This window comes from Bradyrhizobium sp. Pa8 (assembly GCF_052588265.1).
In genome coordinates, this window is the sequence record NZ_CP176767.1 from 4,838,355 (window position 1) to 4,894,616 (window position 56,262).

Annotated in this window: 53 protein-coding genes and 1 tRNA gene (2 of these 54 running past the window's edge); 19 read left to right on the top strand and 35 right to left on the bottom strand. The window is 64.0% G+C overall.

The features are described from left to right. From ACKWRH_RS22265 to ACKWRH_RS22275, 3 genes are all read right to left on the bottom strand, one after another. Nucleotides 1-238, bottom strand: the 5' portion of a protein-coding gene (locus tag ACKWRH_RS22265; RefSeq protein ID WP_445215259.1) for a branched-chain amino acid ABC transporter ATP-binding protein/permease. The gene continues 1,436 nt to the left of window position 1, outside the view; only the first 238 of its 1,674 coding nucleotides appear in the window; its start codon is at nucleotides 236-238; its stop codon lies beyond the left edge, outside the window. Continuing rightward, entirely contained in the window at nucleotides 235-1,110 is an 876-nt protein-coding gene (locus tag ACKWRH_RS22270) for a branched-chain amino acid ABC transporter permease (protein ID WP_445215260.1), read from the bottom strand. Before ACKWRH_RS22270 ends, ACKWRH_RS22265 begins: the two co-directional genes overlap by 4 nt. Before the next feature lie 63 nt (nucleotides 1,111-1,173). Then, a complete protein-coding gene (locus tag ACKWRH_RS22275) occupies nucleotides 1,174-2,394 on the bottom strand; it encodes an amino acid ABC transporter substrate-binding protein (protein ID WP_445215261.1) in 1,221 nt (406 codons plus the stop codon). A 199-nt stretch (nucleotides 2,395-2,593) separates the two neighbouring features. Between ACKWRH_RS22275 and ACKWRH_RS22280 the strand changes: the two genes are divergently transcribed. After that, nucleotides 2,594-3,526 carry a helix-turn-helix domain-containing protein gene (locus ACKWRH_RS22280; RefSeq protein WP_445215262.1) on the top strand — a complete coding sequence of 311 codons (933 nt, stop codon included), beginning with the start codon at nucleotides 2,594-2,596 and terminating at the stop codon, nucleotides 3,524-3,526. Nucleotides 3,527-3,799: 273 nt separating this feature from the next. On the opposite strand, the gene ACKWRH_RS22285 is transcribed toward ACKWRH_RS22280, so the two are convergent. Then, the gene (locus ACKWRH_RS22285; RefSeq protein WP_445215263.1) at nucleotides 3,800-4,777 is read right to left on the bottom strand and encodes a LysR family transcriptional regulator; all 978 of its coding nucleotides are present in this window, start codon (nucleotides 4,775-4,777) and stop codon (nucleotides 3,800-3,802) included. A gap of 229 nt (nucleotides 4,778-5,006) precedes the next feature. Between ACKWRH_RS22285 and ACKWRH_RS22290 the strand changes: the two genes are divergently transcribed. From ACKWRH_RS22290 to ACKWRH_RS22315, 6 genes are all read left to right on the top strand, one after another. Further along, complete coding sequence (locus ACKWRH_RS22290) at nucleotides 5,007-6,215, top strand: ABC transporter substrate-binding protein (RefSeq protein WP_445215264.1); 1,209 nt, start codon at nucleotides 5,007-5,009, stop codon at nucleotides 6,213-6,215. Further along, entirely contained in the window at nucleotides 6,212-6,961 is a 750-nt protein-coding gene (locus ACKWRH_RS22295) for a nitroreductase (RefSeq protein WP_445215265.1), read from the top strand. The genes ACKWRH_RS22290 and ACKWRH_RS22295 overlap by 4 nt, the downstream gene beginning before the upstream one ends. After that, entirely contained in the window at nucleotides 6,940-7,479 is a 540-nt protein-coding gene (locus ACKWRH_RS22300; RefSeq protein WP_445215266.1) for a 4-hydroxylaminobenzoate lyase, read from the top strand. Before ACKWRH_RS22295 ends, ACKWRH_RS22300 begins: the two co-directional genes overlap by 22 nt. A 499-nt stretch (nucleotides 7,480-7,978) precedes the next feature. Then, nucleotides 7,979-8,998, top strand: a complete 1,020-nt coding sequence (locus ACKWRH_RS22305; protein WP_445215267.1) for a TRAP transporter substrate-binding protein — start codon at nucleotides 7,979-7,981, stop codon at nucleotides 8,996-8,998. Between the two features lie 30 nt (nucleotides 8,999-9,028). Next, the gene (locus ACKWRH_RS22310) at nucleotides 9,029-10,918 is read left to right on the top strand and encodes a TRAP transporter large permease (RefSeq protein ID WP_445215268.1); all 1,890 of its coding nucleotides are present in this window, start codon (nucleotides 9,029-9,031) and stop codon (nucleotides 10,916-10,918) included. A gap of 23 nt (nucleotides 10,919-10,941) precedes the next feature. Then, nucleotides 10,942-12,591 (top strand): acyl-CoA synthetase, encoded by a 1,650-nt coding sequence (locus ACKWRH_RS22315; RefSeq protein ID WP_445215269.1) that lies wholly within the window; start codon nucleotides 10,942-10,944, stop codon nucleotides 12,589-12,591. Between the two features lie 15 nt (nucleotides 12,592-12,606). Here ACKWRH_RS22315 and ACKWRH_RS22320 read toward each other — a convergent pair whose 3' ends face one another. The 6 genes from ACKWRH_RS22320 to ACKWRH_RS22345 form a co-directional block, all read right to left on the bottom strand. Further along, nucleotides 12,607-13,404: an MBL fold metallo-hydrolase gene (locus tag ACKWRH_RS22320; RefSeq protein ID WP_445215270.1), complete on the bottom strand. Its 798-nt coding sequence runs from the start codon at nucleotides 13,402-13,404 to the stop codon at nucleotides 12,607-12,609. Nucleotides 13,405-13,417: 13 nt separating this feature from the next. Continuing rightward, the gene (locus ACKWRH_RS22325) at nucleotides 13,418-14,194 is read right to left on the bottom strand and encodes a TatD family hydrolase (protein ID WP_445215271.1); all 777 of its coding nucleotides are present in this window, start codon (nucleotides 14,192-14,194) and stop codon (nucleotides 13,418-13,420) included. Nucleotides 14,195-14,206: 12 nt separating this feature from the next. Further along, on the bottom strand, nucleotides 14,207-16,234 hold the full coding sequence (gene metG / locus ACKWRH_RS22330) for a methionine--tRNA ligase (RefSeq protein ID WP_445215272.1): 2,028 nt from the start codon (nucleotides 16,232-16,234) through the stop codon (nucleotides 14,207-14,209). A 109-nt stretch (nucleotides 16,235-16,343) separates the two neighbouring features. Continuing rightward, complete coding sequence (locus tag ACKWRH_RS22335) at nucleotides 16,344-17,390, bottom strand: DNA polymerase III subunit delta' (RefSeq protein ID WP_445215273.1); 1,047 nt, start codon at nucleotides 17,388-17,390, stop codon at nucleotides 16,344-16,346. After that, nucleotides 17,387-18,073 carry a dTMP kinase gene (tmk, locus tag ACKWRH_RS22340; RefSeq protein WP_445215274.1) on the bottom strand — a complete coding sequence of 229 codons (687 nt, stop codon included), beginning with the start codon at nucleotides 18,071-18,073 and terminating at the stop codon, nucleotides 17,387-17,389. Before tmk ends, ACKWRH_RS22335 begins: the two co-directional genes overlap by 4 nt. 2 nt (nucleotides 18,074-18,075) lie before the next feature. After that, entirely contained in the window at nucleotides 18,076-19,338 is a 1,263-nt protein-coding gene (locus ACKWRH_RS22345) for a D-alanyl-D-alanine carboxypeptidase family protein (RefSeq protein ID WP_445215275.1), read from the bottom strand. Nucleotides 19,339-19,490: 152 nt separating this feature from the next. Here ACKWRH_RS22345 and ACKWRH_RS22350 point away from each other — a divergent pair, with 152 nt between their 5' ends. After that, nucleotides 19,491-20,447, top strand: a complete 957-nt coding sequence (locus ACKWRH_RS22350) for an alpha/beta fold hydrolase (protein WP_445215276.1) — start codon at nucleotides 19,491-19,493, stop codon at nucleotides 20,445-20,447. On the opposite strand, the gene ACKWRH_RS22355 is transcribed toward ACKWRH_RS22350, so the two are convergent. From ACKWRH_RS22355 to ACKWRH_RS22370, 4 genes are all read right to left on the bottom strand, one after another. Next, complete coding sequence (locus tag ACKWRH_RS22355) at nucleotides 20,444-20,959, bottom strand: GNAT family N-acetyltransferase (protein ID WP_445215277.1); 516 nt, start codon at nucleotides 20,957-20,959, stop codon at nucleotides 20,444-20,446. The genes ACKWRH_RS22350 and ACKWRH_RS22355 overlap by 4 nt on opposite strands. Nucleotides 20,960-20,981: 22 nt before the next feature. Next, a complete protein-coding gene (locus tag ACKWRH_RS22360; protein ID WP_445215278.1) occupies nucleotides 20,982-21,530 on the bottom strand; it encodes a phage tail protein in 549 nt (182 codons plus the stop codon). Nucleotides 21,531-21,570: 40 nt separating this feature from the next. Then, nucleotides 21,571-22,098, bottom strand: a complete 528-nt coding sequence (locus ACKWRH_RS22365; RefSeq protein WP_445215279.1) for a phage tail protein — start codon at nucleotides 22,096-22,098, stop codon at nucleotides 21,571-21,573. Nucleotides 22,099-22,208: 110 nt separating this feature from the next. Further along, complete coding sequence (locus ACKWRH_RS22370) at nucleotides 22,209-22,754, bottom strand: phage tail protein (RefSeq protein ID WP_445215280.1); 546 nt, start codon at nucleotides 22,752-22,754, stop codon at nucleotides 22,209-22,211. A 380-nt stretch (nucleotides 22,755-23,134) separates the two neighbouring features. On the opposite strand from ACKWRH_RS22370, the gene ACKWRH_RS22375 reads away from it, so the two are divergent. Beyond that, entirely contained in the window at nucleotides 23,135-27,808 is a 4,674-nt protein-coding gene (locus ACKWRH_RS22375) for an IPT/TIG domain-containing protein (protein ID WP_445215281.1), read from the top strand. A gap of 47 nt (nucleotides 27,809-27,855) precedes the next feature. On the opposite strand, the gene ACKWRH_RS22380 is transcribed toward ACKWRH_RS22375, so the two are convergent. Next, nucleotides 27,856-28,782, bottom strand: a complete 927-nt coding sequence (locus ACKWRH_RS22380; RefSeq protein WP_445215282.1) for a septal ring lytic transglycosylase RlpA family protein — start codon at nucleotides 28,780-28,782, stop codon at nucleotides 27,856-27,858. Nucleotides 28,783-29,587: 805 nt separating this feature from the next. Between ACKWRH_RS22380 and ACKWRH_RS22385 the strand changes: the two genes are divergently transcribed. Next, the gene (locus ACKWRH_RS22385; RefSeq protein WP_282519191.1) at nucleotides 29,588-29,716 is read left to right on the top strand and encodes a hypothetical protein; all 129 of its coding nucleotides are present in this window, start codon (nucleotides 29,588-29,590) and stop codon (nucleotides 29,714-29,716) included. A gap of 30 nt (nucleotides 29,717-29,746) precedes the next feature. On the opposite strand, the gene ACKWRH_RS22390 is transcribed toward ACKWRH_RS22385, so the two are convergent. Next, nucleotides 29,747-30,037: a hypothetical protein gene (locus tag ACKWRH_RS22390; RefSeq protein ID WP_445215283.1), complete on the bottom strand. Its 291-nt coding sequence runs from the start codon at nucleotides 30,035-30,037 to the stop codon at nucleotides 29,747-29,749. Nucleotides 30,038-30,199: 162 nt separating this feature from the next. Here ACKWRH_RS22390 and ACKWRH_RS22395 point away from each other — a divergent pair, with 162 nt between their 5' ends. Then, complete coding sequence (locus ACKWRH_RS22395) at nucleotides 30,200-30,778, top strand: TIGR00645 family protein (protein ID WP_445215284.1); 579 nt, start codon at nucleotides 30,200-30,202, stop codon at nucleotides 30,776-30,778. An 18-nt stretch (nucleotides 30,779-30,796) separates the two neighbouring features. Here the strand turns inward: ACKWRH_RS22395 and ACKWRH_RS22400 are convergent, their stop codons facing one another. After that, nucleotides 30,797-31,117: a DUF1476 domain-containing protein gene (locus tag ACKWRH_RS22400; protein WP_445215285.1), complete on the bottom strand. Its 321-nt coding sequence runs from the start codon at nucleotides 31,115-31,117 to the stop codon at nucleotides 30,797-30,799. Between the two features lie 262 nt (nucleotides 31,118-31,379). On the opposite strand from ACKWRH_RS22400, the gene ACKWRH_RS22405 reads away from it, so the two are divergent. Beyond that, nucleotides 31,380-31,604 (top strand): hypothetical protein, encoded by a 225-nt coding sequence (locus ACKWRH_RS22405; RefSeq protein ID WP_445215286.1) that lies wholly within the window; start codon nucleotides 31,380-31,382, stop codon nucleotides 31,602-31,604. Nucleotides 31,605-31,662: 58 nt separating this feature from the next. Here the strand turns inward: ACKWRH_RS22405 and ACKWRH_RS22410 are convergent, their stop codons facing one another. The 7 genes from ACKWRH_RS22410 to ACKWRH_RS22440 form a co-directional block, all read right to left on the bottom strand. After that, a complete protein-coding gene (locus ACKWRH_RS22410) occupies nucleotides 31,663-31,854 on the bottom strand; it encodes a hypothetical protein (RefSeq protein ID WP_445215287.1) in 192 nt (63 codons plus the stop codon). A gap of 119 nt (nucleotides 31,855-31,973) precedes the next feature. Next, the gene (locus ACKWRH_RS22415; RefSeq protein WP_445215288.1) at nucleotides 31,974-32,621 is read right to left on the bottom strand and encodes a DJ-1/PfpI family protein; all 648 of its coding nucleotides are present in this window, start codon (nucleotides 32,619-32,621) and stop codon (nucleotides 31,974-31,976) included. A 31-nt stretch (nucleotides 32,622-32,652) separates the two neighbouring features. Beyond that, nucleotides 32,653-34,860 (bottom strand): multicopper oxidase family protein, encoded by a 2,208-nt coding sequence (locus ACKWRH_RS22420; protein WP_445215289.1) that lies wholly within the window; start codon nucleotides 34,858-34,860, stop codon nucleotides 32,653-32,655. Between the two features lie 10 nt (nucleotides 34,861-34,870). Further along, complete coding sequence (locus ACKWRH_RS22425) at nucleotides 34,871-35,923, bottom strand: NAD(P)/FAD-dependent oxidoreductase (RefSeq protein ID WP_445222455.1); 1,053 nt, start codon at nucleotides 35,921-35,923, stop codon at nucleotides 34,871-34,873. Between the two features lie 71 nt (nucleotides 35,924-35,994). Further along, entirely contained in the window at nucleotides 35,995-36,411 is a 417-nt protein-coding gene (locus ACKWRH_RS22430) for a hypothetical protein (protein WP_071913888.1), read from the bottom strand. Beyond that, nucleotides 36,408-38,687, bottom strand: coding sequence for a LodA/GoxA family CTQ-dependent oxidase (locus tag ACKWRH_RS22435; protein WP_445215290.1), 2,280 nt, complete (start codon nucleotides 38,685-38,687; stop codon nucleotides 36,408-36,410). Before ACKWRH_RS22435 ends, ACKWRH_RS22430 begins: the two co-directional genes overlap by 4 nt. An 18-nt stretch (nucleotides 38,688-38,705) precedes the next feature. Next, nucleotides 38,706-40,814, bottom strand: coding sequence for a tyrosinase family protein (locus ACKWRH_RS22440; RefSeq protein WP_445215291.1), 2,109 nt, complete (start codon nucleotides 40,812-40,814; stop codon nucleotides 38,706-38,708). Between the two features lie 458 nt (nucleotides 40,815-41,272). Between ACKWRH_RS22440 and ACKWRH_RS22445 the strand changes: the two genes are divergently transcribed. After that, a tRNA-Ser gene (locus ACKWRH_RS22445) sits at nucleotides 41,273-41,362 on the top strand. A 117-nt stretch (nucleotides 41,363-41,479) separates the two neighbouring features. Here ACKWRH_RS22445 and ACKWRH_RS22450 read toward each other — a convergent pair. Genes ACKWRH_RS22450 through ACKWRH_RS22475 form a run of 6 tightly spaced genes read right to left on the bottom strand, consistent with a single transcriptional unit; the run spans nucleotide 41,480 to nucleotide 46,329 of the window. Continuing rightward, nucleotides 41,480-42,169, bottom strand: coding sequence for a MarC family protein (locus ACKWRH_RS22450; protein ID WP_445215292.1), 690 nt, complete (start codon nucleotides 42,167-42,169; stop codon nucleotides 41,480-41,482). 24 nt (nucleotides 42,170-42,193) lie between these two features. Continuing rightward, nucleotides 42,194-42,328: a hypothetical protein gene (locus ACKWRH_RS22455; protein ID WP_445215293.1), complete on the bottom strand. Its 135-nt coding sequence runs from the start codon at nucleotides 42,326-42,328 to the stop codon at nucleotides 42,194-42,196. A 16-nt stretch (nucleotides 42,329-42,344) separates the two neighbouring features. Further along, nucleotides 42,345-42,521: a hypothetical protein gene (locus ACKWRH_RS22460; protein WP_014495244.1), complete on the bottom strand. Its 177-nt coding sequence runs from the start codon at nucleotides 42,519-42,521 to the stop codon at nucleotides 42,345-42,347. 49 nt (nucleotides 42,522-42,570) lie between these two features. Further along, nucleotides 42,571-42,921, bottom strand: a complete 351-nt coding sequence (locus tag ACKWRH_RS22465) for a phasin (RefSeq protein WP_445215294.1) — start codon at nucleotides 42,919-42,921, stop codon at nucleotides 42,571-42,573. Between the two features lie 27 nt (nucleotides 42,922-42,948). Beyond that, a complete protein-coding gene (locus ACKWRH_RS22470; RefSeq protein ID WP_445215295.1) occupies nucleotides 42,949-43,812 on the bottom strand; it encodes an alpha/beta fold hydrolase in 864 nt (287 codons plus the stop codon). Between the two features lie 9 nt (nucleotides 43,813-43,821). Then, nucleotides 43,822-46,329 (bottom strand): alpha/beta hydrolase, encoded by a 2,508-nt coding sequence (locus ACKWRH_RS22475; RefSeq protein WP_445215296.1) that lies wholly within the window; start codon nucleotides 46,327-46,329, stop codon nucleotides 43,822-43,824. A gap of 132 nt (nucleotides 46,330-46,461) precedes the next feature. Between ACKWRH_RS22475 and ACKWRH_RS22480 the strand changes: the two genes are divergently transcribed. The 5 genes from ACKWRH_RS22480 (at nucleotide 46,462) to ACKWRH_RS22500 (ending at nucleotide 49,849) form a co-directional block, all read left to right on the top strand. Beyond that, entirely contained in the window at nucleotides 46,462-47,388 is a 927-nt protein-coding gene (locus ACKWRH_RS22480; protein ID WP_445215297.1) for an alpha/beta fold hydrolase, read from the top strand. Further along, entirely contained in the window at nucleotides 47,385-47,981 is a 597-nt protein-coding gene (locus tag ACKWRH_RS22485; RefSeq protein WP_445215298.1) for a hypothetical protein, read from the top strand. Before ACKWRH_RS22480 ends, ACKWRH_RS22485 begins: the two co-directional genes overlap by 4 nt. A gap of 93 nt (nucleotides 47,982-48,074) precedes the next feature. After that, a complete protein-coding gene (locus ACKWRH_RS22490) occupies nucleotides 48,075-48,722 on the top strand; it encodes a CoA transferase subunit A (RefSeq protein WP_038944143.1) in 648 nt (215 codons plus the stop codon). Nucleotides 48,723-48,726: 4 nt separating this feature from the next. Then, nucleotides 48,727-49,377, top strand: coding sequence for a 3-oxoacid CoA-transferase subunit B (locus ACKWRH_RS22495; protein WP_445215299.1), 651 nt, complete (start codon nucleotides 48,727-48,729; stop codon nucleotides 49,375-49,377). Between the two features lie 13 nt (nucleotides 49,378-49,390). Continuing rightward, the gene (locus ACKWRH_RS22500; protein WP_038932905.1) at nucleotides 49,391-49,849 is read left to right on the top strand and encodes a MaoC family dehydratase; all 459 of its coding nucleotides are present in this window, start codon (nucleotides 49,391-49,393) and stop codon (nucleotides 49,847-49,849) included. A gap of 6 nt (nucleotides 49,850-49,855) precedes the next feature. On the opposite strand, the gene fabI is transcribed toward ACKWRH_RS22500, so the two are convergent. From fabI to ACKWRH_RS22520, 4 genes are read right to left on the bottom strand one after another with little or no spacing between them, the layout of a single operon-like run. Then, a complete protein-coding gene (fabI, locus tag ACKWRH_RS22505; protein WP_028147828.1) occupies nucleotides 49,856-50,644 on the bottom strand; it encodes an enoyl-ACP reductase FabI in 789 nt (262 codons plus the stop codon). Further along, a complete protein-coding gene (locus ACKWRH_RS22510) occupies nucleotides 50,641-51,855 on the bottom strand; it encodes an acetate/propionate family kinase (protein ID WP_445215300.1) in 1,215 nt (404 codons plus the stop codon). Before ACKWRH_RS22510 ends, fabI begins: the two co-directional genes overlap by 4 nt. A gap of 5 nt (nucleotides 51,856-51,860) precedes the next feature. Beyond that, nucleotides 51,861-52,823 carry a phosphate acetyltransferase gene (locus ACKWRH_RS22515; protein WP_445215301.1) on the bottom strand — a complete coding sequence of 321 codons (963 nt, stop codon included), beginning with the start codon at nucleotides 52,821-52,823 and terminating at the stop codon, nucleotides 51,861-51,863. 29 nt (nucleotides 52,824-52,852) lie between these two features. Then, nucleotides 52,853-55,075, bottom strand: coding sequence for a DUF3141 domain-containing protein (locus ACKWRH_RS22520; protein WP_445215302.1), 2,223 nt, complete (start codon nucleotides 55,073-55,075; stop codon nucleotides 52,853-52,855). A gap of 151 nt (nucleotides 55,076-55,226) precedes the next feature. Here ACKWRH_RS22520 and ACKWRH_RS22525 point away from each other — a divergent pair, with 151 nt between their 5' ends. Continuing rightward, nucleotides 55,227-55,748: a GNAT family N-acetyltransferase gene (locus ACKWRH_RS22525; protein WP_445215303.1), complete on the top strand. Its 522-nt coding sequence runs from the start codon at nucleotides 55,227-55,229 to the stop codon at nucleotides 55,746-55,748. A gap of 354 nt (nucleotides 55,749-56,102) precedes the next feature. Here ACKWRH_RS22525 and ACKWRH_RS22530 read toward each other — a convergent pair whose 3' ends face one another. Further along, on the bottom strand, nucleotides 56,103-56,262 hold the end of the coding sequence (locus tag ACKWRH_RS22530) for a hypothetical protein (RefSeq protein WP_014495230.1). It continues 164 nt past the right edge of the window; only the last 160 of its 324 coding nucleotides appear in the window; the start codon falls outside the window, past its right edge; it ends in the stop codon at nucleotides 56,103-56,105.

Sequence of the window (56,262 nt, forward strand, 5' to 3'; positions counted from 1 at the left end):
TGGTCTCGCCGAGCACCGCGGCGGTGTAGGCCCCGAGGCCGAAAAACGCGACCGTCGCGAGCGAGATGTAGCGGGTGGGACCTGAGAACATCGCCCACGCGGTCGCCAGAATCGTGAAATAGAGGACGCTGATGCCGAGCGCGAGATAGTAGCCGTTGGCATAGAGCGGATAGGCGATGATCGCCGCGGCCAAAGCAAGGCCGGCGCACCACAGCAATGTCATGACAGGCGCCGTCATGACGCGGCTCTCCCGAACAGACCGGTCGGCCTGATCAGGAGCACGCCGAGAAACAGCGCGTAGGTGGCGGCGAGCGTCAGGCCGGGGTCGACCAGCCGCGCCACGGCCGTTTCGACCACGCCGAGCAGCAGTCCCGCCACCAGCGCACCCATCACATTGCCGACGCCGCCCATGATCACGACGACCAGCGCCTTCATGGTGAAGACCACGCCCATCGCGGCATTGAAGGTGAGGAACATGCTGACGAGTACGCCGCCGACGGCCACGAGCCCACCACCGAAGGCAAACGCAAGTCCTGACAGGGCTGCCACGTCGATCCCGACAAGGCGAGCGGCATTCGCGTCCACCGCGATGGCGCGGACGGCGGTGCCGATCCGCGTGTGGGTGAGGGCGAGATACACGGCGCCGCCGACCAGCGCTGCGAACAGCAGCGCGACGAGGCGATTGACCGCAAGGGTCGACCCCATGATCGTCAGTGGAATCGAGAGGTAGCTATAGCTGTAATACTGGCCGCCGAAGGCCACCAGCATGGCGCCCTGGATCACGAATAGGACGCCGAAGGTGACGAGAATGCTGTCGATCTCCTGCGCGCCCCTGTCCTTGCCCCGCCGCATCAGCCGTTCGAGCAGGAAACGATAGAGCAGCCAGTTCAGCACCATCGCGACCGGAACCGCGAGCAGCAGCGCGGCCAGCGGGCTGAGGCCGAGACCGCTGTAGAGCGAGAACGCGCCGAAGGCGGCGGCTACCAGCGACTCCCCGTAGGAGAGGTTCATGATCCGCGCCACGCCGTATTGCAGCGTCAGGCCGAGCGCGATCAGCGCATACATGCCGCCAAGCACGAGGCCCGGCAGGACGATGTCGACAAGCAGCATGAAACGGCGTCCCCTGGACCGAACGGCAGGCAGGCCTCGCAGTGCAAGGCCTGCCAACCAAACCTACTGCCACTGCGCCTTGGGTACGACCGGCGCGCGCGCCCCCGGAAGCGAGGCGGGCGCAAGCGCGTAGAACTCGCCGTTCTGCCACTGGCCGACGCTCCACACCTCCTGAAGCAGCCCATCCTTCAGCTTGACCTTGCCGATGACGGTGTCGAACGTGCCCGAGCGGATTTCGGCTGCGACCGCGGCGCGGTCCACCTTGCCGACCTTCTCGATCGCCTGCTGGAGCACCTGGAGGCTCGCATAGGTGATCGAGCTCGCCCAGCGATCCGGCTCCTTGCCGGTCGCCGCCTTGTGGCGCGCCAGATAATCCTTCAGCTCTGGCGAGTCCGCGTTCCAGCCGCCGATGCCCATCACGCCGTCGCTGTTGGCGGCGAACTTGCCCTTGTAGAGCGGGAAGGCGGTGCCGACGCCGACGTAGAAGATTTTTGGATTGAACTTCAGGAGCTGCGCCTGCTCGGTCAGCGCGATCGTATCCGGCGGATAGCTGAAGGCGACGAACGTGTCCGGGTTGGACGCGATTGCGTCCTTCAGCAGGGGCTGAAGATCCTGCGCCCCCATCGGATAGGTCTTGTCATAGGTGAGCGCAAATCCGTGTTTCTTGAAGGCCTCGCGGCCGGCGGCGGACAACTCGATGCCGAACTGATCGGCAACGCTGACCATCCCGACGTTCGGACCGATCTTGCCTTCGCTCTTCAGCTTGGCCATGAGCTCGGCGAGCCCCTCGGAGATCTGCGCCGACGTGCCGAGCCAGAACGTCGCGTTCGACCAGCGCTTGGCGAGCTCCGGCGCCTTGTCGGTCACCGAAGTTACCGCGAGGTGAGGGTAGCCGAGGCGGTTCAGGGTCGGGCCGACGGCAAGGTTGAGGCCCGTGCCCCAGGGCGGCAAGATGAAATCGACCTTGTCCTGGTTGGCGAGGCGCTCGATCGCCTTGACCGCTTCTTCCGAGCTGCTGCGATCGTCGTATTCAACAACCTCGATCGGGAGCTTCTTGTCCCCGAGCTTGATGCCGCCGCTGGCATTCACGTCCTTCACCCATAGCTCGTAGTTGGGCAGGGTGGTGATGCCGGCGCCACCGGCATAGGGACCGGTCTTGGAAATGGCATAGCCGATCCGGATCTTCTCCTGCGCATAGGCCGTGGACCCAAAGGTCCCCAGCGCCGTGGCGAAAGCCACCAGGCCAGTTATGCGCAGCAACGTTCGACGGTTCGCCGAAAACATGTCGATCCTCCCTCGTGTTTCACTCAAGCGATGGTCCGCAACGATGTGAGTGGGTCGTTTCCTCTTGGTCCCGATTTCTTTTCGGCGCGGCTTCATTGAGCCGGCCGCGACAGGACTTGACCTAGCAAGCACCCCAAGGTCTGTTCGCACAATGGACAGATCCGGCGAAAGATTGGACGTTTCCGGCCCCAACGGGCAAGTGCGTCGAGGCGTCGCGGACGCCAATACGGCGCCGGCAGTCGCTGCGAGCGCAGCTGCGCCCGTCGGCGCCGAGCTGATCGGATCCCACTATGTTGCGCGGCGCTGGATGCTGACGTCGAAAGCCGCCCGGACGTTTATTCATCTGCTCTGCCTTCACCAGGGAGCCGCCGCCGAGGTCGGTCAGGGCGGAAGGATGATGGCGTTGGCCGGGCCCGCGATCATCTGGCTCCCGGCGGGATCGGCCGAGTATCTGGAGGTGTCGGCCGGAGCGTCCGCGGAGCTGCTGCAGCTGCGCACGGGCGTGTGGCATCGTTATCTGCCGCCGTCGGCCGAGCCGGCCTATCTCGCACTCGAAGGCGCCGGCGGCATCATGGCGCTGCCGGTCGAACCCGATCTCGTGACCACGATGGCGCGCTCCATCGCGGCGATCGCCGCCGAGATCGCAACGCCCGCGCGCAGCGGCGCGGCATCGATCATGTCGGCCGAGCTGACGCTGTGCGTGCTGCGCTTCTGGCGCCTGTTCGCCGGCGACAGCGACCGATACGAGGAGGGCAGCAGTGCCGAGATTCTGAGCCGCTTCCGCAGGCTGCTCGAGGAACGCTATCAGCAGCATCTACGCGTCGGCGATTACGCCAAACTCCTCGGCATGACGCCGGATCGCCTGCACGCACTCTGTAGTCGCGAGCTGAAGCGCTCACCGAGCGAGCTGATCCAGCAGCGTGTCGTCAAGGAAGCCGCGACACGACTCGAAGCCGGCACCGTCGCCGTCAAGCAGATCGCATTCGCGCTCGGCTTCAAGGACACCGCGTATTTCAGCCGCTTCTTCCGCAAGCACACCGGCGAGGCACCTGGCGTGTGGCGCCGCCGCGTTGCGGCCCGCGCGAGAGCCGGACAATCGAGGCCGGCGCTGAATTTTGCCGACTGGCCGTGACCCCGGACCGGCGTTGTCAGGGCTCTTGACCTACCGCTGGTGAGGAGGCTCTGGGATCCCGCGAATGGCAGCATCGGTGATGCGCGCAGAGATTTCACGAAGAGATCACGCTCGACCAATTACCAAATCGCAGTCGGCTATTGTCCGGGTGCACAGTTGGCCATGACTCAGCAGCTCGAGTACGTCTTAAGCGCGTCTCTCAGCGGTAAGGGACCCGCGCGTCGCGGCCAACATGCTGCAAGTCTGGATCAGCCGCTAGACCGGCTCGATCACCTAGCGTCCACGCCTGAGGTCCTCGGTCGCGCGCCGAAGAATATCGTGAAGCCAGTCATGCGCCGGCTCGCCCTCGATACGTTCGTGCCACAACAGCCGGACCTCTACCGAGGTTGTGGCGTAAGGCAGTTCGTAGGTCGTGATGGCATGCGCGCGTTCGAACGCCCGCGCCAATGGACGCGGAACGATGGCCGCCAATTCGGAGTCCGCGAGCAGCGCGGGCAGGGCCAGGAAATGCGGGAGCGAAACAGCTATGCGCGGCGGCCGGTCGCTTTCGGACAATGCCCGTTCGAGCGCCGCGCGGTCATACATCTCCGATCGCCTGGCGAGGCCGCGCTCGGAGATGAATCCTCCGATCGCTCCCTCCTGCTCGCCGCCGAAGGAGACAACGACCAGCGGCATGCGCGCCAGGGCCGCGTTATCGATCCGGCCGAGCTTGCGCTTGCCGCCCACGATCAGCACATCGTCATATTCGAACAGCAGCGAGGTCCGGAAGCGGCTCGGCGGATCCGAGAAGACGCCGATCGCAACGTCGATGCGACCAAGGTCGATCTGCTCGGCAAGGTCGATCCGTGTCACCGGCTTGATGATCAGGTCGATCGCCGGCGCCTCTAGGCCAAGTATCTTCAGGAGCGGCGATGCCAGCATCATCGTGGTGAAGTCGTTGGCGGCCAGGGTGAACTGTCGGGTCGAGGCCGCCGGAACGAAGCGCGGCTGCTCGACCGCCGCCTCGAGGGATCGCAGGGCTTCGCGAACCTGTGGCGCCATGGTCAACGCACGCGCGGTCGGCTGCATTCCGGTCGCCGTGCGCACGAACAAATCGTCTTCCAGCATCTCGCGGAGCCGGGCGAGCGAATGGCTCACGGCGGATTGACTGAGCGCAACCCTCTGGCTTGCGCGCAGCACGCTGCGCTCCTCCATAACGGCGTCAAAGACCTTGAGCAGGTTCAGGTCCAGGGTCTTGAAGGAAACAGCCACGTGCAGGACACCGTCGCAGGCGGATCGCACGCCCGTTGCGTTACTGCGATCGATTCCCAGTTAAGGCCATGCGCGCAGCCGACGCAACCGAGCAGGGCGACCGGACCGCGACGCCTGGCCGTTCGCGCCACCAATCTGAAGGCGGTTCAGGATCACTCTGCAAGAGTTTCACTTCCGCATTCGCGCGATCCCGTCATGATCCCGGCGCCGAATTTGGAGGAGACGGGCAATGAAATCCTGCGGGATGTCGATCGGAGCTTTCGGACTGGCACTGGCGCTGTTCACTGCGCGGGCCATTGCGCAGGATGGTCCGGTCAAGCTCGGCGTTCTTACCGACATGTCCTCGCTCTACGCCGACAATGGCGGCCAGGGCTCGGTGGTCGCGGCGCAAATGGCGGTCGACGACTTTGGCGGTCAGGTGCTGGGGCGCAGCATCCAGATCGTCGCGGGAGACCACCAGAACAAGGCCGATGTGGGAGCGACCATCGCGCGGCGCTGGCTCGAAAATGAAAACGTCGAGGTGATCCTCGACGTGCCCAACTCTGCGGTCGCGCTGGCGGTGCAGGGCATCACACGCGACAAGAAGAAGCTCTTCCTCGCCACCGGCGCCGCCACGTCGCGCCTGACTGGCGACGAATGCTCGCCGACCGGCATTCACTGGACCTACGACACCTATGCGCTGTCGCAGGGAACGACGCGGGCGATGTCGCGTCTCGGCGCAAACTCCTGGTACTTCATTTCGGTCGACTATTCCCTCGGCGCCCAGCTCGAGGCCGACAGCCGCAAGGTCATCGACGCCACGGGCGGCAAGGTGACCGGGGCCGTGAAACATCCGCTCAACACGCCGGACTTCTCCTCCTTCCTGCTCCAGGCGCAGTCCTCGAAGGCGGACGTGATCGCGCTCGCCGACACCGGCGGCGACTTCATCAATGCCGTCAAGCAGGCCGGCGAATTTGGCATTACGCAGCGGCAGAAACTGGTCGGACTGCTCGTCTTCATTGCCGACATCCACAGTCTTGGGCTCCAGAGCGCCCAGGGCCTGATGCTGAGCGCGGCCTTCTACTGGGACATGAACGAGGACACCCGTGTGTGGTCGAAGCGCTTCATCGCGAAGACCCAGAAGGTTCCGACCATGATCCACGCCGGCACCTATGGTGCGGTGATGCACTATCTCAAAGCGGTTCAGGCGGCAGGCACGCTGGATGGACCGACCGTCGCCGCCAGGATGCGCGACATGCCCGTGAACGATTTCATGACGAAGAATGGCCAGATCCGCGAGGACGGCCGGCTGGTTCGCGACATGTATCTGTTTCGGGTGAAGTCACCCGAGCAGTCCAAATACAAGTTCGACTATTACGAGCTGCTGGCGACGATACCGGGAGAGGAGGCTTTCCGGCCGATGGAGCAAGGCGGATGTCCGCTCTTGAAGAAGCCATGATCGGCCAGGGCGTGGCCGCGCAGAGCCGTATCGACGAGATCATCGCAGGCCGCTTTGCATGCCGCGACTTCTCGGGCGCGCCGGTCGGGCGAGGGACCATCGAGCAGATTCTCCGCGTGGCACGGTTTGCGCCAAGCGGCGCCAACATCCAGCCCTGGCACGTCTACGTGCTGGCGGGCCCGGCCAAGGATCGGGTCTCGGCGGCGCTGCGCGAGGCGCACGAAACGGCCCGCGACGCGCATATGTCGGAATACAGTTACTACGCCAGCGACCTGCCCGAACCCTATTTGCAACGACGACAGGAGTTCGGCCGATTGTTCTACGGCTCGCTCGGCATCGCCCAGGCCGATATCGAAGCGAGGAGCGCCCAAACCGCCAAGAACTATGCCTTCTTCGGCGCTCCCGTCGGGCTGATCGTCACGATCGACCGGCGCCTGGAAGTCGGCAGCTGGCTCGACCTCGGCATGTTCGTCCAGAACGTGCTGCTGGCTGCGGCGGGCCATGGGCTTCAGTCCTGTCCGCAGGAAACGTTCTCCAGATATCACCGGATCCTGCGCCCGCTGCTGTCGATCCCGACGGAGCAGTTGGTGGTGTGCGGTATCTCGATCGGCCGTGCCAGGGACGAAACCCGGGGCAGGCTGATGCCGCGCGCCGACGTAGCGGAGTTCACGTCTTTCGCAGGCTTCGAAGAACAAAGTGCAACCCAAAGGGAAAGGACAAGGCCATGGGAAGCCGAGACGAACTAATTCAGTGCAGCATTCCGTTTCTGCGCGAGGTCAAGGATATGACGCCCGGCGCGGAGATGGAGCGGTGGCTCAATCAAAAATACGGCGAGGGCAGCCAGCTCTACCAGGACCTGGCACGCCTGATTAAACTCGGGGTCGCCGAAGGCTGGGCGGCGAACCAGGAGGTCGAAGGCCCGAACTACCGGCGTAGCCGCATCCTGGAGCCGATGCCCGAAACGTTCCAGTTCAGCATCACGGCCGTCTACATGAACAGCATCGATCCGCGCCGCTTCAAGGACGAGGACGACCACGACGTGCTGCGCGGGCAGTATCACGGTCACCCATATGGGGAACTGAACCTGGTCGTGCCGCTGGACAAGGGCGCCGAGCTCAAGGGGCTGCAAGGCTGGCAAGGGCCCGGCTGGACTGCGCCCGATCCCGGCAGCCGGCACTATCCCGAGGTCCGCGGCGGCGCCGTCATCGCTCTGTTCTATCTGCCCGCCGGACGCATCTCCTACGACTTCGCCGCGCCGTCCTGACTGCCGGCACGACCATCTCGGGTGACGCCGTGCGCGAGCGTCACCCGTATTGAAGAAGGCACAGCTGAAGACGGCGATGCGTCGCGACGCCACGGCCTTGCAAGGCGGCTCGCCATGAACGGTGGGGAGGGATTTCGGCGACCATGCGCCAAGGGGCACCCAGCCCGGATCGCCATATCCATGATTCGCATAAGCTATATTATGGAATATATTTATATACAATTAGATCAGATATTTAGATCGAATTCCTGACACCGGGCCTTCGCTTGCGATCCGTTTTCGATCTGGTTCGCGACCAGCCTCTCGGCTCTTGACGGCTACTATGCATGGGGTTGTTTTTCAGATTTTGAATCCGGCCCATCTGCCGAAAGCCGATATTGCCGCGACGGTGTCCGGCTGCAATAAGCGAGGCCTCGCGAGATCGCAGATGACCTTCAGGCCTTCCGTCCGTATAGGTTTGCATCTCAGAACAACAACAAACTTCCGAGGAAGCAGACCCATGAGTTTTTCCCGACGCACGCTTCTCAAGGCCTCCGCCGCGACCGCGGTCCTGGGCGGCCTCGGTGCGCCCCATGTGGCCCGCGCCCAGAGCGCCGAGTTCACCTACAAATACGCCAACAACCTGCCTGACACCCATCCGCTGAACGTGCGCGCCAGGGAGATGGCGGCGGCGATCAAGGCCGAGACCAACGGCAAGTTCGACCTCCAGATCTTCCCGAACAACCAGCTCGGGTCCGACACCGACATGCTGAGCCAGATCCGGTCCGGCGGCGTCGAATTCTTCACGCTGTCAGGCCTGATCCTGTCGACCCTGGTGCCGGCCGCGTCCATCAACGGCATCGGCTTCGCGTTCCCGGACTACGGCACGGTCTGGAAGGCCATGGACGGCGACCTCGGCGCCCATGTCCGCGGCGAGATCAAGAAGGCCGGCCTCGAGGTCATGGACAAGATCTGGGACAACGGCTTCCGCCAGACCACGTCGTCGAGCAAGCCGATCAACGGGCCCGACGACCTCAAGGGCTTCAAGATCCGCGTACCGGTGTCGCCGCTGTGGACCTCGATGTTCAAGGCGTTCGACGCGGCGCCGGCCTCGATCAATTTCGCCGAGGTCTATTCGGCGCTCCAGACCAAGATCGTCGAGGGCCAGGAGAACCCGCTGGCGATCATCTCGACCGCCAAGTTGTACGAGGTGCAGAAGTACTGCTCGCTGACCAACCATATGTGGGACGGCTTCTGGTTCCTGGCCAACCGCCGCGCCTGGAGCGCGCTGCCGGAGGATGTGCGCACCATCGTCGCCAAGAACATCAACGCCGCTGCCGTCAAGGAGCGTGAGGATACCGCCAAGCTCAATGCGAACCTCCAACAGGAGCTCGCGGGCAAGGGCCTGACCTTCAACCAGCCTGCGGTGGCGCCGTTCCGCGACAAGTTGCGCTCCGCCGGCTTCTATGCCGAGTGGAAGGGCAAGTATGGCGACCAGGCCTGGGATCTCCTGGAAAAGGCCGTCGGCAAGCTGTCGTAACGCGTCGGGGCCGCCGAGGTTCTTATCGAGATGGCTCATGTCGAGGTTCAGGCGACCGAAGTGGTCGGCGAGGTGGCTGTTCAGCCCCCTCGCCGATCCCCTGTGCTTGCCTCGCTGGAGCGCATCCTCGGCCTCGCCGTCGAGATCCCCGCGGCAATCCTGGTCGTCGCCGAGATCGTGATCCTGTTTGCCGGCGTGGTCGCACGCTACGGCGTGCACCGGCCGCTGATCTGGTCGGACGAGCTCGCCTCGATCCTGTTCCTGTGGCTGGCCATGCTGGGCGCGGCGGTCGCGTTCCGCCGCTCCGAGCACATGCGCATGACGGCGCTCGTCGCGAGCGCGCGGCCGGCCTTGCGCGCCTATCTGGACGTGGTCGCGACCTGCGCGGCGCTGGCCTTCCTGGTGCTGATCGTCTGGCCTTCCGCCGAGTACGCCTACGAGGAAAGCTTCATCACCACGCCGGCGCTCCAGATCTCGAACATGTGGCGCGCCGCGGCGCTGCCGGCCGGCATCTGCCTGATGGCGGTGTTCGCGCTGCTGCGGCTGCTGCGCGCCGCCGATTACCGCATGGTGCTGACGGCGGTGATATCGGTTGCCGTCATCGTCGGTCTGTTCTGGCTGGCGCAGCCTTATCTGCGGCCGCTCGGCAATCTCAACCTCGTCATCTTCTTCGTCGGCGTCGCCGGCTTCTGCGTCTTTGCCGGCGTTCCCATTGCGTTCGGGTTTGGCCTCGCCATCTACGGCTATCTGGCGCTGACCACGCGCACGCCGGTCATGGTGCTGGTCGGGCGGATGGACGAGGGCATGAGCCACCTCATCCTGCTCTCGGTGCCGCTGTTCGTGTTCCTGGGGCTCCTGATCGAGATGACCGGCATGGCGCGGGCCATGGTCGCGTTCCTGGCGAGCCTGCTCGGCCATGTCCGCGGCGGCCTGCATTACGTTCTGGTCGGCGCGATGTACCTCGTCTCCGGCATCTCCGGCGCCAAGGCCGCCGACATGGCGGCGGTGGCGCCCGTGCTGTTCCCAGAAATGAAGCAGCGCGGCGCCAAGCCAGGCGACCTCGTGGCGCTTCTTGCGGCTACGGGTGCCCAAACCGAGACCATTCCGCCGAGCCTCGTGCTGATCACGATCGGCTCGGTCACGGGCGTCTCGATCGCCGCCCTTTTCACCGGCGGCCTGCTGCCCGGCGTCGTGCTCGCCATCACGCTCTGCATGCTGGTGTGGTGGCGCTACCGCCACGAGGACATGAGCCATGTCCGCCGCGCCACGGGTGGCGAGATCGGCAAGACCTTCATCATCGCCCTGCCCGCGCTCGCGCTGCCCTTCGTGATCCGCTACGCCGTGGTCGAGGGCATTGCGACTGCGACCGAAGTCTCCACCATCGGCATCGTCTACGGCGCCCTGGTCGGCCTCCTCATCTACCGCCGCTTCGACTGGCGGCGGCTGTTTCCCATGCTGGTCGAGACCGCGGCGCTGTCGGGCGCGATCCTCCTGATCATCGGCACGGCGACCGGCATGGCCTGGGGGCTCACCCAATCCGGCTTCTCGCGCTCGCTGGCTTCAGCCATGACCGGATTGCCCGGGGGGCCTGCGACCTTCATCGCCGTGTCCATCCTGGCCTTCACCATCCTCGGCAGCGTGCTCGAGGGCATTCCGGCAATCGTGCTGTTCGGGCCGCTGCTGTTTCCGATCGCCCGTGCCGTCGGCGTGCACGAGGTGCACTATGCCATGGTCATCATTCTCGCCATGGGTATCGGACTATTCGCCCCGCCCTTTGGCGTCGGCTATTATGCCGCCTGCGCCATCGGACGCGTAGATCCGGCCGAAGGCATCAGGCCGATCTGGGGCTATCTGCTGGCGCTGCTGGTGGGATTGATCATCGTCGCGATCTTCCCCTGGATCTCGATCGGATTCCTGTAAAGCGCGGCGTCAAGGAGGGTTCGATGAGCGTGTGGCAGAACCAGTACAACATCGGCCTCGACAAAACCCCCGCCAACTACGTCCCCCTGAGCCCGCTGAGCTTCCTCGCGCGCAGCGCCGCCGTCTATCCCAACCACGTCAGCACGGTCTATGAGGGCTGCAGCTTCACGTGGCGCGAGACGCATGAGCGCTGCAAACGCTTTGCGTCCTGGCTCGGCGGCAAGGGCATTGGCGTCGGCGACACCGTCGCGGCGATGCTGCCGAACATTCCGGCGATGAACGAGGCGCACTTCGCCGTCCCCATGACCGGCGCCGTGCTCAATGCGCTCAACATCCGTCTCGATGCGCCTTCGATCGCGTTTCAGCTCGACCATGGCGGCGCCAGGATCATCCTGGTCGATCCGGAGTTTTCGACTGTCATCACCGACGCGCTCGCGCAGATGAAGGGGCCGAAGCCGTTCGTCGTCGACGTCGACGACGCCGCTTTCAAGGGCGGCAAGCGCATCGGCGAGATCGAATACGAGGCAGCGCTCGCACTAGGCGATCCTGATTTCACGGCGATCCCGCCCAAGGATGAATGGGACGCCATCGCGCTGAGCTATACCTCGGGCACCACGGGCAATCCCAAGGGCGTCGTCACCCATCATCGCGGCGCCTATCTGAACGCCGTCAGCAACATCCTCGCCGGCCAACTCGGCCAGCATCCGGTCTATCTCTGGACGCTGCCGATGTTCCACTGCAACGGCTGGTGCTTCCCATGGACCATCGCGGCGGCCGCCGGCATCAATGTCTGCCTGCGCAAGGTCGAGCCGACAAAAATCTTCGAGCTGATCAAGCAGCACGGCGTCACGCACATGTGCGGCGCGCCGATCGTCTACAACACGCTGATCAACGCACCCGACGCGCCGAAGGGCAGTGCCGCGCGCCGCGTCGTCGGCCTGATCGCCGGCGCCGCACCGCCGGTCGCGGTGCTCGAAGGCGCAGAAAACATCGGCATCAGGCTCACGCACGTCTACGGCCTGACCGAGGTCTACGGCCCCGCCTCCGTCTGCGCCGAGCAACCCGGCTGGGACGATCTGCCCGCCGCCGAGCGCGCCGGCATGAAACGGCGGCAGGGCGTGCCCTACCCGCTCGAGGAAGGCGTCACCGTCATCGATCCGCAAACGATGCAGGAGGTGCCCCGCGACGGCGAGACCATCGGCGAGGTCATGTTCCGCGGCAACATCGTGATGAAGGGCTACCTCAAGAACGAGAAGGCGACAAAGGAAGCCTTCGAGGGCGGCTGGTTTCACACCGGCGACCTGGGTGTGCTCGACGAGCACGGTTACGTCATCATCAAGGATCGCTCCAAGGACATCATCATTTCCGGCGGCGAGAACATTTCCTCCGTCGAGGTCGAGGACATCCTCTACAAGCATCCGGCCGTGCTGTTCGCAGCCGTCGTCGCCAAGCCCGATCCGAAATGGGGCGAAGTGCCCTGCGCCTTCGTCGAGCTGAAGGACGGCGCCAGCGCGACCGAAGCCGAGATCATCGCCTTCTGCCGCACGCATATGAGCGGCTTCAAGACGCCGAAGGCGGTCATCTTCGGCCCGATCCCGAAGACGTCCACGGGCAAGATCCAAAAATTCCTGCTGCGCAATGAGGTGGGATCGGCGAAGGCGATCTCGGCCTGAACCGAGCCGGCGCGATCAGTGCGTCTCGAGCCGCATGCCGTCGTAGGCCGGCACCACGTCCGCGGGCAGCTTCTGCCTGATCACCTCGTAATCGACGTCGGCCGTCATGTTGGTGATGACGGCACGCTTTGGCTTGAAACGATCGATCCAGGATAGCGCATCGTTGATGCTGAAATGGCTGGAATGCTGGGTGTAGCGCAAGCCGTCGACGATCCAGAGATCGAGATTTTCCAGCACGCCCCAGCTCTCGCGCGGGATGTCGTTGAGGTCGGGCGTGTAGGCGGCGTTGCCGATCCGATAGCCGAGCGCGGGGATCTGGCCGTGCTGGACCAGGAAGGCGGTCATGGTCACGTCGCCGCCCTTGCCGCCGATGGTCCGGCTTTCGCCGGCCTCGATCGAATGCCGGTGCAGGATCGGCGGATAGTCACTGCCCTCGGGCGAGATGAAGCAATAGGAGAACCGCGCCATGATGTCTTTCGCGGTCGACTGGTTGAAATAGACCGGAATGCGCTGGCGCATGTGAAGCACGACGGAGCGCAGATCGTCCATGCCATGGGTCTGGTCGGCATGCTCGTGGGTCAGGAACACCGCGTCAATGTGGTCGACATCGGTATCGATGAGCTGCTCGCGCAGGTCGGGCGAGGTGTCGATCACGATGCGCGTGGTGCCGTGGTGTGACGTCTGCTCGACCAGCAGCGAGCAGCGGCGTCGGCGGTTCTTTGGATTGCTGGGATCGCAGGCGCCCCAGCCGAGTGCCGGGCGCGGCACGCCGGCGGAGGAGCCGCAGCCCAGGATGGTCAGCGTCAGCGTCATACGGCTCCCAACCTTAAGATTTCACCTTGGAGAACAGGCGGAAGAAGTTTTCGGTGGTCTGGCGTGAGATCTCGTCGAGCGACACGCCGCGCGTTTCGGCGAGCACCTTGGCGACCTCGACCACATAGGCCGGCTCGTTGCGTTTGCCCCGGAACTTGCCGGGCGCAAGATAGGGCGAGTCTGTTTCAACCAGAATACGGTCAGACGGCAGTTCAGCCGCAAGCGCGCGCAGGGTCTCCGATTTCTTGAAGGTTAGGATGCCCGTGAAGCCGATATAGAGCCCGAGCGACACCGCCTTCAGCGCCAACTCGCGCCCGCCCGTGTAGCAATGCAGCACGGCGCGAAACGATCCCTTGGCAGCCTCCTCCTCCAGGATGCGGCCGCAATCCTCGTCCGCCTCGCGGGTGTGGATCACCAGCGGCAGGCCGGTCGCACGAGCCGCGGCGATGTGCGCACGAAAGCCCCTCGCCTGCGCCTCCGGCGCGCCGTTGTCGTAGAAATAGTCGAGCCCGGCCTCGCCGAGCGCGACCACCTTGGGATGCTCGGTCAACCCGATCAGCTCGTCCGGCGAGATGCCGTCCTCCTGGTCCGCGTTGTGCGGATGGGTGCCGACCGAGCAGTAGACGTCGTCGTAGCGCTCAGCGATGGCCAGAAGCTGATTGAGCTTTCGTACCCGCGTGGAGATCGTGACCATACGGCCGATGCCGGCCGCACGTGCACGCGAGACGATCCCGTCGAGGTCTTCCGCAAAGTCCGGAAAATCCAGATGGCAGTGGCTGTCGACCAGCATCGCCCGAACGCCCTAGGCCGCCGGCTCGATGTAGCGCGGGAACGCCGGTGTCGGCGCCGGCAGCGTCGAGCCTGGCGCGATCCGTTTGGCGCCCCCGAGCATCGCGAAATTCCGCTCGCCCGCGGGAATGCCGAGGCTGTCGAGCAGCAGGCCCGAGGCGGTCGGCATCGCCGGCTGGGCCAGGATCGCGATCTGGCGCACGACTTCGGCGGTGACATAGAGCACCGTCTTCTGCCTCACAGGATCGGTCTTGGCGAGCGCCCACGGCGCCTCGCCCGCGAAATAGCGGTTGGCCTCCGCGACCACGGCCCACACGGCGTTGAGCCAGTGATGGATCTGCTGCGTCGCCATCGCTTCACGCGATGCGGCGATCATGCCATCAGCCATCGCCAAAATCGCCCTGTCGTTGTCGCTGAACTCGCCCGGCTCCGGCAGCACGCCGCCGAGCTGCTTGGCGATCATCGACAGCGAGCGCTGCGCGAGGTTGCCGAGATCGTTGGCGAGATCGGCATTGATGCGCGCAACGATGGCTTCGTGGTTGTAGTTGCCGTCCTGGCCGAACGGCACCTCGCGCAGGAAGAAATAGCGCACCTGGTCGACGCCATATTGGTCGGCGAGATTGAAGGGGTCGACGACGTTGCCGACCGACTTCGACATCTTCTCGCCTCTGCTGAACAGGAAGCCGTGGGCATAGACCCGCTTTTGCACGGGAATGCCGGCCGACATCAGGAAGGCGGGCCAGTACACGGCGTGGAAGCGAATGATGTCCTTGCCGATGATGTGCACGTCCGCCGGCCAATAGCGCCAGTTGTTGTCGCCCTCGTCGGGGAAGCCGACGCCGGTGATGTAGTTGGTGAGCGCGTCGACCCAGACATACATCACGTGCTCTTCGTCGCCGGGCACCTTGACGCCCCAGTCGAAGGTGGTGCGCGAGATCGAGAGATCGCGCAGGCCGCCTTTGACGAAGCTCACCACCTCGTTCTTGCGCGAATCCGGCCCGATGAAATCAGGGCGGTCCGCGTAGAGCTTCAGAAGCTTGTCCTGATAGGTGGACAGACGGAAGAAATAGCTCTTCTCCTCGACCCACTCGACCGGCGTGCCTTGCGGCCCGAGCCTCACGCCGTCGTCGTTCAGGCGCGTCTCGTCCTCGGCGTAGTAGGCTTCGTCGCGCACGGAGTACCAGCCGGCATAGGTGTCGGCATAGATGTCGCCGTTCGCTTCCATGCGCCGCCAGATCTCCTGGCTGGAGCGATGATGCTGCTCCTCGGTGGTGCGGATGAAACGGTCGAACGACACGTTGAGGCGTTCATCCATCTCCTTGAAGCGGCCGGCATTACGGGCCGCCAGCGCTGACACCGTCAGGCCTTCGTTCTGCGCAGTCTGGATCATCTTCAGACCGTGCTCGTCGGTGCCGGTCAGGAAGAACACGTCCTTGCCGTCGAGCCGCGCGAAGCGCGCCAGCACGTCGGTCGCGATCGCCTCGTAGGCGTGGCCGATATGCGGGCTGCCATTGGGATAAGCGATCGCAGTCGTGATGTAAAAGACGTTGTCGCGCGCAGGAGCGGCAACGGGTGCTGCGGCTTGCGAAGCTGCGACGGGCTTCGGCGCAGGCGGCGCCTCCGGCTTCGAAAACTTGGGCTTCGACACCTTGGGCTTCACAACCTTCGGCGGCGTGGCGACAGGAGCCGGCGCGGCGGTCACGGCAGGCGCGGTCACTTTCGCTTTCGTGGCGACCTTCTTTGCCGGAGCCTTGTTCCTCGCGGGAGCCTTGCTCTTCGCCTGAGACTTGGCTGCCTTTTTGGCCGCTTTCTTCACCGCCTTCTTGGCGACGACCTGCTTCTTCGCAGCCTTCTTGCCGGCCTTCTTTGTCGTCTTCGCAGCGCTCTTCTTCACGCCCTTCTTGGCGGCAGCCTTATTGGTCTTCTTGACTTTCTTGGCAGCTTTGCGCGCGAGCGCCTTCACGGCCTTGTTCACGGCCTTGTTGGCAGTCTTCTTCTTGCTGCTCTTGCCCCTAGCGGTTTTCTTAGCTCGCGTGGCCACGACGAATTCCTTTACCGGCTTCTCGAGATCTGGAAACGAACCTGCGTTCGGTTATTGTTTTGAGCATGATCCTCTCGGAAAACCGCTGCACACTTTTCCGGATCATGCTCTAGCGCGTTGCGTCCGCCAACCAGCCGAACACCGAGAAAACCAAGGGCTTTCGCTCCAGATTGTAGGTTTCGGTGTCGCGCGCGGCGCGGACGATCTTTTCCCATACCTCAGCTAGGCGCGCAAGGCGCGGCAGATTCTGGTTGGCATTGGCCTCGTCGGAATGCAGGCGTTCCGCAATCCAGCGATCGATCCCGTCGATGAAGGCCGCCAGCGCGACGCGGTCACTGGTGCCGAGCGAATCGCCGAGCGTGTGCAATTCGCGCGGATCGACCTGTGGCAGGCGCGCGAGCAGCGCCGCCGTGCGCTGCTGCAGCTTCAGGGCATCGCCGCCGAGCAGCGTCAGCGCCCGCGCGACGCTGCCCTCGGAGGCCTCCGCGGCATCGCGCAGCGCCGGATCGTTCGGATCGAGGTCAGCCGCCGAAGCTGCGGCACCGATCACATCATCCGTGCCGAGCGGGCGCAGGCGCAGCTTGCGGCAGCGCGACTGGATCGTGGCGAGCACGCGCGCCGGTGCGTGGCTGACCAGGAGGAACAGCGACTGCTGCGGCGGTTCCTCGAGGATTTTCAGCAGCGCGTTGGCGGCATTCGGATTGAGCTCGTCGACGGTGTCGACGATGCAGACGCGCCAGCCCTCTGCCGCGGCAGTCGAGCCGAAAAAACCGATCGTCTCCCGCGTCTCGTCCACGGTGATCACGGTGCGCATCACGCCGCGATCGTTGGCGGTGCGTTCCAGCGTCAACAGCCCGCCATGCGAGCTGGCCGCAACCTGCCGCGCCACGGCGTTATCAGGATCGATTGCGAGGGTCTCGGCGCGCTGCACGGACGGCGCCAGCGGCTGGCCGTTGGAAAGCACGAAGCGCGCCATGCGATAGGCCAGCGTCGCCTTGCCAATCCCCTGCGGCCCACCGATCAGCCAGGCATGCGGGATGCGCCCACTGCGATAGGCCGCGAGCAGCGCCGTCTCGGCCTCGCGATGGCCGAACAGGAGGCTCGTCTCGCGCGGATGCGGAATGGCGGTTTCACGTTCGGCCTGGCGGCGGTTCATAGGGAAACCACCGATGCAGGGGTTGGGAGAAGACGATCGCGCAGCGCCGTCCAGACTCGTCCAGCAACCGTGTCAGGATCCGAATTGGCATCGATCAGGACGCAACGGCCGGGATCGTCCTCGGCGATCGTGCGATAGGCCTCGCGCAGGTCCTGATGGAAGCTGAGCTTCTCGCTCTCGAACCTGTCAGGTGTGCCGCTACCACGACGCACGGCGGCGCGCTGCAATCCAATCTCGACCGGCAAATCGAGGATGAGGGTGAGGTCCGGCTTGAGATCGCCGATCGTGACCCGCTGCATTGCGTTGATCAGGCCCATCGGCACGCGGCCGAGGCTGCCCTGATAGGCCCGCGTCGAGTCGGCGAAGCGGTCGCACAGCACCCAGGCGCCGCGATTGAGCGCAGGCTGGATCACGGTGCGGACATGGTCGTCGCGGGCAGCCGCGAACAGCAGCGTCTCGGCTTCGGGCCCGAGCAGCTTGCCCATCCCCGACAGCACCAGGTGGCGCATGATCTCGGCACCCGGCGAGCCGCCGGGCTCGCGCGTGACAAGGGTCCGCATCCTGGCCGCATTGAGGCGGTCGGCGAGCTTCTTGATCTGGGTCGACTTGCCGGTGCCCTCGCCGCCTTCAAAGGTGATGAAGCGTCCGCGCCCGGACGGCCGCTGTGCTGCGCTCTCACTCATGATCAGAGCTTCTCGGCGCCCGCGCGGAACATGCCGATCACGAGCTCGCTGGCACCATCGATCGCGCGGCGCATGGTCGAGCCGGTGCCGATCGCTTCGGCGGCATAGACGGGCGTTTCCACCGCGATGTTGCCGCTGCGCCAGACCTTGACCACGCCGACCTTCTGGCCGGCTTCGATCGGCGCGCGCACCGGTCCGCTATACACGACGCGCGCAATCAGCTTGTCGCTGCCGTTCTTGTGCACCATCACCTTGACGGGCGTCTTGGCGACCAGCTTGACCGAGCGGCTCTCGCCGCCAAACACTTTTGCGTAGCCAACCTGCTGGTCGGCCGCGATCAAGGTGCGGGTCTCGAAATTGCGAAAGCCCCATTCCAGCATCTTCTTGGCTTCGGTGGCGCGATCCTCAGGATCTTCCAGGCCATTGACGACGACGATCAGCCGCGTGCCGTTCTGCACGGCCGAGCCGACCATGCCGTAACCGCCTTCCTTGGTGTAGCCGGTTTTCAGACCATCAGCGCCTTCCATCGAATTGAGCAGAGGATTGCGGTTGGGCTGGCGGATCTTGTTCCAGGTGTACTCCTTCTCGCCGAACAGTTTGTAGAATTCGGGGAAGTCGAGAATGATGTGGCGCGCGAGGATGCCGAGCTCGCGCACCGTCATCCTGTTGCCGGGGTCGGGCAGGCCGTTGGAATTGCCGAAGGTCGACTTCGTCATGCCGAGCTCGCGGGCACGCTTGGTCATGAAGTCGGCGGCAAAGATCTTCTCGTTGCCGGCAATGCCCTCGGCCAGCGCGATGCAGGCGTCATTGCCGCTCTGGATGATCGCGCCATGCAGGAGGTCGTCGACCGAGACCTTGCTGTTGATGGCGGCGAACATGGTCGAGCCGCCCGAGGGCGCCCCGCCCTTGCGCCAGGCGTTCTCGCTGATCCGGTACTCGTCGGTCGGCTTGATGTCGCCCTTCTTGATGGCATTGAAGACGACTTCCGCCGTCATCAGCTTCATCATGCTGGAGGGCGCGCGCAGCTCGTCGGCACTCTTCTCGAACAGGACGCTGCCGCTGGAGGCCTCGATCAGGATCGAGGTGGGGGCGTCACCATCGAAGCCGGAATCCTCGGTTTTCTTGGCGCCCTGGATGCTCTGGTTGGCGGCGTAGAGCGCCCCACCCGAGCCGATGCCGGCCACCAGAACCGCCGCGATCAGCCCGCGCGCCAGCACACCGGCGGAGAACCGGGTGCGGCGGAGCGGAAAAAGACGAAATGCCATGGCGAAGCCCTGAGAGCGGCGTTCTAACAGCAGGAACAGGTGCGAACAACACGGGGCTGGCCGCCGAACCCGAGATTGCACGATTCTCGGCGCGCCCCTATCGTGGGACCTCATATTTCCCGACCAAACCCCTGAAACAAGGCGGAAAAGCGATGTTGTCCACCCGCGTGATCAAGGCCAACGGGATCGACCTGTTCATCCGCGAAGCCGGCCAGGGTCCGCTGGTGGTGCTGTGCCACGGCTGGCCCGAGCTATCCTACTCCTGGCGCCACCAGATCGCGGCGCTGGCGGACGCCGGTTTCCACGTCGTCGCCCCCGACATGCGCGGCTACGGCCAGAGCGCGGCACCGGCGGACGTCGCCGCCTACTCGATCTTCGATACGGTCGGCGACATCGTTGGCCTCGTGCAGGTGCTCGGCGAGAGCAAGGCGATGGTGGTCGGCCACGACTGGGGCGCGCCGGTCGCCTGGCATGCGGCGTTGTTCCGGCCCGACATCTTCACGGCGGTGGCGGGCCTCAGCGTGCCGCCGCCATTCCGCGGCCGCGGCAAGCCGCTCGATCTGCTGCGCCAGGGCGGAGTCAGCAATTTCTACTGGCAGTATTTCCAGACGCCCGGCGTCGCCGAGGCCGAGTTCGAGCGTGACGTCGCCCGCACCATGCGCATCGTGCTCGGCGGGCGCGGCCTTGCCGATCCCAGCGCCGCGATGTTCGTCCAGGAGGGCAAAGGCTTTCTCGGTCACGCGCTCGCCGATGAGCCGCTGCCCAACTGGCTCAGCGAGGCTGACCTCGCCTATTTCACCGAAAGCTTCCGCAAGTCCGGCTTCCGCGGCGGGCTGAACTGGTACCGCAACCTCGACCGCAATTGGGAGCTGACGGCGCCCTGGCAGGACGCGCAGATCCATCAGCCGTCGCTCTTCATTGCCGGCTCGAAAGACGCCGTCATCACCGGCCTGATCGGCGCCAAGCGCGTCAACGAGCTCGAGCGCGTGCTGCCCAATCTGACGCGGAAGCTGATCATCGACGGCGCCGGCCATTGGGTCCAGCAGGAGCGGCCCGACGAGGTCAACGCTGCGCTGCTGACGTTCTTGCGCGAAGTGGCGGTGCGCTAGGCGAGATCTTTTTTCATCGCGATGTGGGCGGCGCCCGCCTGCCCGGTCTCGGCAAATCCTCGCCGCAGGTAAAGCCTGTGCGCGGCCGAATTGTCCGCAAGCACCGAGAGCGTCAGCGCACCGACACCCTGCTGCCGTGCGCTCGCTTCGAGAGCGTCGAGGATCTTCGTGCCGGCGCCGCGACCACAGTCGGCCGGCAGCAGCGCGATGTCGATGATGTGCCAGTGCTCGCTTTCGCAATGAAGCAGCAGCCGGCCGATCGCGGTCGCGTCCTGTGTGACGATCAGCGAGATCGCCCCCGGAAACTGCGCGGCATAGCCGGCCGCCTGGCTGCGGAACTGTTGCGCGATGATCTGGCCGACGATCGGCCCGGACAATCCCGTCGCGGTGAATTGCCCCGTCCGCACCTCCTCGAAGAGACGCCGGATGAACGGCTCGTCGATCGGGCCTGCGGGCCGAAGCCGAAGAGCCGGATCGTCCGGGACGATGTCGAGCGGCGCGCCGTCAATCATGCCGTCGCGCACTCAAGATCGTTCAGGAGCTGCCGAAAGCCGGAAAGATTCCCGCGTAGGCGATACACCAGACGATCGCCTGGGTCGGCTGCATGTTGTCGTGCGGCAGGTTCTGCCCGGTGAGTGTGACGGCGCTTGGCACCAAGGTGAGACTGCCGGGTGGCGCCGTGAAGCCGGTGAAGTTAGGGTCGATCGCAACCGTGGTCCCCGCCGCGCCGGGACCTGCCGTAGCGCCTGTCGCGCTCTTGTCGCCGAGTTGCAGGATGTGCGTGTGCCTCGCCATATTGTCGCCGATCAGCGTCACTGTCGAACTGCCGACGGTCTCGCCGACGACATAATTTTGCAATCCCGGGCCTTGCCCCTGGCCGATCGCGACCGAACCGTTCAGGTTCGGCAAGGCGAAATTGGTCGTGCCATTGCCGCCGTAATAGGTACCGATGAGTGCAAACAACGCACTGTAACCCTGAATTGGCAGGAGCTGGCCGCCGCACGGCAGCCAGGCCCTGTTGAAGCCGCCGACCGCAAAAGGAAACGTAAAAGCCTGGATTTCTCCGACGAACGGATCTGACATGTTGTCTTTCCTTGAGACTGAATACGGATGCGTGCGCAGCCTAACCGGACGAAGGGAAGACGCCCGCGTAGCAAATGCAGTAATTGGCAACCACGCTCGGCATCATATTGTTGTGCCCGATGCTGTTGCCCGAAGTGGCGACGCAGGGGGCCATCGTGGAGTACGTCCCGGCGTTCGCAATCGGTGCGTAGAGTTCGCCTGCTGACGCCGTGGCAAGATGGAGGGTCGGCCCGGGCGTTACATCCGTTGCCGTCGCGGTCGAGGACATCAGCGCATGACTGTGGGTCGGCATTTCGGCTTCGATCAGGGTGTGGTTCTCCTCACCCCCGGGCTGGCCCAGCGCATAGTTCGGAAGGCCTGTCCCCTGTCCCTGTCCGATCGGCACACGGCCGCGTAGATCGGGAAGGTTGAACGTGTTGACGCCATCGCCGCCATAGGTGGTGCCGATCACGGCGTAAAGCGTCTCAAATTGGGCAATCGAGACCGACTGTCCATTGCAGGCGAACCAGCCGTCCGGCACCCGCGGAAAGCCAAACAACCTGATCTCGCCGAGAAACGGATCCGCCATCACATATGATCCTTTGGTGTGCGCCCGTTCCGATCCGATCGGCGAATGCGCGAATATGGGAAAACTGAAGTGGATGGATTACGTTTGCGAAAATGCGGCCGTGCAGCCGCTCAGCTTCGCGACGGATAAATCCCCTGCGTCGCGATCAGATAGCTGATCGTGAGATAGGGCTGCATGTTGTTGTGCGCCTGATTGCCGCCTTCATTCACCAGATTGGTGGCGGTCGCCAATGGCGTGTCGCCGCTCCCGGCTGCGGCAAAAATCTTCGTCGGATTGGTCGCCGGCAGTGAGTTTGTCGCGAAGACGTTGCCTGTGGGAGGGACGCTCCCGCGTCCGCCTCCTCCGACCGCTGCAGACACTTGAATAAGATGATTGTGGGCCGGGAGCTGCTGCACATTGAGGGTCGCCGAAACCGACCCGCTGCTCATGCCCACGGGATATTGGCCGGCGCCAGTCGAGCCCAGGATCGCGCGACCGCGCAGATCCGGGAGGCAAAACGTCGTCACTCCGTTGCCGCCGTAATAGGTGCCGAGCAACGAGAACAGCGCGGTATTTTGCTGGATGGCCAACACCGCACCGTTACACAGCGCCCAACCTCTGGGAATCACTGCGCCCGCAAAAGGCATGATTTGTCCGAGAACCGGCTGTAACGGCATGACCCCTCCCCCAAAAATCAAACGACCCGGCGCGTGATGATGCAGACCACGACGGCGCTACTTAAATTAAAGAATGAATTTATTACGGCCCACTCGCCAAGATTGTTGAACAGCCAGCGTTGACAGTCAAGCGCTAGCACAACCATAAATTGGGACGCCAAGCGTTTCCGTCGGCCGCTATCAAAGCACGCTTTTGTTGCCGCCATGCAACGGTTCGCTGCAAAGTAGCGCCCGCAACTTGGTTTCGGCAGTTCGGCTGGCTCGCACGCTTGCGTTGTGCACCGCGTCCCGTCCAAATGCACGCAACAATATAGGCGAATAATTTCACAATCAGGGATTTAGGCGGCTGCTCTATCGAGAGCTGCCGCCAAGGGGGGCCGGTGAGTCACGCAATTGCGGTGGCCATTCCAGACATAGTCGAGGAATTGGCGGTCCCGGCACGCGACGGTGAAGCTATGCCGTCGCGGATATTGCGCTCTCTCTGGCGGGCGGCTCAACGCATCTGCATCGCGGCCGTCGTGATGCTCGGCGCGATGGCAGCGGCGAACGCGGCTTGCGATCAAACGACGAATTCCACATCGGGCGTGACCATCAACTTCACGTCGGTCGGTCAGATCTATCGCCTGTGTTTGACCGTTGGCGCAGCCGCGGCCGACGACTCGGTTGTATACGGCGTCTATTCCGTCGCGGGCACAGACGCCTTTTACAATGCACCGATCGCAAATTCGAGCGGCCATTCGGGCAGCCCGCTGCTCACAGCGGCCGATTATAATCCGACCACGTCAAAGGCAACTTACACATTTCATCCAACGAACCCGAACCAAAACGGTCAATCCGCGAAGGCCGGCCAGGCCGAGATCGATATCACGCTGAACAGCAAGACAGGTGGCGGACAGGACTCGATCACCCTGTATTACACGCCGGGCTGTAGCGATTTCAACGTGGGCTGCTCCGGCAGTTCGATCGCGAACACCCCTTACACGTTCACGATCAATCTACCCAGCCCCACGGTGACGTCGATTTCACCGACGACCGGGCCGCTCGCCGGCGGCACTTCGGTGGTGATCACGGGCACCAACTTCACCGGGACGACTGGCGCAGCCGGCGTCAAGTTCGGCGCCACCAATGCGACGGGTTACACCGTCAACTCCAATACGCAGATCACGGCGACGGCGCCGGCGGGGTCCGCCGGGACCATCGATGTCACCGTCACCAACGGCTCGACATCGCCGACGTCGGCGGCGGACCAGTTCACCTACGTCGCCCCGCCGACCGTAACCTCGATATCGCCGACATCAGGTCCAACCGGTGGCGGCACATCGGTGATCATCACCGGCACGAATTTGAGCACGACCACAGGCGCTGCCGGCGTGAAGTTCGGCGCCACCAATGCCGCGAGCTACACGGTCAATTCCAATACCCAGATCACGGCCACCGCGCCTGCCGGAACCGGCACCGTCGACGTCACCGTCACGACAGCAGGCGGAACGTCCGCAACCACGGCCTCCGACCAGTTCACCTATGTGGCTGCGCCCACCGTCACCTCGATCTCGCCGACGTCGGGCCCGGGTGGCGGCGGCACCACGGTAACCATCACGGGCACCAATCTCCTGAACGCGACGTCAGTGACGTTCGGAGCAGCCTCCGCGACGGGCGTTACCGTCGTCAACGCAACAACGATCACAGCGACCTCGCCTCCGGGGACCAGCATCGTAGACGTCAAGGTCACGACAGCCGGCGGTACCTCGGCAACATCAGCCGCGGACCAATTCACATACGTCCCCGCTCCCACGGTGACCTCAATCTCGCCGACTACCGGTCCGACTGCGGGTGGCACTGTGGTGACGATCACCGGCACCAACTTCACGGGTACGACTGCCGTGACGTTCGGCGGAACGTCTGCGACGGGCGTCAACGTCGTTTCGGCGACCTCGATCACCGCAACTTCACCATCCGGTAGCGGCACGGTGGACATCGCGGTGACGACGCCAGGCGGCACGTCCGTATCCTCGGCGGCTGACCAGTTCACCTATGTAGGCCCGCCGACCGTCACCTCGATCTCGCCGACCTCGGGGCCGACAGGAGCCGGTGCGTCCGTGATCATCACAGGCACGAATTTCAGCGCGACCACCGGTGTGGGTGGCGTGAAGTTCGGCGGCGTGAATGCCGCAAGCTACAGCGTCGACTCCAATACCCAGATCACGGCCCACTCGCCGGGCGGCACCGCCAGTACGACGGTCGACGTCACGGTCACAACGCCGGGCGGGACATCCGCAACCTCGGCTGCTGATCAATACACCTTTGTCGGGGCACCGACCGTGACCTCGATCTCGCCGACGTCTGGCCCGGCTGGCGGCGGCACCACGGTAACCATCACGGGCACCAATCTCCTGAACGCGACGTCAGTGACGTTCGGAGCAGCCTCCGCGACGGGCGTTACCGTCGTCAACGCAACAACGATCACAGCGACCTCGCCTCCGGGGACCAGCATCGTAGACGTCAAGGTCACGACAGCCGGCGGTACCTCGGCAACATCAGCCGCGGACCAATTCACATACATCCCCGCTCCCACGGTGACCTCGATCTCGCCGACTACCGGTCCGACTGCGGGCGGCACGACGGTGACGATCACCGGCACCAACTTCACGGGTGCGACTGCCGTCACATTCGGCGCAACGCCTGCGACGGGCGTCAACGTCGTTTCGGCGACCTCGATCACCGCGACCTCTCCCCCCGGGGCCGGCGTCGTCGACATCAAGGTGACAACCCCGAGCGGCACCTCGGCCCCCTCGGCGGCGGACCAGTTCACCTATTTCGGCACGCCGACCGTGACATCGATCTCGCCGACGGGCGGCCCGGTGGCCGGCGGAACATCGGTGACAATCACCGGCACCAATTTTACCGGCGCGACCGCTGTCAAATTCGGGGCGACAAGCGCGACGGGGCTCACGGTGAACTCGGCCACCCAGATCACCGCGACCTCTCCTCCCGGGACCGGCACGGTGGACGTCACGGTCACGACGCCTGGCGGAACGACGGCCACCTCTGCCGCGGACCAATTCACCTATGCCGCAACGCCGGCGGTGACGTCGGTTGCGCCGAATGCGGGCCTGCTCGCCGGCGGCACGTCGGTCACCATCACGGGCACCGCGTTATCCGGTGCCACCGTCGTGAAGTTCGGCGCAACCAATGCGACCAGCTTCACTGTCAATTCGGCAACCTCGATCACCGCGGTCTCGCCGGCCGGCGCCGGCACGGTCGATATCACCGTGACGACACTAGGCGGAACGTCCGCCACATCGGCATCGGACCAATTCAGCTACACGCCGGCACCAACGGTCGGCTCGATCTCACCGAGCTCCGGATCCGCGATCGGCGCCACCTCCGTGGCGATCACGGGGACCGGATTCACCGGCGCCACCGCAGTGAAGTTCGGCGCCAACAACGCGACCAGCTTCACGGTTAATTCGGCAACGTCGATCACGGCAACCTCGCCGCCCGGCGCCGGCACGGTCGATGTCACCGTGACGACGGCCGGAGGGACGTCGCCGACCTCGGCGGCAGACAGGTTCACCTATCTGTCCGCGACGACCACCACGGAGCTCACCTCGTCGAAGAATCCGAGCAGCTACGGCGAGTCTGTAACTTTCACGGCCAAGGTGAACAGCTCGGGCGGAACGCCGACGGGAACGGTCACTTTCAACGACGGCGGCACGCCGATCGGCACGTCTACCCTGTCGGCCGGTGTCGCCACCTTTGCCACGACCACGCTCGCCGTCGGCAATCACAGCATCACGGCAACCTACAACGGCAGTGTGGCCTTCAACGCCTCGACCTCGCCGGCTCTGAACCAGTCGGTCGACATTCCCGCCGACAGCGCCAAGCTGCGCGCCCTCCAGCTCAACGTCACCAAGATCGTGGCGCAGAGTTCGGGACAGGCGATCTCCGGTTCGATTGACACCGCGATTTCCGAAGGATTCAGCGACGGCGGGCAATACATCACGCCAGGCGCGGGCGGACTGCGCGTCAATTTCGCCGCCGCGCCCGACGGCGATGAGGACGACAAGCCCAAATCCAGTCAGCAGCCCGCCTCCCAAGGCTCCAACGCCTATATCGGCGACGGCGGCTCCGGCCGGACCGGCGGCCGCGGGCGCGGCTCCTCGCGGATCGATGACGCCTTCGCCGCGATCGATCGGGCGGCTCCGACCAAGGCACCGGCTGCGCGCTTCAGGGAGCAGAAGGACTGGCTGTTCTGGATCGACGTGCGCGGCAGCGGCATCGATCAATGGGGCTCGTCCGGCAAGATCGGTCAGGGTGCAACCCAGGCCACGCTCTTCGGCCAGCAGATCAACCTGCTGTCCGGACTGACCTACCGGGCGAGACCCAATTTGCTGGTCGGCGTGACCGGCGGCTACGAGAACTTCAGCTACACCCAGACCGACATCAACGGAAAGCTGAAGGGCGACGGCTGGACCGTCGGCGCCTATCTCGGCTGGAAGATCATCCCGACGCTGCGTTACGACGTGGCCGTGACCTATTCCGGCATCGGCTATGACGGCACCGCCGGCACGGCCCAAGGCAATTTCAACGGCAATCGCTGGATATTCGCGACCGGCTTCACCGGCAGCTACAGCTGGGCCAATTTCAATATCGAACCGTCGGCCAAGGTCTACGCGATCTGGGAGCGGGAAAACGCCTATGTCGACTCGCTCGGCACCCCGCAAGCCGCCCGCACCTTCTCGAGCGGCCGCGCGTCTGCCGGCAACAGGGTCTCCTATCCCGTGCCGTGGCTCGATAGCGTGCTGCTGGTCCCCTATGCCGGCGTCTTTGCCGACTATTACTTCACGCAGGACGATGCGGCCGCGATCGTTGCTGCGGGCGGCATCCCGCTCGCTTCGACACCATTGCTCCAGGGCTGGTCAGCCCGCGTCACGGGCGGCATCGGCGCAAGGCTGGCCAGCGGCACCACGGTCGGCTTCGGCGCCGAACTCGGCGGCATCGGCAGCAACACGCAGATCTGGACGTTCACGGGACGCGCGCGCATCCCATTCTGATCCCTGGGCGCTACGCCGCTCGCCGGATTTGCCGGCTTGGTACCTGCTTAGTAGAGGCCGCGGCCGCTCAGGATGCTGCGGGCCTCGGCGGCGCCGTCGGCCGATGACGGCGCGTTCTCGGTCGCATAGCGGCTGTCCTCGTCATAGGACACGGCGCGCGCGTTCTTGAGCACCCGGCCCCGGCTGCGGCTCGAGGCCGACATCTCCGAGGTCGCGTTGAGCGATGCCATGTCGGCGGAGGTGTTGCCGAGATTGTAGGGCCGCCCCTCCGGCGTCGGAACCTCGCCGCGAATGGCGCCGCGGTTCGACGATGGCAGCTCCGGCACGAAGGGCCTTGCCGAGGCAACCCGCACCATCGAGGGCGACGGCGCCGGGATCCCGGTGCGCAGGGTCGCCATCAGCTGGCGGTCGTCGGAGCCTTCCAGCGGCGCCCGGCCGACATATTCGACACGGACCTTGGCGACGCCATTGCCTTTGAATTCAAGGAGTTCAGCGGCTTTGTTCGAGACGTCGATGAGCCGGTTGCCGTGATAGGGCCCGCGGTCGTTGACGCGCACGATCAGCGATTTGCCGTTCGAGACATTGGTCACCCGCGCGTAGGACGGCATCGGCAGGGTCGGATGCGCCGCTGTCAGCGAGGTCATGTCGAACACTTCGCCATTGGCGGTCAGGCGGCCGTGGAAATCGTCGCCGTACCAGGACGCCATACCCTCGGCGCGGTAGTTGACGTCCTCCTCCGGCACGTAGGTGCGGCCGCCCACGACATAGGGCTTTCCGACGCGGTAGGTACCGCCGCCTTTCGGGACCGGATCCCCAAACGCCACGACCCGCGGGCTCGAAGACACGCCGTATTTCGGATCGACCCGGCTGGCGAACTTGTTCGAGGAGGCGCAATTGGCGAGCGCGAGGCAGGTCGCGACCGCGGCAACACCGCGCGCGACCCGCAAAACCGAATCTGACCGTCGGATCCCCATGCGCCCCAAATACCACTTCGCCGGAGGCGTACCCAACCCGCATTGGCTACGGGGGAGCGCTGTCCGGTCCCTTAATCCGAGGCGGCCCACCACCGCGTCGGAAGCAGTAAGGATAACGCAACCCGAACACGGCGGAAATGGGGAGCCCACAGCGTTCACGCCGGGATGGTAAACGGGACGTTCGCCTCTCCCCCGTTGATTTACGGAGCGCAGGCACCCTGCTCTGTGCCACTCCTGGACATTCTGTTGCGCCAAATCCTCACTCCACCCCCATTGTCTTGTGGCTCACTGGAATTCTTTTGACTGTGCAAGGCCGCACGCGTTTTCTCGGTTGCAGGGGCGAACTGGAATTTGACGATGATCGAGACGGTTTCGGCACTGATGGGTCTGGTAAGCGCGGGGATCTTCCTGGCCCATGCGTTTGAAGGTTACCGCACGAGGGCCTGAGGGCATTCGCGCGGACGGCAAGGATCACCTCTTTCAAGACGGCCCGTTCGGACAATTTTAATCGATCCGACCGAGCATCGAACACGAGAGTGGCAGGTGTCCCATGCGTAACCATGACTTCGTATCCGATGGCTTCCTGGCACTGACCGCCGGCGGCTTGGTTCTCCTCTGCTCGAGCCTCGTGGCATTGGCCTTCGGCTGAGCACCACCACCACGCTCCTGCTTTCTAACCACAACTACACCGCGATGCAGCATACAGCTCTGTCCGGTATTGCCCTGCTCCCGTTTAGTTGATTGAATTTCTGCGTTCGGCGCCTCGACTCATTTCAAGAGGCCATCACCAACGAGGGTGACGCAAATGCTTGCTGAGAAATTTTTTCTGGTTCTGGAATCGCTGATCCGCGGCGACCGCACCTATCCTGACGGAAGTCCCCGGGTGATCAGCACCTCCCCGCACGTGCCGGTGAAGCTGCCGGGCCGGAAATAGCCGTCCCCAAACTTCCGAATCACGCGCTGCTCAACGCAGGCCCAATAGCGAGCGGCGATAAAAGCTGTCGCGGGCCTCGCTCAGGCAGACGAAGCTGCCGTCGAAACCTTGCCCATACCGTTTCTGGCCCTTGCCGTAATAGACGCCCTTCCTGAAATCGAGCCAGACCACCTGGTCGTGCGGGCAATGACGTTGCGCCTGCGCCTCGTAGCGAAACGGCGTCAGCGGCGTCGCCGAGACCTCCGCGCCACCGGTGCCAACCACGATTGCGACGGCGACCGCGATCCCGCCGAGCCCTTTGCCGAAGCCGCTCCAAGACACCCCTGCCTCCTCATTCAAGCCCTCGCTCTTTGGCCGTTCGGCACGGTAGCACGAGACGGCGCGATCTGTCGGGCGCAGCCGGCGGCTTGGCCGTCTTCCACCGGCCATCTTGTCGGGTTACATGAAAGCGAGATCATCTCAACTCGCGAGGATGCTGCCTGAATGTCGGTTGAGCCTGCACCCAGGACCGAACCCCGCCCGCCGTCCCCGCGTTTGGGCCTGCTGCCGATGATCATCTTCGGCTCGCGCTGGCTGCAACTGCCGCTCTATCTCGGACTGATCGTGGCGCAATGCGTCTACATCGTGCTGTTCCTCAAGGAGCTCTGGCATCTTTCCTGGCACGCGATCGACCTCACCGAACAGCAGATCATGATGAGCGTGCTGGCGCTGATCGACGTCGTGATGATCTCCAACCTGCTCGTGATGGTCATCGTCGGCGGCTACGAAACCTTCGTTTCGCGGCTCGACCTTCAGGGTCATCCCGACGAGCCGGAATGGCTCGGCCACGTCAATGCGAGCGTTCTGAAGATCAAGCTCGCCATGGCCATCATCGGCATCTCCTCGATCGCGCTGCTGCGCACCTTCATCGAGGCCGGCAATCTCGGCTCGAACCGCGCCGGCTTCACCGAGACCGGCGTAATGTGGCAGGTCCTGATCCACATCACCTTCATCGCCTCGGCGATCGGCATTGCCTACGTCGACAGGCTCAGCGACTCCGGAATGCGCAAGCACGCCGAGTGAGGGTAACGGCCGGCCTTCTTATTGTTTGCTTGCTTCGAGCTGCGCGAGCGCCTGGTGCAGGCACTCCTGAAGCTTCTGGGCGACCTGCTCGCGCGCCACGCCCTTGGCGGCAAGATCGCCGGACACCTTGTCCACGACATCGTCGATGGTCTGGCTCTCCAGATTGTCCGTCACCAGCGCGGTTGCGTAGGTTGCCGCGGCATCGCCACTGAGCCCGAGCTGGCCCGCGGCCCAGAGCCCGAGCAGCTTGTTGGACCGGGCCGTGGCCTTGAACATGAATTCCTCGTCGTGGGCGAATTTGGCCTCAAAGCCCTGCTCGCGCTTGTCGAACGTGGTCATGGTCAGCTCCAATGCGTTTTCGCTGAGGAGAATCGGACTGGTTAGGAGCGAACGTCTCCGTGGTTCTCGTCAGTTTAGGATCATTTGAATCTTCCTCCCGGAAGGCAGAGGCCGTCAAGCCTGCGCGGTGGTGCCGCCGCAGCCCGGGCGTGAGCACGGCACGCACCAGCGCCGCGCCAGCCAAATCGGCTAGGCAGAGATGTTTACCGTCCGTTAAGCAGACTCGGCGCCGGATGGGCCGGGGGACATCGAGAGCTGACGCATGAACAAAGAGCTGCGGGAGTTTCGACGGCTTGAACGGGTCTGCCTGGAGCAGGCCGCCCTCTCCACCATGGATCTCGCGCGAAGCGGGTTGCTCAAGGTCGCCGACGATTGTCGCATCGCGGCCGAAGCGATCGAGGCGCAAGCGCCCCGCGGCGCGTTTGCCGGCGCCGTCCAGGCGCTCAAGCTGGCTTTGAGCGCGAGGGGAATGTCCAACCGGCATTAGCTGCCAATCTCCGGTTGGGAGATCGCTTCAGAAGATTGCGGGCGGCGACCGCGTTCGGTCAGTCCTTCGCCTCGGCCGCTTCGCGCGCGAGCCGCTCGGCCCTCAGCCGTTCCTTGTTGGCGTAAAACGCCTTCTGCGCCTCTTCGTGATCGCGCATGGCCTTTTCGGCCTCGATCCGGCGAGCGGCGTCACGAGCCTGGCGCTGCTCAGGGGTCAAGGGTTTGCGTCGGAAGGAAAGGTCTTCAGTCATGCAGAGACAACGCGCAAGCAGCGAAACGGTTCCACGAGTTGAACCATGCAGGCCGACGCGGTCGATCGAAGTCTCAACATATCAGATAGTTAGATGATGCATTCGTCGGTCCGCGGGACCTATTGCGTCGACCCCGGCGGCTTGACGCCCGTGAGCGGGCACTGCGGCGCTGCGGGAATCGCGCTCCGGACGGGCGGATCGGGATAGTATTGGGTATTTTGCTGAACCTGACGCGCCAGCTCCGTGCCTCCGAGCAGCGTGATCAACATCAGCGCTTCGTCGAGGCCCGCGGATATTCCGCCTCCGGTCAGTCGATTGCGATCCAGCACGAAACGCGGATGTCCGTCGGCAACCTTCACCTTCGGGAACAGCGTCGGGAAGCATTCCAGGAAAGCCCAGTGCGTCGTCGCCCAGTGGTCGTCGAGAAGACCCGATGCCGCGAACAGCATAGCCCCCTCGCAGACCGAGCACATGTACTTCGCACCGGCGGCCTGCCTGGTCAGAAACTGGAAATAGGTCCGGTGCGGATCGTTGATGATTTCGGTGAGCGCGTCTGGATCGCCGCCGGGAATCCAGATGGCATCATACTGGGTGCAGTCCGCGAAGGATTTTGCGACCTCGAACGGAAATCCCCGGCTGCGAAACCGTTTCATTCCCGGCTTTGCCGCGACGATCTCGACGTCGAAGTCGGCCCAGTCGAACATTTCGAAAGGGCCGGCGACGTCGAGCATGTCGACGCCGTCGTAGACGGGAATGCCGATCTTCATCGCGCGTAATCCTCCCTGCTTCCTGTGACGATCAATGTTTGTGGCCTACGGGCGTCGCCGCGGGTGTCGCCGTCGGCTGCTTGGCATGGCGCATGCCCGCCATCCCGAGGCCGCCGCCCGGCGCGTTGAGGTCGGGAACGATCGCGATGTTGGCCATCATGCCCGCGTCCTCGTGGTCCAGGATGTGGCAATGCAGGACATACTCGCCGATGTAGCGGTCGTACCGCGTCCTGACGCGGATCTGATAGTTGTTCTCGACGATGATCGTGTCGCGGAATGTGTGCCACATGCCGCAATACTGGTTGGCCAGTTGCTGCTTGTCGGCATACACGATGTCAGGTTTGCAGGTGCCGTCGGGATTGTAGATCGAGATCTGCTGACCGTTGGTGTTGGTGGTGGTGACGTCGATCACCTGGAACGGATTGACGTGGATATGGAAGATGTGCGGCTCGCCTTGCGCGGACAGCATCCAGTCGTCCGTGGTGTTGACCTCGCGCGTGAAGTTCACCACGTCGGGATCGTACGAGGCGTTATTGACCGTGAAGGCCGGGAAGTTGATCGCGAAGACCGCCTGCTGCTGCTGGCTGCCGGCAGCCGGCGGCGCAAGGTTTTCGAATGGCGCCCACGGCCGCAGATCGCCGTCACGCAGCCCGGTGCGAACGGCGTCCGGCAGCGTCGGATTGGCATCGTACAGCGCCTTGCCGACATAGGCCTGCAGGTCGCCGGTCACGGGCTGCCCTCCGCGCACATGGATGTAGGCCAGCAATTGCGGCGTCGTCGGCCCCTGCCCGCCGCCATTGCCGTTGGACACGCGCTCAGCCTTCGGCGCCGCCTGGTTGAGCAGGCAATAGTCGCCGTCCGAGGGGAATACGACGAGGACGTCGCTGCGATAGCCGGGCTGCATGTAGTTCGATTCAAGCACTCCGCCGACTTGCGAGGCGTGCACGGTGCGCAATTTGGTCCGGGTCAGACCGTCTGATGCGATCTCGAACTGCGGGATCAGCGTGCCGGCCGAGGCGTTGCAGGCGGCCAGAAGATCGGCCTTCTGCTGCTGGCGGTTGCCGCTCAGCGCCGAGGTCGCGATCAGGTTCGTTGTGCCGACCGGCGTTGCACGCACGAGCTGAATGTTGATCGTGTCGTGAATGCCGGCATGCACGAAGCGCCAGCGCTGGATCTCGCCGGCCGGCACGGTGAGCGTCGGCTGCACGATGCCGTTGACGCTGGTGAAGCGCCCATTGGTGTCCCAGATCGACGATGAATCCAGTTGCAGGCCGAAATTCTCGACGACGCCGGGGCTCACCGGATTGCCTGATGTCGCCAGCGGGCACGTCCACGGCGCGTTGGCGATATTTGCCGGACTGCTGGCGTTGTAGAGCCCCTGCGTGGTGTAGATCTGCTGCCAGGGGCCGCCGGCCTGGTTTGGTTGGTTGGCGAAGCAGGCATAGGCGATCTGCTGAAACAGGAAGAGCTGCTCCTTGAACGGTGCGCCGTTGACGTCATGCAGTACCGTGTCGATATCGGCAATCGGCTTCGGGTTCTGCGGCGACGGTGGCGTATAGGGACGTTCGCCCTTGACGACCAGCACGCCCGAGGCGCCGCTCGCCACCTGCACTGCCGTCGAGCCATGACGGTGGGCGTGATACCAGAACGTTCCCGCCGGATGGTCGTTGGGGATGTTGATCTCATACGGAAACTTCGTCTGCGGGGCGATGTTGAGCAGCACGTTGTCGCTGTTGCCGGCAGGCGAAACGTGGAGGCCGTGCGTGTGCAGGTTGGTGGTGTTGAAGCACCCGACCAACGCCGGCAAGCCCAGCCCCTCCGGAGGATTGGGCAGACAGCTCGGGTCGTCCTTCGCGAGCTGGTTGATCAGGTCGACGCGCAGCGTGTCGCCGGGCTTGACGAAGATCGCCGGGCCCGACTTGCAGCCGCCATAGGAGCGCAGCTCGACGGGGTCGAGGCCATCCGGTTGCGGATCGGTCGGATCCGGGTTGTTGATGAAGAAGCGGCCGCGCACGAAGTTGAGCACCACCGAGACGATCGAGCCGCTGCGCGAGATCGATCCTTGCGGCCGGCAGCCGCCAACGGCCGGCGCCACGGCGGCCTCCAGGGCCACGACATTGCCCTGTCCGGGCAGCGTCGGCGGCGGTTCGAAAGCACGGGGAACCGGCGCCGCGAATGCTGGAAGGCTCGGTCCCAGCGCGGCGATGACAAGACCAATTCGCGCGAAGCTCTTCATCATGTTGTCCGCCCTACTGTTCCAGAAGACTGCTCGAAGGATTGCGTGAAGGCGCATCGGCACGCCGGCGCCGCCAGAATGGCCGCTCGGACCAGCGCGAAACACTGCCGTAGTGTTCGCTCAGCGTCGTCGCGTAGGCCGCAGCCTCGCGCGCGATCCACGCGCCGTACCGATCGAGAGCGGCCGCATCACCGCGCGCGAGGCAATCGCAGGCGGCATAGGCGGCGAACACGCCCGAGCGCATGGCCTTGACCACGCCGTGGCCCGAGATCGGATCAAAAGCGCTTGCGGCATCGCCTGCGCAGAGGAAATGGAAGCCGGCTGTCGTCGCGGCGTATCGACTGCCCGCAGGGATCAAGCGGGGTGGTTCGAGCCGAATGATCTTGCTCGCGAGCGCCGAGACGAATTGCGTCCTGGCGAGAGCTCTGCGCCAGCCGTCCGGCGTGTTCAGCCTGAGGCCACGCGCGAGATCGGCATCGGTCATGCAGGCAAAGGCGCGCCTGCCCTGGTCGAGAGCCATCGTGTACCACCAGCCGTCTTCAAAGGCCTCGACGAGCAGCTCCGGTGCGGCCGGTCCCGATGTCGTCGCCTCGGCATAGGCCGCAATCAGGCGGTCCTGCGCTTTCGCCCGCGAACCCTGGCGGTCGGCGAGTGCGCGGGCGCGGCCCGTCGCGTCGATGATCAGCCGGGCCGAATGGCTGTTGCCGTCGTCGCAAACGACCGACCAGCCGTCCGCCTCGCGCGCGAGATGACAGACCTTCGCATCGACGCGCTCGGCCGCGCGGCACCCCTCCGCCGTGAGCCAGCCATCGAACGCCCTGCGGTCAACGCGCCATGACGGCCCGCGCGCTTCCAGCAGCGATTCGCTCGACGTCAGGCCGGCCTGGTCCCAGGAGGTGAGCGTGCGGTGCGACGGCGCAAAGCCCTGCCCCAGAAATGTCGGCCACAGACCGAGCTGCCGAAGCACCGGCTGGACCAGCGGTGACAAGACCTCGCCTCGTCCTTGGCCCCGCCCGCGCCGCTCGGACGGCGCAATCACGGCCAGCCGAAGCTCCGGCGCGCACATCGCAAGCGCGCGAGAAGCGGCCGCTCCGGCTGGACCTGCGCCTGCAACGATGATGTCGAAAGCGGCCAAGGTCAGTCGGCCCGGACTGCGTAGAACGACGCCACGACGCCGGCAGGCGCCACCGTGCCGGGCGAGCCGCCGCTGTGCGGGATGGTCCGGATCACCGAGCCGACGATGGCCGGACGCTGGTCGACGCCATTGGGCCAGGCCGGCACCAGCGAGCCCCAATAATCGTAGATCCATTCCTCGCCGCCGACGACGCCGGTACCTTGGAAGCGCACCTGCATCGGCGATCCATAGGCGCGCGATCCCTTCAGCGCGAGCGACCAGCCCGGGCCGCCGATCGTTCCGGTCAGCAGCTGCATCGGCCCGTCCGCGATCTCGATCGTGCCACGGCCGAATTCGAGATTGTTGAAGGCCGTGTTGACGTCGGGATCATTGAGCAGGCTGCGATAGGTCCAATGTCCGACGAATGGATTGTCGCTCATGATGCCTCGCTTTTGGGATCGGGCCTCGACCCGGTTGTTCGCTCGACGCTGACGTATTTGGGTCCTTGATAGCTGTCGGCGGGCTTCACGGCCGGCTCGTAGGGATTGCGCACGATGAAACCGAGCAGCGACCACTCGGTGACCATCTTGAGGTCGCCGACCGGTGTCTGCGGGACGCCGCGGCTCCACGTGGTCCAGACGTAATTGGGCTTTCCGTTCGAGACTGAGGCGATCTCGAACGACTGCAACGGCCGATGCGCCGGCCACCACAGTGTGGTCCAGGTCTTCTCGTCGCGCCGCAAGCGATCGTCATTGTCACTGCCGGGCCAGAGATTGTTCCAGTCGGCGTAGGTGATGTTGATCGGCTGCGTGGTGCACTCGTTGAAATCGGACTGCCAGGGCAGACCCATATATTTGGTGAGGTCACCCGGCTGAAGACCGGTCTCGAAGTCGTTGTCCTGGCTGAGCGGCGAGTTGACGTTGAAGGTCGGGTCGGCAATCACGGTGCCGTGGTCCTGATTGGCCTGGGCGGCGCTCTGCAGGAAATCCGAGACGCTGCGATCGGCGTTGATGCGATACGGCGCCCAGTAGATCGAAGGGTTGCGCATCACCCAGCCGAGCTCGGCACCTGGACAAAAGGCGCCCCCGAGCACGTTGCTGAGCACGCCGCGGTCGAGTTCGCGGCCGGTCTTCGGCGGTGTCTTCGGATAAGGCGCGAAGGGTGAATAGCCGTCGGGCAGCCAGCCCTCCTCCTTCTCGTTGATGAACCAGCCGCGCGCCCATTGGCCGAGGATGAAGAGCTGGTACTCGGTGAGATGAAGAAACTTCGACGGCGTCTCGTTGGTCAGCGGATTGTCGCCGCACAGCAATGGCATCAGCGGCAGCGAATGGACGCGCGACGATGCCCGGTCCTGCACCTGGAAGGAATTGGCCTCGCCCGCACGACGTAACAGATCGAACAGGAAGCGGCGCATCGGTCCGTAGGGATCGTCGGCCTTGGAATAGTGGGTCGGACCTGCGACCGCCGCCACCGCCATGACCGCTTCGCCCTGACTGGCGTCGCGCAACGGTGCATCCGACGGTGTTGCCGTCGCCGTCGGCCGCGTCGTGCGTTTCGGGGTCTTCGATAATTTGTCGGGATCGAACGTGCCGCGCTGCGCCTGATCGTGCGGGTAGTTCGATTGCTGAAGGATATCGTTCAGATACCTGAATTCATCCGGCCGGAACAGGATCGGCCAGATGTCGCGATAGAACCACGGCCGGTAGTTGCGATTCCAGGCAAGACGGCCGGCCTGCCAGTGGCGCAGCGCCGCCTCGTCGCGGAACGGGATCTGCTGCGGATCGTCATAGGTGCCGAGCGTCCCATAGATGCCGGTATCGGTGGCGAACTGGCGCACATAGAGATCGTACAGCACCTCGTCCATCGTGATCATGTCGAGGATCTCAGGGACGAAGCGCGGATAGCCGACCACGACCCAGGCCGGAAACTCGACGTCGATGTAGCGGGTCTGGCCGACCTGCTTCGAATACATGATCAGCCGCGCCATCACCGGCCCATCGGAGATGTCGTCGTACCAGCCGTCGGTGTTGGCATAGTCCTCGATCTTCGGACCGAAGCTGCCGTTGACGTCCATGCCCGAATTGCCGTGACCGCCGAGCACGACCAGGCGGCCCTTGTTGTCGGTCATCATCTCGCCCAGCGTGTCGATGTCGAACGGCTGGAGGCCCCTGGGCGGAAACGTGGTGGCGTAGCCGCCGGGCCCGCCCGAGCGATCGAAATGCGCGCGCCGGTTGGTGGTCGCGTTCACGCTGCGCGGGCCGGGATCGATGATGAGAAGGTCGCGGTCCTGGCCGGTGATGTCGGCGTTGCGGCGCGCACTGCCGGGGGCGTAGCCGTGCTCGCCCTTGAGCTCGGTGAACGGGTACCAGGAGGCCTTCTTGTTGGCGACATAGACGCGCCACTGGATGTCGACGAGCACACCATGATTGCCGCCGCCCTCCACGGCATCGCCGAGCGCCAGCGGCCTGCCTTCCGGGGACTCGTCGTCATAGACGAAGATCTGGAAGCGCGCGGCCTGCCGCTTCACGCGGCCCTGCGCATCCTTGAAGGTCTTGACCGGAACAGGTGTGACCCCGTCGGGGCCGTGCAGGGGATTGCCGAAACTGTCGCAGGCAAGCGGCATCGCCGCGGGCGTCTCCGGCGCGAGGTAGAATTCGCTGTCGCTGTTGCCCAGGCGCGCGATGCCGATGCCCGGATGGATTCGATACGTCGCCATGACTTCCCCGCCGCTTTCTCAATCCAGGAAACTGATCGACACGCCTTCCAGCTTCAGAAGCTCCCTCTCCTCCTGGTAGTCGCCGCCGATCACGACCAGCGTAATCTGCAGCGGGCCCTTCTTCTTGAGCGCCTGCCTGGCGGCGGCCGTGACGTCGATGCGATGGACGCGTGGCGTGTTGTGGCTGCGCCCGCGCTGATCGAAGCGCCGCGGCTGCGGCGGCGGGATATCGCAATGGCCGGGACCGCCGTAGCAAGCCCCATGTCCGAAGATCGAGATGTAGCCGGCGTAGTGCGGATTGCCCTTGATCTGCGTCGAGGCGTCGGCCCCGGGCTCGTTCAGGAAGGCGCGTACGAAGCAGGAGCGCATCAATTGCGGCACCTGGTGCAGGCGGATCTCCGCGCGTTTGAAGCTCCGCGCGGCCTGCGGCACGTTGATCGGCTGCGACACGAAGCGGCTGACCGGCGCCTCGAGCCCGACCGGCATGAAATGCGAGCTGCGAACGTATTCGTAGCCGAACGGCGCGATGTCGAGCGTGTCGCGGATGGTGTAGTTCCACGGCGACAGCACGGAATCGAGATCGGCCGGCAGCGCATTCGGATTGAGCTTCTGCCACTCCCACCAGATCCGATCGATATTGACGTGGATCGGCCAGAACACCGGGTCGTAGGACGCGGTCAGATTGCTGAACATGTCGCCGAAATCCGGCTGCGAATAGAGATCCGGCCGGGCATGAAAGCGGCGGCCGCCGACCTGCGCGGCGCTGTTGCGGCGCGTCGTGAGCGCACGCAGGCGCGCCGTCTCCGCGCCCGGCTGCGGTGTCGTTCCCGTCGCGGTCGGCCCGCCCTGGCAAACATAGGCCGCCTTCCCGGCATCGGGGTTCTGGCCGCCAGTCCAGATGTGCATGGTGTTGTGCGGATTCTGGTCGAGGAATCCGAATGCCGCGTCGTAGATGCTGCCGCCGCCGAAGTCGCGGAAATTGTTGAGGCTCAGAATCTGGGCGATGTCGTCGGCCGACGGGTAATGATAGTGAATGACCTGGTTGATGGTGCCGCCGCCGTCATACTCCGCAGGATAGCGCAGCGGATACCAGAGCGAGTTGGAGTGCAGCAGCGCGTCGATGAAGCACTGCCGGTTGGCATTCGCGGGATCGGGCGTGACGGCCGAATAGCCGATCGTGTTGATCAGGTAGCAGAAGAAGCCGTGCTGTGAGGTGAAGCTGACGCGGTCATGCGCGAGCGCCAGGATCGCCTTCTTCTGAGCCGCCGTCGGCGCCGGGTCGAGCGCCGCCAACAGCGTCTCGGCCGCTTCCTCGGTGAGATAGGCCTTCATCGAATTCGGAATGATGCGGCCCTTGTCCGGCTCCTCCGGCCGGTACTCCGGCATCGTGAAGTCCCAGTACGGGAGCATCAGCCCGGGCTCGAAGTCCTGAAGGTTTTGCTCGAACTCGTAGAGATAGGCGCGGTGCCAGGGCAGGAAGCGCTCCCAGCCGTGCTGGCAATGGTTCTGGTGGATCAGCGCCTGGTTGTTGTAGTTGCGCCGGTCTTCCGGCCAGTGGTCGAGATCGTAAAGCCGGCGGAAGCCACGGCGCAGGCGTTCGAGCTGCGGCTCGCTCATGCAATCGATGTTCATGCGACGCCTGGGCTCGCCGGCATCCGCGGCCGGCGAATAGCCGTCGGCAGCCACCGCAAATTCGGCGATCTCGCTCACCTTCACCGTCGCCGTCTTCGCCGGCTTGCCAGGCGCAAGCTCGACTGCGACGCTGGTCGCATCATCCGGGCAGCCGGCATCGATCCAGTCGGCAATGCGGTCGACGTCAGCGGGCGCGACGCGCTTGCCGCCCCATGGCAGCGCCGGGAACCGGCCGCCGTCGAACGGTGCGTCGCCGCGCAATCCCTTGATCAATCCGGATGCGTCACTGCGCGCGTGCGGAGGGATGCAGCAGGCGTGCCCCTCCGGCACTGGAGCAACCATCTTGAAGCCGAAGATCTCGGCCGCCTCCAGCGCCTGTGCGCCCTTGTCCCAAAAACGTCCAGCGCCACCATAATCAGCGGTGCTGTCGCCGGCAGCTTCATCCAGGATCGCCTTCACGCGCGCATAAGCAACGGTAAACGATTCGGTGTCCATTCCAGCCCCCGGACAGCAAGACGAAGAAGGCGGCCGGAGACTAAGCACAACTTTTGGGTGATGTCACGTAAACACGCACCTTCAACGTCGAAGCAAGCGTGAATATTTTTCGGGGTTGTGTGATCAATTTCATACAACCTTTATCAAATCGACAGATCTACTCATGCGTCGTGCGGATGAGGCGGATGCGAGCACGAGTGCGTTGCTCAAGCTCAGCGCCGGCCATCGGACGTGTCCGGTCATCAAACGCTGCGTGATTGAGCGCAGCGTGCATTCCAGTCGTCGTGGGACGAAGCCGAGCCACACCGTGAGCGAATCGGCGCCGAACGACTGCTCGACGAAGCCGAGCTTCGCCCTTCCCGGCCTGTTCCCCCATCGGACTTGGTTTTCCCCCGCAAGCGCCAACTTCGCGTTGCCTTGCGCGGTCGACTGCGTTAAGCGACAACCATTCTCTGTCCGGAAGGGTGGCCGAGTGGTTTAAGGCACCGGTCTTGAAAACCGGCGTGCCCGCAAGGGTACCGTGGGTTCGAATCCCACCCCTTCCGCCAATAGGTTATATTGCTCTCCTCGGTTCGTAGTTGCTCGAAGTCACCAGCAAAATCAATGATTTATGCCAGATAACTGTACTTCGCAGTTCGCCGGTGTTCTTGCAATCCCGAGAGCACCTATTGGATAGCCCGCGAAGCGCTGTCCAATATGGACCGAGCGACCTCGGAAACGCTGGTGAGGATGATCTGCACGCCGATGCAGAGCAGCAGAAATGCTGACAGCTTCGTCACGACGCTGGTGCCCTCCTCGCCGAACAGGCGCGCCATTGCGCTCGATTTCCGGTAGGCGTGGTAGATCGCGGCAGTCACGGCGAGCGCCACCAGGAGCGAAACGATCGAGGACGTGAACATTGCATCGAGGCTGCTGGTCCGGCTGATTCCGATCGCGATGGCTGTCGCGATCGTTCCCGGCCCGGTCGTCAGCGGAATTGTGAGGGGAAAGAAGGCCATGCGTTTCATGGTCGCATGATCGGGGGACGAGACCTCGTGAGATCCGGCCGGGCCCGAGGGCGCGTGGAGCATGGACCAGCCTGTCGCTGCGACTACGAGGCCACCGGCAATCCGGAGCGCCGGGATTGTCACGCCGAAGAAGTTGAGGATCTGGCTGCCCAGAAACAGCGACACCAGGAGGACCACGAAGGCATATCCGGCAACCCGCAGCGCAAGACTCGCGCGCTCGTCTTCAGAAAGACCTCTCGTCTTGTCGAGGAAGATGAAGGCCAGTCCGTAGGGATTGATGATCGCGAACAGCGCGCCGAAGCCGAACAGGAAATCGGCAACGAGCCCCGATGTGGCGATATTGCGCATGCGGCGCCCGCTCCGCTCTTCGGCTTACGGCCGTGTGAAGCCGGGCGCTTTGAAATCGGCCAGATGGTCGAGCGCCTTGCGCAGAACCTCGAACAGCACGGCCACCGACCAGCCGTTGACGACACGGACCAGCGTGCCGACGAAAAACCGGGGCATCATCCGATCAAACCGGATCTCACTTGCCCTTGCCGGGTGATCGCTCAAGACGCGATCTCTGCGCGCGCATGCGCTTGATCTCCTCCCTGAGCGCCTCGGCTTTTTCGTCTCGCTGCTCACTCGCCGTTTCCAAGGGTTCGTCGCGAAGCAACTTCTGGAGTGCCTTTTCGACAGAAAGCTTGTTGGTCTCGGCCATACCAGACCTTTCTGACGCTACCGCGTCTGTCAGTACCGTGGTTGCAGTCTCAGCTCTTCGGACCGAACATGCCGCCAGCCGCCTTCATCGCGGCCTCACCCATGGTCTTGGTCTGGTCGGTCAGGGCCCGCATCTGCTCCTGGAAGAAATCGGCTTGAAGCTTGAGCGCGTCCTGTACATCCTTGGCTTGGATCAGCTTGTCGCTGAGGTCCAGGGTCGCTGTGACATTGCGCTGCATGAAACTGCAAAACTCCTTCGCCTGGTTCGCGATCGGCAGAGGCGACGAACTGATTCCCTTCTCGAGCATCTCGAAATAGTCGGCGTTGGCCTTACGCAGGCGGCCAAGTGCCTCGGTCAGCGCCGCACGGACGTTCTCTGCGGATAGATTGATCTCTGGCATGACGTTTCTCCCTTCAGGCGTTAGCGGTTACACGGTAAGTCCTCCGAACCAGGCGCCGAAATAGCCGGCATAGAGCGCCGGTACTTCGAGATTCATCGAGTGTCCGATCCGAGGCACGATCACGAGACGGCAATCCGGCATCGCATCGGCCATGGCGTGAAGATCGGCCGGCGGAATCCAGCCGTCCCATTCGCCCCATAGCACCAGATGCGGATGCTTCAGCTCCGGCATACGGCGCTCGAGCTCTCTGCTCTCTCTTTCCTTCGTGAGGTTGACCGGCGTTCCGATCCAGATGCCTTCGGAGACGCCAAAGGTCTGCTCGATGATGCGGTCGAACAACGCCTGAATATCCTTCAATCCCTCCCGAAATCGAGGCACGGCGTTCGGCGCCATGCTCTCGGGCACGAACAGCGAGGACGCCGCGGTCGCCATGATCGTCCGTGTCAGGTCCTTGCTCGCCATCATCGCCCGAAACAGGCCGATTTGATCGGCATTGAAAGACATGCCGAGCGGCGTCACCGGATCGAGTGCGAACACGCGCCCGAAGCGCTGCGGCTGCATCAAGAGCATGCGGGCGGCGATGATGCCGCCGGTCGAATGCGTTGCGAGATGGCAATAGCCGATGTCGAGCATATCGAGTGCCGCCAGCATGTCCTCGGCATGCTGCTGCATGGAGTAGTTCGAATAATCGGCGGCAGGCTTCGGCCGGTCGCTGTCCCCGCAGCCGCGCCAGTCAAGGGCGATGACGCGCAGGCCCGTTGGAAACAAGGGCGCAGCCAGCTCGATCCAGTCCTTGCTGGCGAGATTGCCATGGATGAAGACGACGATCACTTCGCCTCGGCCCCACTCCCGCCAGCCAAGCTCGATTTCACCCGCCTGCACCCGTGGCATAGACCGATCCTATTTGTTGAGACCGGCGGTTGGTGCCGCACCGGGAGGTGTCGGCGCCACTGGCAGGGCGGATACCACGGAACCCTTGATCATGCGATCTGTGCCGAGGGGCGATGAGGTGTCGACCGTTCCCTTCGTGACGAAGTCCACGACGTCCGCTGAATATTCCACCGGATTGTCGGTGTGGATGAAGTGTCCGGTCTCCGGATAGATCTTGAGCATCGGCCGGTTGCCGGCATTGCTCATGCGCGTCATGAACGGCGTGATGACGTCGCGCCCGAGATCGGTCAGCCCGTTGAAAGCGGGCGTCGGGATGAAAGGTTCCTTGTCACCGAAAGCGAGGAAGATCGGCGCCTTGATCTGGGTGACCCGCTCATAAAGGTTCTTCGGATCATCCTGCTGGAGTTCGGCACCGATCGTGTAGATGTCGAAGATGAAGACGTTGCACCACTGTTCGAGCTCGTTGGGGTTGCCCTTGGTAAGCCCGACGCGTTGCTCGGTATGGAAGCGCGCATATTCGCTGTCGCTGAAGAAGTAACCGCTCTTCGCCGCCGACACCACGCCGGTGTCGGGGTCGCGCTTCTTGAAATAGAAAAAGTCGCGAATGCTCTGTTCGTCCCGGGCCTTCTCCGCCGCCAGGATGCCGGTCTGGTCCCAGATCTGCTTCCACTTGTCGAAGTCGCGACCGAGTCCCGGTTGGAACAGAGGTGCCTTCTTGTCTTTCGCGATCGTAATGTCGCGCGGATATTCCTCGAGTCCGGACGGTGCTTCGAGCGCGAGGCCCTGCACCGCATCCGGCCAGGTCAGGGCGTACCCCGTGACGAACTGACCGCCCAGCGAGTGGCCGAGATAATAGGCTTTCTTGACGCCAAGCTGGTTTACGACGAGATCGTAGATGACCTCGCGCATATCCTGCATGGTGCGCGCCGGGCTCTTATCGAGATTACCGGGCCCGGACATGCCGTAGTTCGGCAAGTCTGGCACGATCACGCGCAAGCCACTCCGCAGCGCATATTGCATGATGTTGCCATAGTGCCCGCCGAATGCGCCCTTGCCGTGGATGATGACGAGGACCTTGGGATCCTTGTCGGTGCCGGCATACTCATCCATGTAACCGATCTGCCAGGTGTTGCCGATCTTGTCCTTGGCGTTGGCATATTTGACCGGATAGGGATAGGTCACGAAGTCCTTCCAGAAGGACTTGCTCGGATCGATGTTTTCGGCGACGCCCGGTACGCGATAATTCTTGTCGACGAACATCCCCGCGCGATCGAGAGCCGCCACGTCGTCCATGAAAGCGACGAACTTCGGATCGTTCTTGCGCTGGTTGATGATCGGGAACACGCCGTAATGGGCGACCGGGCTCTCCTGCGCGATCAGGTCCGCGCCCGGCACGCGATCCACGGCTTTTTGGGCCAGCTTGAAGTTCAGCCAGAGATCGTTGGTGATGTGCATCACCAGCGTGCGCGCCTGGATGCGGCCGAGATAGGGATTGACGTTATGGGTCTCACCGACCCGGTTGCGCCAGACGAGATCGACGGCGTCGTAGATCTTGGCGCGATTGGTGACGTTCAGTCCCGCCTTCTCGTTCGGCGCATCCCAGTAGAATATCTCAGGCTGCACTGCGGCCCAGTTCTGGGTGGTCCGATAGGCAAAGTCGTAGCCTGTCATTCCCAGGATCGACCAGCCGAACGCCACGCCCGGCACCGGATGCTTCTCTTTGGGCAGCTTGTAATAGTCGCCCTTGGTCGCCTGCCAGACCGGATCGCCCTCGATCGCGGCCGTCATCATCTGGAAGGTCCAGTTGCCAACGGGGTCGTCACCGTCCGACTGCGTGGTGCCGCCGATCGGCATCAGGGCGCCGATATATTCGGGATGCATGACCCCCCACACATAGGTCTGGGTGCCGCCCATGGAGACGCCCGTGACAAGCGCGACACGCGCGACCTTCAACTCGTCGCGCAGCAGGCGGTAGTTCGCCTGCACCATGTCGTAGTAGCTGTACTGCGGAAACTTGATGCCGAGGCCGTCGGACGGTTTGCTTGCGCCCCACGTGCCCAGCGGGTCGACCATGATGACGTAGTAGCGGTCGGTGTCGATCGGCCGTCCGGGGCCGATGATCGGGACGCCGCCCGACAGGGCAGCGCCCTTGACCCACTGTTCGTACATGTCGGTGGAATCGCCGGAATAATAGGAATTGATCACGACCGCATTGGTGATCTCACCGGCGGCATTGCGCCGCGCGTTGCCGATCGCGATGTATCCGGTACGCAGCTTGCCTGCCCCGAGCGATTCCAGCGTCACGCCGCCCTCGCCGCCATTCTCCCATTTGGAGGGATTGGCCAGGTCGTACTTGCCGCCGAGCCGGAAGTTCGCGATCTCATAGGTCTTTTTGAGTCCATCATGCTGCATCTGAGACGAGCGCCGCGTGAACGGCTGGGCGACCGCGAGTGCGGTGCCGACCAGCAACAAGATCAGGCTGACGAAGCAACGCGTGAGAGCGCTTCTCCCGTTCATGACGAACTCCCTCCCGACGGTGTTTTGCGCGAACGCTAGGCTGGGCCTCCTCCTGAGGTTTGATCTAGCTCAATGGAATCCCCAGGCCTGCGTTGAGGATCGTGGTCATCGTCACGCTGGCCGGTCTCCGCAATGCCCTTCCTCAGTCATGGCTCATATCGTGTCCGCTATGAGCTCGACGGACCGGCGAATGCGCCTGCCTATGTGCTGGTCAACGGTCTCACGCAGTACTCCGAACTTTGGGGCGCGTATCGCGACACGCTGATCGCACGGCGATTCCGGGTGGCTACCTTCGACCTGCTCGGCCAGGGCGTCTCCGATAAGCCCGCGCTCTTCATCGATCAGGACGACCACATCGCCGTGCTGCATCGCCTGATCGGCGAACTTGGAGACGGTCCGGTCTTCCTCAGCGGCATCAGTTTCGGTGGCTTGATCGCGCTGCGCTATGCCATCGAGCATGGCGCCCGGCTGTCGGGCCTTGTGCCGATGAGTTGCTTTGCTGAGCTTTCGCCACAACTGCTTCTGATCGGCAACGCCTTGCGCACCGGCCTCATCCTGGGCGGCACCGGCTATCTCCAGGATCTGCTGTTGCCGATGAACCTGTCCGACCAGTGGCTGAAGCCGCTGCTGGACAAGCTCGACAGCGTGAAGCGGCAGGGTTGGCTGGTCAACGACGTGTACGCCCTTCAGAACCTGATGGAGTCCTTCCTCGACTTCAAACCGCTGACGGCGCAGCTCTCCTCAATATCCGTCCCGACCATGATCCTGAACGGCGAGTTCGACTTCCTCACGCCGCGGGCGCTGCACGAGACGTTGCGTGTGGAAATTCCCGACAGTGCGCTCGTCATCATCCCGAGAGCCTATCACGCCTTCACGCTCGAAAAGGCTGCCTTAACAGCCGACCTGCTGGCGCGCTTCGCCGAGGACGTGTTGGCTGGCCGCTGGCGGGGCAACAAGCAGGTCTTGATCGCGCCGGAAGATGCCGGCGGAGACTTTTCGCCGTTTCCAGCCGGCTATGACCATCTGCGCGCGATCCCGGTGCAGGGGCCAGCGACGTGAGCGCGTTCTTCGGACCTCTGCAAGCCGACGGGCGCGTGCCGCCCCGCCAGCAGACGCGGGTCGCCGCGTTCCTGGTTTCTGCGCATGGTGCGCTGGCACGGCAATTCGCGGTCGCCCTGCCCGCGAGATTCGATGCCGCCTGGCAGACCGAATTGAACGCGCAGTTCTATCGCGAGAGCGAGATCGTCTCGCTTCTCATGCGCGCGACCGCCTGGGTCCCGGACCTCGCGCTAGGCCCCATGGCGGCATCCTGGGAGATGGCCTGGCTCCCCGCCCCGATCGAAGGCGTCGCCGATCACACCCGCGCGCAGACCATTCACCTCGCGACGCTCGCGCATGCGGTTCATGCCGGGACCCGGCCGGCGGCCCTGCTGCCGATGGAAGCGAACGCGAGCGATCCCTTCGTGATGGCGCTGCGGCGCATCGAGTTCGAAAGCGGCCGGCTGTTGCAGGCGCAGATCCAGTTTCTGAAGGGCCCGGACCTCCTACCTTTCCGGGACGCCGTCAGCGCGACGCTCGAACGGCGGCACGCCGAGGTGCGCAGGCTCTGGCACGAGACCCTTGCAGGCGTCGGCGTTGGCCTGCGCGAATGACCGGGCAACCTTGACGCAGATCAAAGCTGAGAGTCTACCCACGCCCAACATCGATCCAGTATTCACCTGCGCCCGCCGACCGGAGTTCCGCCCATGAAGGCCGTTTCCGTCGAAGAAGCCGTTGCGATGATCCCGGCCGGTGCGAGCGTCATGGTCGGCGGCTTCATGGGTGTCGGAACCCCGGAGCGCCTGCTTGACGAACTCGTGCGGCAGAACAAGACCGGCCTGTCTCTGATCTGCAATGACGCCGCCACTCCCGGCAAAGGCGTCGGCAAGCTGTTCGACGCTACGCTGGTCTCGAGGCTGACGGCAACGCATATCGGCCTCAATCCGAAGGCGCAGCAGCAGATGCTCGCGAACCAGATCGCCGTCGATCTCGTGCCGCAAGGCACCTTCGTCGAACGCATCCGCGCGGGCGGATGTGGCCTCGGCGGCGTGCTGACGCCGACGGGCGTCGGAACGCTGGTTGCCGAAGGCAAGCGTCAGATCGAGGTGGATGGCAAGCCGTTCCTGCTGGAGACGGCATTGCGGGCGCAGTACGCGCTGGTTCACGCGTTTCTCGCCGACTATCTCGGCAATCTCGCTTACGCTCTGACCTCGCGCAACTTCAACCCGGTCATGGCGATGGCCGCCGACACGGTCATCGTCACTGCAGAGAACATCGTGCCCGTCGGTGTCATCGCGCCCGATCACGTCGTGACCCCGGCGCCGCTCGTCGATTACCTCATTACCAACGGGTGAGATCATGGACCCGCAGATCATCATCGCCCGACGCGTCGCCAGGGAGTTGAAGAGCGGAAACCTCGTCAATCTCGGCATCGGCATTCCGACCTTGGTTGCGAATTACGTTCCGGCTGATTTGAAAGTCTTTTTTCAGTCGGAGAACGGATTGATCGGCACCGGGCCCATTCCGGAGCAAGGCATGGCCCATCCGCTACTCACCGACGCAGGCGGCCGGCCGATCAGCGCGCTTCCGGGCGCGGCGATCTTCGACAGCGCGATGTCGTTCGGACTGATCCGCGGCGGCCATGTCGACGTCACCGTGCTCGGCGGCCTCCAGGTCGATGCGCATGGGCTTCTCGCCAACTGGATGATCCCGGGCAAGATGGTCCCGGGCATGGGCGGGGCGATGGACCTCGTCAGCGGCGCCAAGCGGGTCATCGTCGCCATGCAACATGCCGCGAAGGGCAAATCGAAGATCGTGAAGAAATGCAACTTGCCTCTGACCTCGGCGCGCCCGGTACATCTGGTCGTGACCGACATGGCGGTTATCGGTTTTGCGGACGGCAAGGCGACGCTGCTCGAGACCGCTCCAGGTGTCGGCGTTGGCGAGGTCATGGCGGTGACAGAGGCCGAACTGGTCATTCCTGACAACATCCCGGAAATGCCGATCTGACGAGGTCACGACCATGCGGATATTCAGCGACTTCAACGAGTTCAAATCCGCGGTCGGCACCGAGATCGGCGCGAGCGACTGGATCGAGGTGACCCAGGATAGGATCAATAAATTCGCTGAAGCAACCTGTGACGAGCAATGGATCCATGTCGACCAGGACCGCGCCAGGAAGGAAGCGCCCGGCGGCACCACCATCGCTCACGGCCTGCTGTCGCTCTCGCTTGCTCCACTGTTCATTCGATCGGTGATGGGCCTGAAAGGGCTGCGCAATACGCTGAATTATGGCGCGGATCGCATCCGGTATCTGGCGCCGGTGCCGGCCGGCTCAAAGCTTCGCGGCCGGGTCACGGTCGCTGAAACCGAGGACGTGCCGCCGGACGGCTTGCGCGTCAACTATCATCTCGTGATCGAGATCGAGGGCGGCAAGAAGCCCGCTTGCGTCGCCGAGCTGATCGCCCTGCACTATCGCTGAGTGCGCTCAGTCGATGATGTGATACCCGCCATCGATATAGAGAACGCCCCCGGTGATCAGCTTGGCGCCATCAAGCGCCAGGAAGGCAGTGGCATTGCCGACGTCGTCGATGCTGACCAGGCTGCGCGCCGGCGCTTTTGACTGCGCCTTGTCCATGAGCTCGTCGAACTCCGGGATACCTGACGCCGCGCGCGTGGCGAGCGGGCCGGGCGAGATCGCGTGCACGCGGATCCCCTTTGGGCCAAGTTCGGCGGCCGCGTAGCGGACGGCCGCTTCAAGCGCCGCTTTCGCCACGCCCATGATATTGTAGTTCTCCACCACCATCTGGCTTCCATAGTAGGTCATGGTGAACATCGTGCCGCCGTTCTTCATCAGCGGCTCGGCGAGATGCGCCATGCGCAGGAATGACCAGCAAGAGACGTCCATCGTCTTAAGGAAGCCATCGCGGCCGACGTCCACCACGCGGCCATGGAGCGCCTCCTTCGGCGAGAAGGCGATCGAATGCAGCAGGAAATCGAGCTGTCCCCATTCCTTCGTAATCCGCTCGAACACCGCCTCGGTCTGCCCCTCCGTCATCACGTCCAGCGGCATGAAGATCGGCGCTTCCAGCGCCTGCGCCAGCGGCTCGACGTGTTTCTTGGCGCGATCGTTGAGGTAGGTGACGGCCAGATCGGCCCCAAGCGCGCGAAATGCCCTCGCACACCCCCAGGCAATGGACTGGTCGTTCGCGATGCCGACGACGAGGCCCTTCTTGCCCTTCAGGGCAACCTTTGTATCCGGGAACACGGGGATCATGACACCCTCTCTTGCCTTGGATCGGTCGATTGTCCGTTCATCAACAGCGACAGCGTATGCTGTGCGATCATCAGTTCTTCGTCGGTTGGCACGACGTAGACTGGGATGCGGCTGTCGGAACGCGAGATCAGCCTGGAATTGCGAGCGTTCTCGGCGGGATCGAGCGTACCGCCGAGCCATCCGAGCTGCTCGACCACGCGCGCGCGAATGTTCGCCGAATTCTCGCCGATCCCGGCCGTGAAGACGAAGGCGTCGAGGCCTTGCAAGGCGGCCGCGAGCATGCCGGCACTGAGACCGATCCGGTAGACGAAATGGTCGACCGCGAGCTTCGCCTTGGGGTCGGCGCTCGCCTCCAACTCGCGCATGTCATTGCTGACGCCGGAGAGCCCCTTCAATCCGCAGTCGCGATAAAGGAAGTTCTGCACGTTTGAGGCGGACATCCCTTTCTCCGAGATAAGATAGATCACTACCCCGGGATCGATCTGGCCTGGACGCGTTCCCATCGGCAGGCCATCGAGCGCTGTGAAACCCATGGTGCTCTCGACGCTGCGCCCGTCCTTGAGCGCGCACATCGACGCTCCGCTGCCGAGATGGGCAACGATCACGCGCCGCTTCGCGATATCGGGCGCCACGCCCGGCAGCGTCCGGGCGATGTATTCGTAGGACAGCCCATGAAAGCCATAGCGCCTGACACCCTCGGCATGAAGTTGATGCGGAATAGCATAGTGGTCGGCAACGGCATCATGCGTGCGGTGAAACGCGGTGTCGAAGCAAGCAACCTGTGGCAACGTCGGGAAATTCGCCAGCAGCGAACGGATCGGCGCCAGATTGTGGGGTTGGTGCAGCGGCGCCAGGGCCACCAATCGTTCGAGACGGGACACGACGCCGTGGTCGATCAGTACCGGCCGCGAATAGTCCGGCCCACCATGCACGACCCGGTGACCGACCGCGATCGGCGTGACGCGAAGTTCGTCCCGCAGCCAGTCGCCGGCAACGGTCATCGCCGCCGGAACATCAGGCACAGCCTCGATCGGATAGGCCCGATCGGCCATCGGATCGCCGCTCGGACCACTTGCCCGCAGACGCGGTCGGCTGCCGATACCGTCCATCTGTCCCTTGATCTGACGACGAAGCGCACCGTCGCCGTCGATCGCATAGACCTGAAACTTCACACTGGACGAGCCGGCATTGACGACGAGGATCGTATCCATGGCGATCACGCGGCAACCGTCGGCGCCTTCTGGCGCCGGGCATGAGCATAGAGCGCGGCGACCGCACAGGACGCCATCCGCGCACGTGGCGAATCCGCGCGTGAGGTCAGCACGACGGGCACGCGCGCACCGAGAACGATGCCGGCACCATCGGCCTTGGCGAAATAGGCCAGATTTTTGGCCAGCATGTTGCCGGACTCGAGGTCCGGAACCATCAGGATCTGGGCGCGGCCGGCGACCTCGGACGTGATGCCCTTGATCCGCGCGGCTTCCAGATCGATGGCATTGTCGAAAGCCAGCGGGCCGTCGAGGATGCCGCCGGTGATCTGGCCGCGATCGGCCATCTTGCACAGGGCCGCGGCTTCGATGGTCGAGGGGATTTTCGAGGTCACGGTCTCGACGGCTGATAGAATCGCCACCCGCGGCTTCTTGCCGAACCCTGCCTGGTTGTAGAGGTCGATCGCGTTCTGAATGATGTCGCGTTTTGCGTCGAGATCGGGGAATATGTTGATTGCCGCATCCGTCACGAAGATGGTCTCTGCATAGGCAGGCACATCCATCACGAAGACATGGCTGATACGTCGGTCGGTGCGCAAGCCACCGGTCTTGGCCGTGACGGCGCGCATCAATTCGTCGGTGTGCAGGCTGCCCTTCATCAACAGTTCGCCTTTGGCGGCATGGATGAGCTCGACGCCCTTGGCCGCGGATTCGTCACTGTGCGCGGCATCAACGATCTCGAAACCGGACACATCGAGACCGCACCGGGCGGCAGTATCCCTGATCTTCCGCTCGGGCCCGACGAGCACTGGCCGGATAATGCCAGCGCTTGCGCTATCGATGGCGCCGCGCAGCGAGGTCTCGTCGCAAGGATGCACCACGATGGTCGGCGTTGGCGGCGCGCCCTTCGCCGCCGCAATTAAGCGATCGTACTTGCTACCGGGCTGGGTTTGCGTCGTGTCGGCCGACATGATGTCACTCCCGATCCTGCCAATCCGCGTTACGACGCCCGTGCCTTGGGATCGAAAGGAGCGACGTTCGAAGTCAACTCCCCCTCTCCGTCCAGACCAAAAAGAGTGGCGACGCGCTTCAGGCGATTGGCCCGCTCGCCGGTGATGTCTTCACTCGCCGACAGCACCTCGCGCATCGCCGCGAAGGCCGCACGCCGCTGGTTGATGTCGTCGGGCAACAATTTCGGGATCGCAGCGAGAGCACCTTCGCGATCGAGAAGCAGTATGAAGAACTGCTCACGCACCAGCGTCTTGAATTCCGACAGCGTCATGCGGGCGCCGGCATGGTCGCGCCGAACCTGCCGCAACGCTGCGATGCTGCGCTCATCAACCATGCCGCGTGCGGAGCCAACATAAAGCAGCGCACGGAGTGCCGCTTCGCGGAGTCCGCCCTCACCGATGTGAGATTTTAGCTCGGCGATCCGTGCCGCGAGCATGGCGCGATGCTCCGGCGACATCTCCCGGTGGCGCGAGGGTACGGAATTAGGGTCGACGCCGACCGCGGCCTGGAGCAGCGACGAGCCGTAGAGGTTGAGGAAGACGGCCTCGCTCAGCGCCTCCTGCGCGTCGCGCCAGCTATCCAGCGCGTGGACGATCTGCTTCGACATTTGTTCCTGAAATGCCAGGAATGGATTGTCCTTTGAAACCGGCTTGCGGTTGTCCTCGACACGATCGGCCACCGACTTGACCGCGGACATCCAAGGATTCTGGCTGCTGAACGCCTCGTATTGCAGCCGCAGCGGATGCATGTTGCGGGCCCATTCCGCGAGTTGGGGCGTCACCATGCCCTTCACCCACGGCCGCATGAATTTCTGATAAGCAGCGAGATTGAGCTCCGAGACACGCTTGGCCGCAGCAAAGCGCCGCTCGTCCTCGGGCGAATTTCCGCCCATCGCGCGGATATCGTCCAGCGTGCGGGCCTCGCAGCGCATCACCCACTGGCCTGCCGCAAGATCCGCATTTAGCGTCTCGTTGCCACGGGCCTCGAACGTGGCCTCATAGAGTCCTGGCGGCAGCACGTCGATCAGGTCGATGTTGCTGGAGAACTCAGCATGCTCCTTCTTGGCCACGCCGCCGGATACGAAGATGCCGAGATGACCGATGCTCTCGTGAACGGTATAGACAATGGTCTGTCCGTAAGCTCTGATCTCGTCGACGTCGGCGTAGCAGTCCAGGATCCAGTCCAGCGCCTGCTGCGGCGGGGTGACATTGTCGCCCTTGGAGCAGAACACCACGATCGGCGAGCGAATGTTGCGCAAATCGATCTTGCGACCGTCGGATATCTCGATCTTGCCGGCTGCGAGATTGTTGCCGATGAAGAGCTCGTCGACGATGAACTGGATTTCCTCGGCATTGAGATTGACGTGTCCGCCCCACCAGCGCTCGAAATCGAGATAGCGTTCCGCCTCGGTATCGACCTTGGAGTAGACGTTGTACTGCTTGGTCCAGAGCGTATTCGACGGGTTCTGGTTTTCGAAATTCTGCACCAGCCAGGCGCCGTCGAACTTGCCGGCGCCGAGATCGCTCGTGAGCGCCGTGAGCCAGCTTCCGCCCAGCAGGCCGCCAGAATATCGCATTGGGTATTTGCCATGCACGCCTGCCCAGTAAGCCAGCGGCGCACCGGCGATGATCAGCGGCCCGAATAATTCCGGCCGCAGTGACGCCAGGATCATGACGGCCCAACCGGCCTGACAATTGCCGATCACGCAGGGCTTTCCGTCGGCGTCCGGATGACGGCTGATGACCGTCTCGATAAAAATGGCTTCCGCGCGCGCAATGCGTTCGATGGTCTGCCCGGGCATCGGCTCCGGAAGGAAGCCGATGAAGTAGCAGGGATGTCCCGCCTTCATGGCGACGCCGATCTCGCTATCGGCCTTGAAGCCGCCGATGCCGGGTCCATGGCCGGCGCGCGGATCGACCACGACGAACGGACGCCGGCTCATGTCGATCTCAACATCCTTCGGCGGAATGATGCGCACCAGCGCGTAGTTGACGGGCTCGTCCAGTTTCCGCCCGTCCGTGATCAGTTCGGCGGCATATTGCAGCACATGCGGGGCGGTCTGGGCGACGTGCTCGCGATACTGGTCGCCACGTTGGCGCATGATGTCCAGGAACAGGACGCTGCGCTGTCCCGCATCGACCATGTATTCCACGGCCGAGGCGACCAGCCCCGACATCGGGCCATCAGGCAGCTCTAAGTCTTTGATCGCCATGTTCGACCTCGTCGTCGCGTGAGGTCATTCAAAAAGGTCGGCGGTCGCTGACGTTGATTTAGGTCAACGGTTGGCAACGGCGGTCGCGTCAATCGGGATCGAGCAACCGCCCCGCGGGGGCGCGCCGCAATCGGGCCGCGGGAGAGCTTAAGTGCCGGATGCCGCAAATTACAGCCGCCAGGAGAGACTGCGCGACGGACGATTGGTCGATATCCGGGCGCTTCGTCCCGAGGACGAGCCCGACATGCTTGCCGCGCTCGAGGAGACAAGCACTCAATCGCTCCAACGCCGCTTCTTTGCGACGAAGCGTCATTTTTCCGAACGGGAGCGCGCTTTTTTCATGGAACCCGATTTCAGAAACCACGTGGCACTGGTTGCGTGCACGGAAGAGGCGAGCCGCAGCATGGTCATCGGCGGTGGTCGCTATGTCATATTCGAGCCAGGACGGGCGGAAGCAGCTTTCGTCGTGATCGATGCCTGGCAGGGACGCGGCGTTGGCGGGCTGCTGACGCGCCATCTGATCGCTATTGCCGGTGAGGCCGGATTGACGGAGCTGACCGCGGAAGTACTACCGGAGAACGCAGCGATGCTCCGCGTCTTCGACAAGTTTGGCTTCAAGTCAGCAACGCCCCGCGAACCCGGTGTAATTCACATGGCATTGCAGCTGACCTAATACGCGGCCAGCACGAGAGCTCTGGCATCGCGAGAAACAGCGGCGGCGCGGCGCGCCACCCGTCCGTTGGTACAGGCACCTCCAAGCGCTCGCCCTCACCCCAGGGCTGAATTCTCCGCCGCACGCGATCTGTCAGGCGAGCGTCAGCCTGTTCCTCTAGCTTCGCAGCACGTCGGCCGCCGACACACGCAGCCTTCCTCAGCAATCCCGGACACCGGCGACATCTCCCAGGGCGTCGCTGGTTGCGAGGCCCGGTTGGATTCGCGTCCATTTCCGGGGCCTCGTTTGCTGCCTCAAAAGAAAACGGCGCCCCCAAAGGGAGCGCCGCGCGAGACTCTTTGTAGCTGCGTTGGCTCAGTAGCCGCAGGACGCGCAGCCCATCTGCACCGGCGCGTAATAGGAATACCCGGGCGAAACCATCTCGACGCGCTGGCGCGTGGCGTATTGCGGCGGGATGCGTTCGTACTGGACGCTCGGCGGCGCGACCATCACGGTCTGCGGCACCATCACGGTG

Coding starts and splice junctions, on each gene's coding strand:
- ACKWRH_RS22435 (WP_445215290.1), bottom strand. CDS start 38,687: ATGGCGACGTATCGAATCCATCCGGGCATCGGCATCGCGCGCCTGGGC.
- ACKWRH_RS22380 (WP_445215282.1), bottom strand. CDS start 28,782: ATGGGGATCCGACGGTCAGATTCGGTTTTGCGGGTCGCGCGCGGTGTT.
- ACKWRH_RS22400 (WP_445215285.1), bottom strand. CDS start 31,117: ATGACCACGTTCGACAAGCGCGAGCAGGGCTTTGAGGCCAAATTCGCC.
- ACKWRH_RS22335 (WP_445215273.1), bottom strand. CDS start 17,390: ATGAACCGCCGCCAGGCCGAACGTGAAACCGCCATTCCGCATCCGCGC.
- ACKWRH_RS22420 (WP_445215289.1), bottom strand. CDS start 34,860: ATGATGAAGAGCTTCGCGCGAATTGGTCTTGTCATCGCCGCGCTGGGA.
- ACKWRH_RS22430 (WP_071913888.1), bottom strand. CDS start 36,411: ATGAGCGACAATCCATTCGTCGGACATTGGACCTATCGCAGCCTGCTC.
- ACKWRH_RS22305 (WP_445215267.1), top strand. CDS start 7,979: ATGAGTTTTTCCCGACGCACGCTTCTCAAGGCCTCCGCCGCGACCGCG.
- ACKWRH_RS22520 (WP_445215302.1), bottom strand. CDS start 55,075: ATGGCGATCAAAGACTTAGAGCTGCCTGATGGCCCGATGTCGGGGCTG.
- ACKWRH_RS22480 (WP_445215297.1), top strand. CDS start 46,462: ATGCCCTTCCTCAGTCATGGCTCATATCGTGTCCGCTATGAGCTCGAC.
- ACKWRH_RS22345 (WP_445215275.1), bottom strand. CDS start 19,338: ATGGCATTTCGTCTTTTTCCGCTCCGCCGCACCCGGTTCTCCGCCGGT.
- ACKWRH_RS22300 (WP_445215266.1), top strand. CDS start 6,940: ATGGGAAGCCGAGACGAACTAATTCAGTGCAGCATTCCGTTTCTGCGC.
- ACKWRH_RS22425 (WP_445222455.1), bottom strand. CDS start 35,923: ATGTGCGCGCCGGAGCTTCGGCTGGCCGTGATTGCGCCGTCCGAGCGG.
- ACKWRH_RS22365 (WP_445215279.1), bottom strand. CDS start 22,098: ATGGCGGATCCGTTTCTCGGCGAGATCAGGTTGTTTGGCTTTCCGCGG.
- ACKWRH_RS22475 (WP_445215296.1), bottom strand. CDS start 46,329: ATGAACGGGAGAAGCGCTCTCACGCGTTGCTTCGTCAGCCTGATCTTG.
- ACKWRH_RS22385 (WP_282519191.1), top strand. CDS start 29,588: ATGCTTGCTGAGAAATTTTTTCTGGTTCTGGAATCGCTGATCCGCGGC.
- ACKWRH_RS22450 (WP_445215292.1), bottom strand. CDS start 42,169: ATGCGCAATATCGCCACATCGGGGCTCGTTGCCGATTTCCTGTTCGGC.
- ACKWRH_RS22395 (WP_445215284.1), top strand. CDS start 30,200: ATGTCGGTTGAGCCTGCACCCAGGACCGAACCCCGCCCGCCGTCCCCG.
- ACKWRH_RS22510 (WP_445215300.1), bottom strand. CDS start 51,855: ATGGATACGATCCTCGTCGTCAATGCCGGCTCGTCCAGTGTGAAGTTT.
- ACKWRH_RS22310 (WP_445215268.1), top strand. CDS start 9,029: ATGGCTCATGTCGAGGTTCAGGCGACCGAAGTGGTCGGCGAGGTGGCT.
- ACKWRH_RS22315 (WP_445215269.1), top strand. CDS start 10,942: ATGAGCGTGTGGCAGAACCAGTACAACATCGGCCTCGACAAAACCCCC.
- ACKWRH_RS22290 (WP_445215264.1), top strand. CDS start 5,007: ATGAAATCCTGCGGGATGTCGATCGGAGCTTTCGGACTGGCACTGGCG.
- ACKWRH_RS22270 (WP_445215260.1), bottom strand. CDS start 1,110: ATGCTGCTTGTCGACATCGTCCTGCCGGGCCTCGTGCTTGGCGGCATG.
- ACKWRH_RS22495 (WP_445215299.1), top strand. CDS start 48,727: ATGGACCCGCAGATCATCATCGCCCGACGCGTCGCCAGGGAGTTGAAG.
- ACKWRH_RS22470 (WP_445215295.1), bottom strand. CDS start 43,812: ATGCCACGGGTGCAGGCGGGTGAAATCGAGCTTGGCTGGCGGGAGTGG.
- ACKWRH_RS22465 (WP_445215294.1), bottom strand. CDS start 42,921: ATGCCAGAGATCAATCTATCCGCAGAGAACGTCCGTGCGGCGCTGACC.
- ACKWRH_RS22500 (WP_038932905.1), top strand. CDS start 49,391: ATGCGGATATTCAGCGACTTCAACGAGTTCAAATCCGCGGTCGGCACC.
- ACKWRH_RS22325 (WP_445215271.1), bottom strand. CDS start 14,194: ATGCTGGTCGACAGCCACTGCCATCTGGATTTTCCGGACTTTGCGGAA.
- ACKWRH_RS22370 (WP_445215280.1), bottom strand. CDS start 22,754: ATGCCGTTACAGCCGGTTCTCGGACAAATCATGCCTTTTGCGGGCGCA.
- ACKWRH_RS22410 (WP_445215287.1), bottom strand. CDS start 31,854: ATGACTGAAGACCTTTCCTTCCGACGCAAACCCTTGACCCCTGAGCAG.
- ACKWRH_RS22360 (WP_445215278.1), bottom strand. CDS start 21,530: ATGTCAGATCCGTTCGTCGGAGAAATCCAGGCTTTTACGTTTCCTTTT.
- ACKWRH_RS22275 (WP_445215261.1), bottom strand. CDS start 2,394: ATGTTTTCGGCGAACCGTCGAACGTTGCTGCGCATAACTGGCCTGGTG.
- ACKWRH_RS22455 (WP_445215293.1), bottom strand. CDS start 42,328: ATGATGCCCCGGTTTTTCGTCGGCACGCTGGTCCGTGTCGTCAACGGC.
- ACKWRH_RS22515 (WP_445215301.1), bottom strand. CDS start 52,823: ATGTCGGCCGACACGACGCAAACCCAGCCCGGTAGCAAGTACGATCGC.
- ACKWRH_RS22460 (WP_014495244.1), bottom strand. CDS start 42,521: ATGGCCGAGACCAACAAGCTTTCTGTCGAAAAGGCACTCCAGAAGTTG.
- ACKWRH_RS22320 (WP_445215270.1), bottom strand. CDS start 13,404: ATGACGCTGACGCTGACCATCCTGGGCTGCGGCTCCTCCGCCGGCGTG.
- ACKWRH_RS22350 (WP_445215276.1), top strand. CDS start 19,491: ATGTTGTCCACCCGCGTGATCAAGGCCAACGGGATCGACCTGTTCATC.
- ACKWRH_RS22355 (WP_445215277.1), bottom strand. CDS start 20,959: ATGATTGACGGCGCGCCGCTCGACATCGTCCCGGACGATCCGGCTCTT.
- tmk (WP_445215274.1), bottom strand. CDS start 18,073: ATGAGTGAGAGCGCAGCACAGCGGCCGTCCGGGCGCGGACGCTTCATC.
- fabI (WP_028147828.1), bottom strand. CDS start 50,644: ATGATCCCCGTGTTCCCGGATACAAAGGTTGCCCTGAAGGGCAAGAAG.
- ACKWRH_RS22295 (WP_445215265.1), top strand. CDS start 6,212: ATGATCGGCCAGGGCGTGGCCGCGCAGAGCCGTATCGACGAGATCATC.
- ACKWRH_RS22490 (WP_038944143.1), top strand. CDS start 48,075: ATGAAGGCCGTTTCCGTCGAAGAAGCCGTTGCGATGATCCCGGCCGGT.
- ACKWRH_RS22415 (WP_445215288.1), bottom strand. CDS start 32,621: ATGAAGATCGGCATTCCCGTCTACGACGGCGTCGACATGCTCGACGTC.
- ACKWRH_RS22440 (WP_445215291.1), bottom strand. CDS start 40,814: ATGGACACCGAATCGTTTACCGTTGCTTATGCGCGCGTGAAGGCGATC.
- ACKWRH_RS22405 (WP_445215286.1), top strand. CDS start 31,380: ATGAACAAAGAGCTGCGGGAGTTTCGACGGCTTGAACGGGTCTGCCTG.